At 64.9% G+C, this 52,539-nt stretch carries 58 protein-coding genes, 1 tRNA gene and 1 pseudogene; 30 read left to right on the top strand and 30 right to left on the bottom strand.

Annotated features, from left to right (window positions below):
• The 3 genes and pseudogenes from EOA32_RS02750 to rpsP form a co-directional block, all read left to right on the top strand.
• Nucleotides 1–1,021 (top strand): annotated as a pseudogene (locus EOA32_RS02750) (signal recognition particle protein); the annotation flags it as partial.
• 7 nt (nucleotides 1,022–1,028) lie between these two features.
• Nucleotides 1,029–1,355: a chorismate mutase gene (locus EOA32_RS02755; protein ID WP_066991680.1), complete on the top strand. Its 327-nt coding sequence runs from the start codon at nucleotides 1,029–1,031 to the stop codon at nucleotides 1,353–1,355.
• 107 nt (nucleotides 1,356–1,462) lie between these two features.
• Nucleotides 1,463–1,864 carry a 30S ribosomal protein S16 gene (gene rpsP, locus EOA32_RS02760; RefSeq protein ID WP_066991677.1) on the top strand — a complete coding sequence of 134 codons (402 nt, stop codon included), beginning with the start codon at nucleotides 1,463–1,465 and terminating at the stop codon, nucleotides 1,862–1,864.
• Between the two features lie 77 nt (nucleotides 1,865–1,941).
• Here rpsP and EOA32_RS02765 read toward each other — a convergent pair whose 3' ends face one another.
• Both EOA32_RS02765 and EOA32_RS02770 read right to left on the bottom strand, forming a co-directional pair.
• Nucleotides 1,942–2,205 carry a YMGG-like glycine zipper-containing protein gene (locus EOA32_RS02765; protein ID WP_066991674.1) on the bottom strand — a complete coding sequence of 88 codons (264 nt, stop codon included), beginning with the start codon at nucleotides 2,203–2,205 and terminating at the stop codon, nucleotides 1,942–1,944.
• 235 nt (nucleotides 2,206–2,440) lie between these two features.
• Entirely contained in the window at nucleotides 2,441–2,851 is a 411-nt protein-coding gene (locus tag EOA32_RS02770) for a DoxX family protein (protein ID WP_128370797.1), read from the bottom strand.
• Nucleotides 2,852–2,992: 141 nt separating this feature from the next.
• On the opposite strand from EOA32_RS02770, the gene EOA32_RS02775 reads away from it, so the two are divergent.
• Nucleotides 2,993–3,400, top strand: a complete 408-nt coding sequence (locus EOA32_RS02775) for an ACT domain-containing protein (RefSeq protein ID WP_095776706.1) — start codon at nucleotides 2,993–2,995, stop codon at nucleotides 3,398–3,400.
• A 351-nt stretch (nucleotides 3,401–3,751) separates the two neighbouring features.
• On the opposite strand, the gene EOA32_RS02780 is transcribed toward EOA32_RS02775, so the two are convergent.
• Both EOA32_RS02780 and EOA32_RS02785 read right to left on the bottom strand, forming a co-directional pair.
• Nucleotides 3,752–4,786 carry an aspartate-semialdehyde dehydrogenase gene (locus tag EOA32_RS02780; RefSeq protein ID WP_128370798.1) on the bottom strand — a complete coding sequence of 345 codons (1,035 nt, stop codon included), beginning with the start codon at nucleotides 4,784–4,786 and terminating at the stop codon, nucleotides 3,752–3,754.
• Between the two features lie 285 nt (nucleotides 4,787–5,071).
• Nucleotides 5,072–6,481, bottom strand: a complete 1,410-nt coding sequence (locus EOA32_RS02785) for a glycosyltransferase (RefSeq protein ID WP_128370799.1) — start codon at nucleotides 6,479–6,481, stop codon at nucleotides 5,072–5,074.
• A gap of 147 nt (nucleotides 6,482–6,628) precedes the next feature.
• Here EOA32_RS02785 and EOA32_RS02790 point away from each other — a divergent pair, with 147 nt between their 5' ends.
• Entirely contained in the window at nucleotides 6,629–7,351 is a 723-nt protein-coding gene (locus tag EOA32_RS02790) for a DUF805 domain-containing protein (RefSeq protein ID WP_348632183.1), read from the top strand.
• On the opposite strand, the gene EOA32_RS02795 is transcribed toward EOA32_RS02790, so the two are convergent.
• The 6 genes from EOA32_RS02795 to leuD form a co-directional block, all read right to left on the bottom strand.
• Nucleotides 7,325–7,822, bottom strand: coding sequence for a GNAT family N-acetyltransferase (locus EOA32_RS02795; RefSeq protein ID WP_066991656.1), 498 nt, complete (start codon nucleotides 7,820–7,822; stop codon nucleotides 7,325–7,327). The two genes, EOA32_RS02790 and EOA32_RS02795, sit on opposite strands and share 27 nt — an antisense overlap.
• Before the next feature lie 5 nt (nucleotides 7,823–7,827).
• Entirely contained in the window at nucleotides 7,828–8,931 is a 1,104-nt protein-coding gene (leuB, locus tag EOA32_RS02800) for a 3-isopropylmalate dehydrogenase (protein WP_095831759.1), read from the bottom strand.
• 138 nt (nucleotides 8,932–9,069) lie between these two features.
• Entirely contained in the window at nucleotides 9,070–9,423 is a 354-nt protein-coding gene (locus EOA32_RS02805; protein WP_128370800.1) for a VOC family protein, read from the bottom strand.
• Between the two features lie 61 nt (nucleotides 9,424–9,484).
• Nucleotides 9,485–9,868 (bottom strand): RidA family protein, encoded by a 384-nt coding sequence (locus tag EOA32_RS02810; protein WP_095782756.1) that lies wholly within the window; start codon nucleotides 9,866–9,868, stop codon nucleotides 9,485–9,487.
• Nucleotides 9,869–9,993: 125 nt separating this feature from the next.
• Nucleotides 9,994–10,938: a hypothetical protein gene (locus tag EOA32_RS02815; RefSeq protein WP_128370801.1), complete on the bottom strand. Its 945-nt coding sequence runs from the start codon at nucleotides 10,936–10,938 to the stop codon at nucleotides 9,994–9,996.
• Nucleotides 10,939–11,012: 74 nt separating this feature from the next.
• Nucleotides 11,013–11,618: a 3-isopropylmalate dehydratase small subunit gene (leuD, locus tag EOA32_RS02820; protein ID WP_128370802.1), complete on the bottom strand. Its 606-nt coding sequence runs from the start codon at nucleotides 11,616–11,618 to the stop codon at nucleotides 11,013–11,015.
• A 158-nt stretch (nucleotides 11,619–11,776) separates the two neighbouring features.
• Here leuD and EOA32_RS02825 point away from each other — a divergent pair, with 158 nt between their 5' ends.
• The 5 genes from EOA32_RS02825 to EOA32_RS02845 all read left to right on the top strand — a co-directional run bounded on the left by EOA32_RS02825 (nucleotide 11,777) and on the right by EOA32_RS02845 (nucleotide 14,419).
• Nucleotides 11,777–12,202 (top strand): GNAT family N-acetyltransferase, encoded by a 426-nt coding sequence (locus EOA32_RS02825; RefSeq protein ID WP_066991640.1) that lies wholly within the window; start codon nucleotides 11,777–11,779, stop codon nucleotides 12,200–12,202.
• Between the two features lie 75 nt (nucleotides 12,203–12,277).
• Nucleotides 12,278–12,598: a metalloregulator ArsR/SmtB family transcription factor gene (locus tag EOA32_RS02830; protein WP_066991637.1), complete on the top strand. Its 321-nt coding sequence runs from the start codon at nucleotides 12,278–12,280 to the stop codon at nucleotides 12,596–12,598.
• On the top strand, nucleotides 12,595–13,044 hold the full coding sequence (locus EOA32_RS02835; RefSeq protein WP_128370803.1) for an SRPBCC family protein: 450 nt from the start codon (nucleotides 12,595–12,597) through the stop codon (nucleotides 13,042–13,044). The genes EOA32_RS02830 and EOA32_RS02835 overlap by 4 nt, the downstream gene beginning before the upstream one ends.
• 34 nt (nucleotides 13,045–13,078) lie before the next feature.
• Nucleotides 13,079–13,579, top strand: a complete 501-nt coding sequence (locus EOA32_RS02840) for an SRPBCC domain-containing protein (RefSeq protein WP_128370804.1) — start codon at nucleotides 13,079–13,081, stop codon at nucleotides 13,577–13,579.
• Nucleotides 13,580–13,609: 30 nt separating this feature from the next.
• Nucleotides 13,610–14,419 (top strand): DUF72 domain-containing protein, encoded by an 810-nt coding sequence (locus EOA32_RS02845; protein ID WP_128370805.1) that lies wholly within the window; start codon nucleotides 13,610–13,612, stop codon nucleotides 14,417–14,419.
• Here the strand turns inward: EOA32_RS02845 and EOA32_RS02850 are convergent.
• From EOA32_RS02850 to EOA32_RS02860, 3 genes are read right to left on the bottom strand one after another with little or no spacing between them, the layout of a single operon-like run.
• Nucleotides 14,338–15,504 (bottom strand): FAD-binding oxidoreductase, encoded by a 1,167-nt coding sequence (locus EOA32_RS02850; protein ID WP_128370806.1) that lies wholly within the window; start codon nucleotides 15,502–15,504, stop codon nucleotides 14,338–14,340. The genes EOA32_RS02845 and EOA32_RS02850 overlap by 82 nt on opposite strands.
• A 23-nt stretch (nucleotides 15,505–15,527) precedes the next feature.
• Complete coding sequence (locus tag EOA32_RS02855) at nucleotides 15,528–17,099, bottom strand: HAMP domain-containing sensor histidine kinase (RefSeq protein ID WP_128370807.1); 1,572 nt, start codon at nucleotides 17,097–17,099, stop codon at nucleotides 15,528–15,530.
• On the bottom strand, nucleotides 17,087–17,785 hold the full coding sequence (locus tag EOA32_RS02860; protein ID WP_095782764.1) for a response regulator transcription factor: 699 nt from the start codon (nucleotides 17,783–17,785) through the stop codon (nucleotides 17,087–17,089). The genes EOA32_RS02855 and EOA32_RS02860 overlap by 13 nt, the downstream gene beginning before the upstream one ends.
• A gap of 537 nt (nucleotides 17,786–18,322) precedes the next feature.
• On the opposite strand from EOA32_RS02860, the gene EOA32_RS02870 reads away from it, so the two are divergent.
• Both EOA32_RS02870 and EOA32_RS02875 read left to right on the top strand, forming a co-directional pair.
• Nucleotides 18,323–19,204 (top strand): CoA ester lyase, encoded by an 882-nt coding sequence (locus tag EOA32_RS02870; protein ID WP_245499133.1) that lies wholly within the window; start codon nucleotides 18,323–18,325, stop codon nucleotides 19,202–19,204.
• 55 nt (nucleotides 19,205–19,259) lie between these two features.
• On the top strand, nucleotides 19,260–19,466 hold the full coding sequence (locus EOA32_RS02875; RefSeq protein ID WP_095782767.1) for a DUF1737 domain-containing protein: 207 nt from the start codon (nucleotides 19,260–19,262) through the stop codon (nucleotides 19,464–19,466).
• Nucleotides 19,467–19,491: 25 nt separating this feature from the next.
• Here EOA32_RS02875 and EOA32_RS02880 read toward each other — a convergent pair whose 3' ends face one another.
• Entirely contained in the window at nucleotides 19,492–19,929 is a 438-nt protein-coding gene (locus EOA32_RS02880; protein WP_066991616.1) for a metallopeptidase family protein, read from the bottom strand.
• 183 nt (nucleotides 19,930–20,112) lie between these two features.
• Between EOA32_RS02880 and EOA32_RS39590 the strand changes: the two genes are divergently transcribed.
• From EOA32_RS39590 to EOA32_RS02895, 3 genes are read left to right on the top strand one after another with little or no spacing between them, the layout of a single operon-like run.
• The gene (locus EOA32_RS39590) at nucleotides 20,113–21,210 is read left to right on the top strand and encodes a hypothetical protein (protein ID WP_128370809.1); all 1,098 of its coding nucleotides are present in this window, start codon (nucleotides 20,113–20,115) and stop codon (nucleotides 21,208–21,210) included.
• Nucleotides 21,152–22,627 (top strand): DUF6504 family protein, encoded by a 1,476-nt coding sequence (locus tag EOA32_RS02890; protein WP_128370810.1) that lies wholly within the window; start codon nucleotides 21,152–21,154, stop codon nucleotides 22,625–22,627. The genes EOA32_RS39590 and EOA32_RS02890 overlap by 59 nt, the downstream gene beginning before the upstream one ends.
• Nucleotides 22,624–25,956: an error-prone DNA polymerase gene (locus EOA32_RS02895; RefSeq protein WP_128370811.1), complete on the top strand. Its 3,333-nt coding sequence runs from the start codon at nucleotides 22,624–22,626 to the stop codon at nucleotides 25,954–25,956. The genes EOA32_RS02890 and EOA32_RS02895 overlap by 4 nt, the downstream gene beginning before the upstream one ends.
• 24 nt (nucleotides 25,957–25,980) lie before the next feature.
• On the opposite strand, the gene EOA32_RS02900 is transcribed toward EOA32_RS02895, so the two are convergent.
• From EOA32_RS02900 to EOA32_RS02915, 4 genes are all read right to left on the bottom strand, one after another.
• Entirely contained in the window at nucleotides 25,981–26,223 is a 243-nt protein-coding gene (locus tag EOA32_RS02900; protein ID WP_067323589.1) for a Trm112 family protein, read from the bottom strand.
• Nucleotides 26,224–26,302: 79 nt separating this feature from the next.
• Nucleotides 26,303–26,974, bottom strand: a complete 672-nt coding sequence (locus tag EOA32_RS02905; RefSeq protein ID WP_095777066.1) for an LON peptidase substrate-binding domain-containing protein — start codon at nucleotides 26,972–26,974, stop codon at nucleotides 26,303–26,305.
• 170 nt (nucleotides 26,975–27,144) lie between these two features.
• The gene (gene trxA / locus EOA32_RS02910) at nucleotides 27,145–28,140 is read right to left on the bottom strand and encodes a thioredoxin (protein ID WP_095777067.1); all 996 of its coding nucleotides are present in this window, start codon (nucleotides 28,138–28,140) and stop codon (nucleotides 27,145–27,147) included.
• Between the two features lie 86 nt (nucleotides 28,141–28,226).
• Nucleotides 28,227–28,724, bottom strand: a complete 498-nt coding sequence (locus EOA32_RS02915) for a prolyl-tRNA synthetase associated domain-containing protein (RefSeq protein ID WP_128370812.1) — start codon at nucleotides 28,722–28,724, stop codon at nucleotides 28,227–28,229.
• A 209-nt stretch (nucleotides 28,725–28,933) separates the two neighbouring features.
• On the opposite strand from EOA32_RS02915, the gene EOA32_RS02920 reads away from it, so the two are divergent.
• Nucleotides 28,934–29,008, top strand: a tRNA-Gly gene (locus EOA32_RS02920).
• Nucleotides 29,009–29,023: 15 nt separating this feature from the next.
• On the opposite strand, the gene EOA32_RS02925 is transcribed toward EOA32_RS02920, so the two are convergent.
• The gene (locus tag EOA32_RS02925) at nucleotides 29,024–29,368 is read right to left on the bottom strand and encodes a hypothetical protein (protein WP_128370813.1); all 345 of its coding nucleotides are present in this window, start codon (nucleotides 29,366–29,368) and stop codon (nucleotides 29,024–29,026) included.
• 222 nt (nucleotides 29,369–29,590) lie between these two features.
• On the bottom strand, nucleotides 29,591–30,031 hold the full coding sequence (locus EOA32_RS02930; protein ID WP_066991897.1) for an Lrp/AsnC family transcriptional regulator: 441 nt from the start codon (nucleotides 30,029–30,031) through the stop codon (nucleotides 29,591–29,593).
• A gap of 132 nt (nucleotides 30,032–30,163) precedes the next feature.
• Here EOA32_RS02930 and rocF point away from each other — a divergent pair, with 132 nt between their 5' ends.
• Nucleotides 30,164–31,096 (top strand): arginase, encoded by a 933-nt coding sequence (gene rocF, locus EOA32_RS02935; RefSeq protein WP_128370814.1) that lies wholly within the window; start codon nucleotides 30,164–30,166, stop codon nucleotides 31,094–31,096.
• Nucleotides 31,097–31,098: 2 nt separating this feature from the next.
• The gene (locus tag EOA32_RS02940; protein WP_095776727.1) at nucleotides 31,099–32,157 is read left to right on the top strand and encodes an ornithine cyclodeaminase; all 1,059 of its coding nucleotides are present in this window, start codon (nucleotides 31,099–31,101) and stop codon (nucleotides 32,155–32,157) included.
• Between the two features lie 172 nt (nucleotides 32,158–32,329).
• Here EOA32_RS02940 and EOA32_RS02945 read toward each other — a convergent pair whose 3' ends face one another.
• The 5 genes from EOA32_RS02945 to EOA32_RS02965 all read right to left on the bottom strand — a co-directional run bounded on the left by EOA32_RS02945 (nucleotide 32,330) and on the right by EOA32_RS02965 (nucleotide 38,175).
• Nucleotides 32,330–33,331 carry a substrate-binding domain-containing protein gene (locus EOA32_RS02945; protein WP_127239944.1) on the bottom strand — a complete coding sequence of 334 codons (1,002 nt, stop codon included), beginning with the start codon at nucleotides 33,329–33,331 and terminating at the stop codon, nucleotides 32,330–32,332.
• Nucleotides 33,332–33,345: 14 nt separating this feature from the next.
• Nucleotides 33,346–34,362 carry an ABC transporter permease gene (locus EOA32_RS02950; protein ID WP_095776729.1) on the bottom strand — a complete coding sequence of 339 codons (1,017 nt, stop codon included), beginning with the start codon at nucleotides 34,360–34,362 and terminating at the stop codon, nucleotides 33,346–33,348.
• Nucleotides 34,359–35,861 carry a sugar ABC transporter ATP-binding protein gene (locus tag EOA32_RS02955; RefSeq protein WP_128370826.1) on the bottom strand — a complete coding sequence of 501 codons (1,503 nt, stop codon included), beginning with the start codon at nucleotides 35,859–35,861 and terminating at the stop codon, nucleotides 34,359–34,361. Before EOA32_RS02955 ends, EOA32_RS02950 begins: the two co-directional genes overlap by 4 nt.
• A gap of 105 nt (nucleotides 35,862–35,966) precedes the next feature.
• Nucleotides 35,967–36,938, bottom strand: coding sequence for a sugar ABC transporter substrate-binding protein (locus EOA32_RS02960; protein WP_095781989.1), 972 nt, complete (start codon nucleotides 36,936–36,938; stop codon nucleotides 35,967–35,969).
• A 145-nt stretch (nucleotides 36,939–37,083) separates the two neighbouring features.
• The gene (locus EOA32_RS02965; RefSeq protein WP_095776732.1) at nucleotides 37,084–38,175 is read right to left on the bottom strand and encodes a helix-turn-helix domain-containing protein; all 1,092 of its coding nucleotides are present in this window, start codon (nucleotides 38,173–38,175) and stop codon (nucleotides 37,084–37,086) included.
• Between the two features lie 192 nt (nucleotides 38,176–38,367).
• On the opposite strand from EOA32_RS02965, the gene EOA32_RS02970 reads away from it, so the two are divergent.
• The 3 genes from EOA32_RS02970 to EOA32_RS02980 all read left to right on the top strand — a co-directional run bounded on the left by EOA32_RS02970 (nucleotide 38,368) and on the right by EOA32_RS02980 (nucleotide 40,304).
• Complete coding sequence (locus EOA32_RS02970; protein WP_127214461.1) at nucleotides 38,368–39,444, top strand: class I SAM-dependent methyltransferase; 1,077 nt, start codon at nucleotides 38,368–38,370, stop codon at nucleotides 39,442–39,444.
• 112 nt (nucleotides 39,445–39,556) lie between these two features.
• Nucleotides 39,557–40,000: a carboxymuconolactone decarboxylase family protein gene (locus EOA32_RS02975; RefSeq protein ID WP_095827386.1), complete on the top strand. Its 444-nt coding sequence runs from the start codon at nucleotides 39,557–39,559 to the stop codon at nucleotides 39,998–40,000.
• Between the two features lie 70 nt (nucleotides 40,001–40,070).
• Nucleotides 40,071–40,304 carry a hypothetical protein gene (locus EOA32_RS02980; RefSeq protein ID WP_127403647.1) on the top strand — a complete coding sequence of 78 codons (234 nt, stop codon included), beginning with the start codon at nucleotides 40,071–40,073 and terminating at the stop codon, nucleotides 40,302–40,304.
• A gap of 100 nt (nucleotides 40,305–40,404) precedes the next feature.
• Here the strand turns inward: EOA32_RS02980 and EOA32_RS02985 are convergent, their stop codons facing one another.
• The gene (locus tag EOA32_RS02985) at nucleotides 40,405–41,424 is read right to left on the bottom strand and encodes an LLM class flavin-dependent oxidoreductase (RefSeq protein WP_128370816.1); all 1,020 of its coding nucleotides are present in this window, start codon (nucleotides 41,422–41,424) and stop codon (nucleotides 40,405–40,407) included.
• 163 nt (nucleotides 41,425–41,587) lie between these two features.
• On the bottom strand, nucleotides 41,588–43,081 hold the full coding sequence (locus EOA32_RS02990; protein ID WP_128370817.1) for an aldehyde dehydrogenase family protein: 1,494 nt from the start codon (nucleotides 43,079–43,081) through the stop codon (nucleotides 41,588–41,590).
• Nucleotides 43,082–43,285: 204 nt separating this feature from the next.
• Between EOA32_RS02990 and EOA32_RS02995 the strand changes: the two genes are divergently transcribed.
• Entirely contained in the window at nucleotides 43,286–44,047 is a 762-nt protein-coding gene (locus tag EOA32_RS02995; protein WP_128370818.1) for a COG4280 domain-containing protein, read from the top strand.
• A gap of 91 nt (nucleotides 44,048–44,138) precedes the next feature.
• A complete protein-coding gene (locus EOA32_RS03000; RefSeq protein ID WP_128370819.1) occupies nucleotides 44,139–44,357 on the top strand; it encodes a hypothetical protein in 219 nt (72 codons plus the stop codon).
• A 43-nt stretch (nucleotides 44,358–44,400) separates the two neighbouring features.
• Here the strand turns inward: EOA32_RS03000 and EOA32_RS38350 are convergent, their stop codons facing one another.
• Complete coding sequence (locus EOA32_RS38350) at nucleotides 44,401–44,541, bottom strand: hypothetical protein (protein ID WP_156752598.1); 141 nt, start codon at nucleotides 44,539–44,541, stop codon at nucleotides 44,401–44,403.
• Between the two features lie 170 nt (nucleotides 44,542–44,711).
• Complete coding sequence (locus EOA32_RS03005; protein WP_128370820.1) at nucleotides 44,712–45,344, bottom strand: isoprenylcysteine carboxylmethyltransferase family protein; 633 nt, start codon at nucleotides 45,342–45,344, stop codon at nucleotides 44,712–44,714.
• 197 nt (nucleotides 45,345–45,541) lie between these two features.
• On the opposite strand from EOA32_RS03005, the gene EOA32_RS03010 reads away from it, so the two are divergent.
• From EOA32_RS03010 to EOA32_RS03020, 3 genes are read left to right on the top strand one after another with little or no spacing between them, the layout of a single operon-like run.
• On the top strand, nucleotides 45,542–46,219 hold the full coding sequence (locus EOA32_RS03010) for a winged helix-turn-helix domain-containing protein (RefSeq protein WP_066991553.1): 678 nt from the start codon (nucleotides 45,542–45,544) through the stop codon (nucleotides 46,217–46,219).
• Between the two features lie 56 nt (nucleotides 46,220–46,275).
• Nucleotides 46,276–46,656, top strand: coding sequence for a YkvA family protein (locus EOA32_RS03015; protein WP_128370821.1), 381 nt, complete (start codon nucleotides 46,276–46,278; stop codon nucleotides 46,654–46,656).
• Nucleotides 46,657–46,660: 4 nt separating this feature from the next.
• The gene (locus tag EOA32_RS03020) at nucleotides 46,661–48,040 is read left to right on the top strand and encodes an ATP-binding protein (protein ID WP_128370822.1); all 1,380 of its coding nucleotides are present in this window, start codon (nucleotides 46,661–46,663) and stop codon (nucleotides 48,038–48,040) included.
• A 9-nt stretch (nucleotides 48,041–48,049) separates the two neighbouring features.
• Here EOA32_RS03020 and EOA32_RS03025 read toward each other — a convergent pair whose 3' ends face one another.
• Nucleotides 48,050–48,916, bottom strand: a complete 867-nt coding sequence (locus EOA32_RS03025; protein ID WP_095781997.1) for a helix-turn-helix domain-containing protein — start codon at nucleotides 48,914–48,916, stop codon at nucleotides 48,050–48,052.
• A 106-nt stretch (nucleotides 48,917–49,022) separates the two neighbouring features.
• On the opposite strand from EOA32_RS03025, the gene EOA32_RS03030 reads away from it, so the two are divergent.
• From EOA32_RS03030 to EOA32_RS03045, 4 genes are all read left to right on the top strand, one after another.
• Nucleotides 49,023–50,291 carry an ABC transporter substrate-binding protein gene (locus EOA32_RS03030; RefSeq protein WP_095776741.1) on the top strand — a complete coding sequence of 423 codons (1,269 nt, stop codon included), beginning with the start codon at nucleotides 49,023–49,025 and terminating at the stop codon, nucleotides 50,289–50,291.
• Between the two features lie 267 nt (nucleotides 50,292–50,558).
• Nucleotides 50,559–51,419, top strand: a complete 861-nt coding sequence (locus EOA32_RS03035; protein ID WP_128370823.1) for a sugar ABC transporter permease — start codon at nucleotides 50,559–50,561, stop codon at nucleotides 51,417–51,419.
• Entirely contained in the window at nucleotides 51,416–52,252 is an 837-nt protein-coding gene (locus EOA32_RS03040; RefSeq protein ID WP_095776742.1) for a carbohydrate ABC transporter permease, read from the top strand. Before EOA32_RS03035 ends, EOA32_RS03040 begins: the two co-directional genes overlap by 4 nt.
• A 12-nt stretch (nucleotides 52,253–52,264) precedes the next feature.
• Nucleotides 52,265–52,539 (top strand): ATP-binding cassette domain-containing protein (locus tag EOA32_RS03045; RefSeq protein WP_128370824.1); only part of this gene is annotated, 275 nt, incomplete at its 3' end.

Below are 52,539 nucleotides of genomic sequence, written 5' to 3' on the forward strand. Positions count from 1 at the left end.
CCTCGACACGGCCGGCCGCACCCATAGCGACGAGCCGCTGATGGTCGAGATGGCCGACATCAAAAAGGTGTCGTCGCCGCACGAAATCCTGCTGGTAGCCGACTCGCTGACCGGCCAGGACGCGGTCAACCTGGCGAAAAGCTTCGACGAGCGCGTCGGCATCACCGGCCTGGTGCTGACCCGCATGGACGGCGACGGCCGCGGCGGCGCCGCGCTTTCGATGCGCGCCGTCACCGGCAAGCCGATCAAGCTGATCGGCACCGGCGAAAAGATGGACGGGCTGGAGGAATTCCACCCCAAGCGCATCGCCGACCGCATCCTCGGCATGGGCGACATCGTCTCGCTGGTCGAGAAGGCCGCCGAGACCATCGACGCCGAGCAGGCGGCGGCGATGGCCAAGAAGATGCAGTCAGGCAAGTTCGACCTGAACGACCTTGCCGCGCAGCTTCAGCAGATGTCGAAAATGGGCGGCATGGGCGGCATCATGGGCATGATGCCCGGCATGGGCAAGATGAAGGACCAGCTCGCCGCAGCCGGCTTCGACGACAAGATGTTCCGCCGGCAGCTCGCCATCATCTCCTCGATGACCAAGGCCGAGCGCGCTAACCCCGATATCTTGAAGCACTCGCGCAAGAAGCGCATCGCCGCCGGCTCCGGCACCGACGCGGCCGAGATCAACAAGCTCTTGAAGATGCATCGCGGCATGGCCGACATGATGAAGGCGATGGGCGGCAAGGGCAAAGGCGGCGGCATGATGCGCGGCATGATGGGAGGCCTGGCTTCGAAGATGGGCCTTGGCGGCATGATGCCCGGCGGCGGCATGCCCGACCTTTCCAAGATGGATCCGAAGCAGCTGGAGGCCTTGCAGAAGCAGGCCCAGGCTGCCGGTCTCGGCAAAGGCCTGCCGGGTGGACTGCCCGGCGGACTTCCCGGCGGCGGGTTGCCGGGCCTGCCCGGCGGCATGAAACTGCCGGGCCTTCCCGGTCTCGGCGGGCTGCCTGGCCTTGGCAAGAAGAAGTGAGGGGGCGATGAACGAGGAGAAGGATATGGCCGAGGCACGCGCCGTTCTGGCGGGCTACCGCGCTTCGATCGACAACATCGACGCCGCCCTCATTCATATGCTGGCCGAGCGCTTCCGCTGCACCAAGGCGGTCGGCGTGCTGAAGGCCGAGCATGGCCTGCCGCCAGCCGACCCGGCGCGCGAGCAGCAGCAGATCGCCCGCCTGCGCCAACTGGCGAAGGATGCGCATCTCGATCCGGATTTCGCGGAGAAATTTCTGAACTTCGTCATCCGCGAAGTCATCCGGCATCACGAACAGATCGCCGCTAACAACGGCGTGACGAAAACCGGCTGAAGCTGGTGCATGTCGCCCAAACTGCGCAGCGGTCTTGGGATTACGACTTGCACAAGGCCAAAGCCGCAACCCAATCAACGAACTCAGAGCTTGTTAGGAGATAAAGAATGGCACTGAAGATCAGACTGGCCCGTGCGGGCTCGAAGAAGCGTCCCTATTACCACGTCGTCGTCGCCGACGCCCGTTCGCCGCGCGACGGCCGTTTCATCGAGGCGCTCGGCTCGTGGAACCCGCTGCTGCCGAAGGACGGCGAACGCGTGAAGGTCGATGCCGACCGCGTCAAGCACTGGCTCTCGCACGGCGCCCAGCCGACCGACCGCGTGCTGCGCTTCCTCGACGAGGCCGGCATCGCCAAGCGTCCGGCCCGCTCGAACCCGAACAAGGCCCTGCCGGGCAAGAAGGCGCAGGAGCGCGCAGCCCTGCTGAAGAAGGCCCAGGAAGACGCCGCCGCTGCCGTTGCGGCCGCGTCCGCAGCACCCGCCGAGGCGGAAGCCGCGACCGCCGAGTAATCTCGGCCCCCGGTCAAAACAGGTCAAAAGAACGGCGGGCCAACCCCGCCGTTCTTTTGGTCAGGCCTGTTGATACCTCAATATCCCGACGGGCAACGAGCAATATAAACGCGCCCGTAGCGGTCCCGATAACGGCACTTGCCGCTTTCGCTGGCACGGCCGATCAACGCGCCGGCCACGGCGCCGACAGCGCCACCGACCACTGCGCCCTCGACCGGGTCATTGGCAACGGCCGCTCCGACCGCAGCACCGCCCAAGCCGCCGATCGCCGCTCCTTTTTCCGTCTGCGAACAGGCGCCCAGCGCCACCGTCAGCACCAGAATGGTAATCGCTTTCTTCATTTCAGTTCCTCTCTCACGGGATCGCCGTCCTCGCCGCCAAGCTTTAACTCGCAAACGGCTAATTTGATCCCGAAGGGAACGAATATTGCTGTTTCGAAGGCAGGCGCGGGTTGCGCCAACCGGCCTCGACAGCATTGAGAGTGCTCACGAATTAGCGTTCGGTAACGCAGCTTGGCAACCCGGCTTCGAAGCCTTGCGGTCGCCGCAGCCGGTGGAATCACCAGAACGAACCACCTCAGCGGCTGAACGGGATCAGCGCGCGCACTCTGGGGTCGCGCAGATAGAGCCCGCCCCACAGGACAACAGCGAGATAGACGCCGAACAGCGTGTGCGAGAGCAGCGGGTTACCGATGCGCACATGCGTGGAAATGGCGCCGCCCATATAGGCGGTGAGCAGGATGGCTCCGAGCACGGACGTGCGCGGCAGCGCATAAAGCACAGTCGAGATCAGACCGACGATGCCGAGCAGCCGCGCGATGTTGGGGTCATCTGGCCAGCCGAGTTGCGTCATCGTCTCGGTGACGATCTGCAGCGGCGGCAGCTTGATGACGCCGTCGAAGATCATGAAAAGGATGACAATGGCGCTAAGCGCGCGCCCGGTCCACAAGGCGCCGTTCGAGACGGGAGCGGCTTCTGAAATGCTCATTGGTGTTCCCTCCTTGGTTGGAGCCTGGCTGTTTTGCCAGCTTCGAGCCAAGGACGGCGGGCAGGGCGGCGATCCTACAAGGGTCGGTGCGCTTTTTCCGAACGCATGATTGAGTGAGAATGCATGACCGGAGGAGAGAGAATGACCGGCGAGACCAATCTCAAAAGACTACTGGCGTCGATGACGCCGCAACTGCTCCCCGATGTCCATGTTTTCGCGACCCTGGCGCCGGGTGGGGCCGTGCCGCACGGTCTTGATCCGGTCATGCAGTTTCGCGAGCGGGAAGGCACGACGCTGATCGTGACGGAGGACCAAGCGAAGGTAGCCGGCCTCGCCGGCACGTTCCGCTGCCGGATGATCACGCTCGACATCCATTCGTCGCTCGACGCCGTCGGCTTTCTGGCCGCGATCACGACGCGGCTCGCCGCTGCCGGCATGGGCGTCAATCCGGTCTCGGCCTTTTACCATGACCATCTGTTCGTCCTGGCGGAGCGGGCGGACGAGGCGCTCGGCCTCCTGCGGCAGCTGGCTGCGGAGAGCAGTGGCTAGCGCCTCGGCACATGGAAGCAGCGGGCATCGCTCGTCACACCTGGATATTCCGGCGCCACCCTCATCCTCCTGCCGCGACCTTTCCCGTGAACGGGGAAAAGAGAGCTATCGGCGGAAGGCCGCCCGCGACGCGCGGCCCGTGAGCGAGAGCCCAACGGCCGAAGGCCGAGCCCGCGACCGCGGGCCGCCGGTCGTCCGGCGCCCTCGCGGAGGGCCAGCCGCGAAGCGGCGGTGCGGCCCGTGAGCGAGAACAAAACGGCCGAAGGCCGAGCCCGCGACCGCGGGCCGCCGGTCGTCCGGCGCCCTCGCGGAGGGCCAGCCGCGAAGCGGCGATGCGGCCCGTGAGCGGAACTAAGCCGCCTTCTTCTTCGGCTGGATGAGGCTCCGTTCGACCAACAGCTCGGCGATCTGGACGGCGTTGAGCGCCGCGCCCTTGCGCAGATTGTCGGAGACGACCCACATCGACAGGCCGTTATCGACGGTCGAATCCTCACGGATGCGCGAGATGAAGGTGGCGTCCTCGCCGGCCGACTCGAGCGGCGTGATGTAGCCGCCGTTCTCGCGCTTGTCCAAGACCTGGCAGCCAGGAGCCTCGCGCAGGATCTCGCGCGCCTCGTCGGCGGTAATCGGCTTCTCGAACTCGATGTTGACGGCTTCCGAGTGGCCGATGAACACCGGCACGCGCACGCAGGTCGCCGTCAGCTTGATCTTGGGATCGAGCATCTTCTTCGTCTCGGCGACCATCTTCCACTCTTCCTTGGTGAAACCGTCGTCGAGGAAGACGTCGATATGCGGGATGACGTTGAAGGCGATGCGCTTGGTGAACTTCTTGACGTCGACCTGGTCGGCGACGAAAACCGCGCGGGTTTGCGTGAACAGCTCGTCCATGCCTTCCTTGCCGGCGCCGGAGACCGACTGGTAGGTGGCGACGACGACGCGCTTGATGGTGGCGACATCGTGCAGCGGCTTCAGCGCCACGACGAGCTGCGCCGTCGAGCAGTTCGGATTGGCGATGATGTTCTTGCGCGAGAAGAGTTCGACCGCGTCCGGATTCACTTCCGGCACGATCAGCGGCACGTCCGGGTCGTAGCGGAAGGCCGACGAATTATCGATGACGACGCAGCCCTGCTTGCCGATCTTGGGCGACCACTCCTTGGAGACATTGCCGCCGGCCGACATGACGCAGATGTCGGTGTCGGAAAAATCGTAGGTGTCGAGCGCCTTGACCTTCAGCGTGCGGTCGCCGAAGGAAACTTCGGTGCCCTGGCTGCGGCGCGAGGCCAACGCCACCACTTCGCTCGCCGGGAAGCCGCGCTCGTCCAGAATGTTGAGCATTTCGCGGCCCACATTGCCCGTGGCGCCGACTACCGCAACCTTGAAACTCATCGAAATCTCCTGTCCCTCTCCGCTTGGTTGTTGGAGAAAACCCGCCGGCCTCATGCGGGTTCTGTCCCCCGGGCCGAACCCGGGAGAGGGTGGTTAGGCCAAGGGAATCACACCGTTTTGGTGGTGGTTTTGGCCGTAGTTTTGCGAGAACGGACGGACGCGTCGAAACGCCCGGCCCGATGCTGTGCATCGTGGCTGGGGGCATCGAATGCCAGAAGAGCCAAATGGCCGCGCATTGAAGACGATCCCGTTCGCTGCCGGCTTTTACGCGCTTTGCGTAAAGAGTCAATTGGCGCAGGCTGCTGCCGCCTTGAGCCCGGCCTTTATCGCCGCCCAGCTTTCGACAGGCGATGTCGGCCTGTGCTCTTCGGCGATACGCCCGGCCAGCAAATCGCGCCAGGCATCGTCGTCTGTCATCCGTCGGATTGCGCCATACCAGCCGATCTGGTCGGTCGAACCGACCGCGGGCATCAGGCCGCCGGTCGCTTCGATCAGCGACGGCGTGGTCGAGACGATGACCGGGACCCCGAAATCCAGACACTCCGAAGCGGCATAGCCCCAGCCCTCGATATGCGAGGGGAAAACGCCGAAGCTGGCACTTCGATAATAGCCGATAAGCTCCTCGTCGCTGACCGGACCCGCGAAGACGATCTTTTCTTTCAGCCCCGCATGAGCCTTGAGATAGGCGCTGAGCTCCTCGACCATCCAGCCCCAGCGGCCGACGCAGACGAGCTTCGGCAACCGAACGCCTTCGTCGAGCGCCTGCTGCCAGATGCGGGCGAGCATGATGTGGTTCTTCCGGATCTCGACGGTCGAGCAATAAAGGATGTAGGGCTCGCCGGCCTCGAGCCGCGACGTCATCCTCAGCCGCGCGGCCTTCTCATGCAGCAGCGACGGCATCGGGAAGCGATGGACGGCCGGCAGATCTATGCCGGCCTTGCGCATGTGATCGCCAAGCATCGTCGCCGCGGTGTCGGAGGTGCAGAAGGCCGCCGCGCCGGACCGCACCAGCCGTTCGAGATTGGGCCCGAAGGCGGACTGCCATCTGTTCTTGGCGACAAGGTCGGGCCGCATGGTCGGGATCATGTCGTGGCAAAGAAAGGCTATGTTGTCGGGGCCGGCGCAAACCGCCGCTAACTTTTCGCCGACCAGCAGTTGGTTGCTGATCAGCACCGTTCGAGGCCCGACATCCTTCGTCGGCTGCGCCGCATCGCCGCGAAGCAAACCCGCCCGGAGACCGGCTCGCCTAGAGAAGCGATAGGCCCGCAGCAACAGCTTCGACACCGTGAAGGTGAAGCCGGGACGGCCGTTCGTCACCATTCCCGCAAGCTGGCGATCGGCTTCACTCTTGGCCATTGGATGGCGCCGCACCGCTTCGAACCCCTGTCGCAGCGCGGCAGCGGCTTGCAGTCGTGGCCGCTGCCGGAACGGCGCGATCTCGCTGACACCCAACTGCTCCATCTCGAATTTTTCGAGCACCCGGAAACGATGGCTGGAGAGATCGAGCGTCACCACCTCGACATCCGGGTCGGGATCGGCGAGCGCTGCCCTGACCATGAAGTCTTCCAGCCGCTGGATGCCGGCCAGCGCGCCGCGCCAGGCGAGCAGGCCGGTCGCGTCGATGCAGATTTTCCGTCTTTGGCCGCCGGGAGCGTCGGCCGCTTCTGGCAGCAGTGTCGAGTCCTTCTGGGCCATTGCTTCGCGGTCTGTGAGGCGACTTGCGGCTTCTATCCCGATTTGCCGCCTCTACGATAGCCGGCTGAACGCCATCGCTCTTGCCCGCCGGCCGGCGCTCATGTCAAATCGAGCAAAGGGAAAGAATTCGACGCTCGGGGGGATCTGATGCATGGCGAAGTTCTTCACTATGACGAGCACCAGGGCTTCGGCTTCATCAGCGGCGCCGACGGCAGGCGCTACAGTTTCGCGCGCGAGGACCTGCGTCGCGAGACAACGCTTGCCAGGGGAGCCCAGGTCGAGTTCCAGCCGAACGGCGAACGTGCCGGCAATGTCTTCTCGGTCCGCGGCCGGATGATCGATCCGGTTGACAACGCCGTTCCAGTTCCTGCCCGTCCGCTGCCGGGCAGCTCGCCTGCGGGGCAGCCGCATTTCGGCCGCAACGCCGAGGCCGAAACGGTGGAATCGACCGGCCTCTGGAGCTATTTCTGGCGTGGCGTGACGACGAACTACGTCAACTTCTCCGGCCGCGCCCGGCGCAAGGAGTTCTGGGGCTTTTGCCTGTTCTGGACGATCGGTCTTGTCGTCGCCATCGGCGTCGGCTTCTCCGCAGACCTGTCGCGCGGCAACGTCGAGGGCGGCGGCGATGAGCCGGTCGTCATGTTCAGCCTGCTCGGTCTTTACGTCCTGCTCACGTTCCTGCCGTGGGTCGCGCTCATCGTGCGCCGCTTGCATGATCTCGGCCTGACCGGCTGGCTCGCCATCCTCTGCTTCGTGCCTTATGTCGGCTGGCTCGCCACCCTGGTCTTCGGCCTGATCCGACCCAGGCCGGCGACAACAAGTGGGGGCCGGTGCCGGGCGGAGTTAGATTCTGACGGCCGCCGTCCTTAGTGCCTCGCCCGACAGCCTGAGGAAGATCTTCTGGCCATGGCGTTCGGCGCCGAGCCGCTCGTAGAAGCGCAGCGCACCCTCGTTCCAGTCCTCGGCGGTGAGGTCGATGCGGCCAATGCGCTTGTCGAGGCAATAGCCGGCGAGAAAGCCGATCAGCGCCTCACCCACTCCCGCGTTTCGTGCCTCTTGGCGTACGAACAGGTCTTTCAAGAACATCAGCCGGTCGAGATCAATGCCCGGATGCGCGATCGCGACCGAGGCCAGGCCGGCCACCTCGCCACCGGCGAAGGCCAGCGCGAAATGCGGATAGGCCGGGCTTTCCTCGCCGAGCCACTGCTTTGCCGTGGCCGTCGCCCGGGCATGGTCGAGCGGTGACTGCCGATAATGCGCCGCCATTGCGCAAAGCACGGTGGCGAGCGCCTCGGCGTCTTCGGTCGTCGCCCAGCGGACGTCGACCGCCGCCTCTGCCATGGGGATCAGCCCAGGAACTTGGCGATGATGGCGTCGCCCATCTCGGTGGTGCCGACCTCGGTCATGCCCTCGGACATGATGTCCTTGGTGCGCAGGCCGTCGTCGAGCACGGCGGCGATCGCCGCTTCGAGCTTGTCGGCTTCCACCGTCATGCCGAAGGAATAGCGCAGGCACATGGCGAAGGAGGCGATCATGGCGATCGGATTGGCGACGCCCTTGCCGGCGATGTCGGGCGCCGAGCCGTGCACCGGCTCGTAGAGCGCCTTGCGCTTCTTGGTCTTGACGTCCGGCGCGCCGAGCGAGGCCGACGGCAGCATGCCGATCGAGCCGGTGAGCATGGCGGCGATGTCCGAGAGCATGTCGCCGAACAGATTGTCGGTGACGATGACGTCGAACTGTTTTGGCCAGCGCACCAGCTGCATGCCGCCGGCATCGGCCAGCATGTGGTCGAGCTTGACGTCGGCATATTTCGCCTGATGCGTCTGGGTGACCACCTCGTTCCACAGCACGCCCGACTTCATGACGTTGCGCTTTTCCATCGAGGTGACATGGTTCTTGCGCGTGCGTGCCAGCTCGAAAGCGACGCCGGAGATACGCTCGATCTCGAACGTGTCGTAGACCTGGGTGTCGATGCCGCGCTTCTGGCCGTTGCCGAGGTCGATGATCTGCTTCGGCTCGCCGAAATAGACGCCGCCGGTCAGCTCGCGCACGATCAAGATGTCGAGGCCCTCGACCACCTCCTGCTTGAGCGAGGAGGAGGCGGCCAAAGCCGGATAGCAGATCGCCGGACGCAGGTTGGCGAACAGCTCCATGTCCTTGCGCAGGCGCAGCAGGCCGGCCTCGGGGCGCACCTCGTAGGGCACCTTGTCCCATTTCGGCCCGCCGACGGCGCCGAACAGCACGGCATCCGCCACCATCGCCTTTTCCATGTCGGCATCGGAGATCGCCGCGCCATGCGCGTCGTAAGCGCATCCGCCGACCAGCCCCTCGTCGGTGGCAAAGCCGCTGCCGAGCTTCGCGTTCATGGCCGCGATCAACTTCTTCACTTCGGCCATGGCCTCGGGGCCGATGCCGTCGCCGGCGAGCAGGAAGAGATTTTTCGAAGCCATGGAGAACCGTCCTGGGGAGAGAATTGAACCGCGGCCTTGCTAAACGCCGGGCGGGCTGTGCGCAAGGGGACGAGCCTCGAGATCCTTCACACCCCCTCTGCCCTGCCAGCATCTCGCAAGAGGCCGGTAGGCGCGCCATCACCGATGCGACAGGATATTCACCAGCCGCCCGAACGGATCGCGCACATAGAAGCGCCGCACGCCCCAGGGCTCGTCGGCCGGGCCGTATTCGACGGCAAAGCCAGCCTTGCGCATGCGGTCCAGCGCATCATCGACATCGTCGACCTCGATCGAGAGGTCCGGCACCGGCGTGCCCGAGCCGCCTTGCGACATGAAGCTGATCTGGACGGCCATGGTCTGCTGGGAGCCGTACGTGGCGATCCAGCCCATATCCATGAGCTGATCGAGGCCAAGCACGCCCTGATAGAAGCGCTTTGCCGCCGCAATGTCGGGCGTTTCGATATTCGCGACGATGCGTCTGACGTTGACCATGGGCCGCTCCTCGCTCCACGCCGTGGTGTGCCCAGCCGCTTCGCAGCCTGGGCGACAGGCATCAGACAGTGCGCCTGAGCGCCGTCACCTCGATCTCGATCTTCATCTCCGGTTTGTTGAGCTGGCAGACGATCATCGTCGCCGCCGGGCCAATGTCCCCGAACGCCTCGCCGAGGATCGGGAAGACCACGTCAACATAGGCCTGGTCGGTAATATAGTAATGCGCCCGCACCACATCGGCCATGTCGAAGCCGCCGTCGGCAAGGGCCTTAGCGATGGTGGCAAGACAATTGCGCGTCTGCGCCTCGACCGTGTCGGGCATCGTCATCGTGGCATAGTCGTAGCCGGTCGTTCCGGAGACGAAACACCAGTCGCCCTGCACCACCGCGCGCGAATAGCCGGCGGTTTTCTCGAAGGGGGAACCGGTGGAGATCAGCTTGCGCATGGGGCCTCGCAGGATTTGTTCGGTCATTCTGAAACGCATCCACAACCCAGTCGTGAGCCAGACAACGCGATGCTGGCGGGACAGAAGGGGGCGCGAAGGACGCAACCTGGCAATTGACGCTCGGGCTAATTCCCCTGCGTGTCGTCATAGGCCTTCTTGATATCCACCGGCCAGTCCTTTACCGGCGGCCAGGCATCCGGCTCGCCATTTTGGCCGCGGCGGGCGAAATAGACCTTGTGCTTGACCGGGTCGACCGCCATGAAGCCGTCATTGCCGCCGCAGTCATGCGGCACGCAGCCGGTGGCATAGAAGGCGCCGGAAGCGGTCTTTTCGGTGCCGCCGCCGACCAGCAGGCTGGTCGCCATGTCGGGCATATCGTCGCCCAGCAGCGCCTGCGCCGCCTTGTAAACCGCTTCGTTATGGAACGCGTCGATGATGTTGTCGTATTTCGACGAATCGACGTCCTTCCAGTCGGTGCCGGGTTCCGGCGTGTAGGTCAGGTTTCCGGAGGTCGTCAGCCCCTCGGTCGGCGACCATTGCAAGGCCGGCTTGGTTGCTCCGGGCAGCAGGAAAGGCACGAAATAGATGGCGTCGTCGGAAACCGCGGCCGGTGGCGCGCCGCATTCGTCCTGCTCGACCGTCGTGGTCCGGATCTCGCCGTCCTTCGGCTTCCAGACGATGACCTTGGCCGGGCCGCACTGGTTGCCGCCGTCGCCGACATCGACCAGCGCCACGTTGACGTCGTCGATCTTGACGATCCTGTCGAAGGAGACGTCGTAATTGCTGGCCAGCTGCTTGCCGTCATAGGCGAGCACCTTCTCGCCGTCCTGCTCCGGCTGCGTGATGGTGAGTTGGCCGCCTTCGAACGGGATCGGCGCCTGTTTGTCGGTGTCGGCGGGAGCGGCGTCGGAAGTGCTCGATGCGCCTTGATCGGCCGCCGCTTGATTGGCGGCGGGCTGGTCGGAAGCCGCGGGCGCCTGCGGCGCCGTCTGGCTCTGCGCGGTCGCCCCGGACACCGCCAGAAGGATCGCCGCCAAGGCGCAGGCGCCGGCCAGAAGCGAGCGTGTCATGACTGTCCCTCCGTTCAGCCGCCACGGACCCGGCCGCTTGCGGCCGGGCTATCTCTCACAAGTGCCTCAGCCGTTCAGGCCCAGGGGCGCAGCTCGGCGTTCTTCTTCTCGAAGGACGCGATGGCGCCGGCCTTCTCCATGGTCAGTCCGATATCGTCGAGGCCGTTCAAGAGGCAATGGCGCTTGAAGTCGTCGAGATCGAACTTGACCACGCCGCCATCCGGGCCGCGGATCTCCTTGGCTTCGAGGTCGATCGACAGCGTGGCGTTGGAACCGCGCGAGGCGTCGTCCATCAGCTTGTCCAGGTCTTCCGGGCTGACCGTGATCGGCAGGATGCCGTTCTTGAAGCAGTTGTTGTAGAAAATATCGGCGAACGACGTCGAGATGACGCAGCGAATGCCGAAATCGAGCAGCGCCCAGGGCGCGTGCTCGCGGCTCGAGCCGCAGCCGAAATTGTCGCCGGCGACCAGGATCTGCGCCTTGCGATAGGCCGGCTTGTTGAGCACGAAATCCGGGTTCTCCGTGCCGTCGTCCTTGTAGCGCATCTCGGCGAACAGGCCGGTGCCAAGCCCGGTGCGCTTGATCGTCTTCAGATAATCCTTCGGGATGATCATGTCGGTATCGACGTTGACGATCGGCATGGGCGCCGCGACGCCGGTGAGCTTGGTGAATTTGTCCATGGTCCTTACCCGTCTTCTCTCTGCGGGGAATTTTGCGCACGCTTTACACAAAGCCGGCGGCAAATGAAAGGCAACTGTTGTCGCGTGGCTTGGGCGATCGAACACAAGATCGGGATCGGCTGCTTTCAAAATCCCGGCCGATCGGGCACCTTGGCCGCATGGCGCCGACTTCGAAGGTCCTTTACGCAAGCGAACCCACGCTCGATGTCGGCGAATTCCGCCGCGTGCTGGTGGAATCCGGCCTCGGCGAAACACGGCCGGTCGACGACGAAGCTCGGCTGAAGGCAATGCTCGGCAATGCCAATCTGGTGCTGACGGCACGGCTCGATGTCGACGGCAGTCCGCTTGTCGGCGTCGCACGCGGCGTCACGGACTTCTCCTGGGTGTGCTACATCTCCGAGCTCGCCGTATCGGCTTCGGCGCAGGGGCTCGGCATCGGCAAAGGCCTGATGGACGAGGCACGCCGCCAGCTCGGCACGTCCGTCGCCATCAGCCTGATCTCGATGCCTGACGCGGTCGGCTTCTACGAGCGCATCGGCATGAAACGCATGCCCGACGCCTTCTGGTTCTCCCGCAAGCGCTGATGCCATTCACTGGCAAGTGATCGGTCGATCTGTCGCGACGCTTGACATGCAACCAAATGGTTGCATATTAAGGCCATGACCATGGATGCCGTCTTTCGCGCTTTGGCCGACCCGACCCGCCGCCAATTGCTGGACAGCCTCTATGCCAGGAACGGACAGACGCTGAACGCGCTCTGCGAGCGGATGGACATGACGCGCCAGGCGGTGACCAAGCACCTGGCAATTCTCGAGGAGGCGAACCTCGTCGCCACCGTTCGCCGTGGCCGCGAGAAGGAGCATTACCTCAACCCCGTTCCGATCAACGAGATCGCCGAGCGCTGGATCGGCAAATTCGAGCGCCATCGGCTGGATGCCTTGAGCGACCTGAAGAAACGACTTGAAAGGGAAGAGCCGTGAGCGACAACACTTTCGTCTACGTCACCTACATCCGCACCACGCCCGAAAAGCTTTGGACGGCGCTGACCGATCCGGAGTTCAACCGGCAGTTCTTCCTCTGCTCCTACCAGGAGAGCGACTGGAAGGTGGGTTCGAGCTGGAAGCTGATCTTCCCGGACGGCCGCGTGGCCGACTCGGGCGAGATCCTCGAGATCGATCCGCCCAGGCGTCTGGTCATCAAATGGCGCAACGAATGGCTGCCCGAGGTGAAGGAAGACGGCTACACGCGCTGTACCTTCACCATCGAAAAGGACGGCGAGCTGATGAAGCTTGCCGTCACCCACGAGGCCGACGGCCCGCACCGGCTGATCCCGAACGTGTCCAACGGCTGGCCGCTGGTGCTGGCGAGCCTCAAGAGCCTGCTCGAGACCGGCAAGGGTTTCGAGCGCCCGCCATCGAAGGGCTGAACGACGCATTGAACGGCCGCGGAGGAGGTTGGCAATGATACTGCCGCATAGCTGGCCGCGCGCCATGGCGAACACAGAGACGGTCATGGCTTCGGCGGAACTTCCCGCTTCGCCGCAACAAGTCGTCACCGCGCTTCTCACCAGCGACGTCGAGCGCTGGTGGGGGTCGGCCGAGACCTACCGGATGATCGGCTGGGCCGCCGATCTGCGCGTCGGCGGATCGTGGCGCGTCATCGTGAGGACGGCCGACGGCAGGACCCTGCCCGCCAGCGGCAGCTTCCTCGAGATCGCGACGGGGCTCAGGGTCGTGCAGACGAGGCGCTACGATTGGGATCACCCGACGCTCGGCCGTCACGAAACGACGGTTGCCTATCTGCTGGAGCCGACCTCTGCCGGCACGCGGCTCACCGTGTGCCATGGCGGCTTCGCCGGCTTCCCGGACGCCGCGGCGGAGCACGCCGAAGGCTGGGCGCGCGTGCTCGGCTGGCTACAGGCACATCTGGGCTGCCGCCTCGCCGCCCGAGCCCCGCCTTGACCTGCACGCGCGCCTGTCCAGATTGTCGACATGGCACAAAACAAATCTTTTGTCGGAACAGCCGGATGGACCATACCGGCAGCGCACAGGTCCTCTGTTCCGGCGACGGGCTCGCAATTGGAGCGTTACGCTTCGCGTCTTCCTGTCGTGGAGATCAACTCCTCGTTCTACAAACCGCATCAGCGCGAAACCTATGAGCGCTGGGCGTGCTCGGTCCCGGATCGTTTTCGGTTCTCTGTCAAAATCCCCAAAGCCGCGACCCATGAGCGCCGCCTGGTAGATTGCCATGATCTTCTGGATGCTTTCATGGGTGAGGTCGGAGGTCTCGGTGAAAGGCTGGCCGCGCTCTTGGTCCAGCTGCCGCCCAGTCTGCAGTTCGACAGGCAGATAGCCAAAAGGTTCTTCGCCTTGTTGCACGACAAGACCGACTGCCGCTTGGTCTGCGAACCGCGTCACGCCAGTTGGTTCGAGCCGGGAGCGGATGCTTTGCTGAGCCGCCTCCGTGTCGGGCGCGTGGCGGCCGACCCTGCCTCAGTTGCCGCCGCTTCCGCGCCCGGCGGCTGGCATGAGCTCGCCTATTTCCGCTTTCATGGCGCGCCGCATGTCTATTTCTCGGACTACGACGCCGGCCGACTGTTGGAGATCAGCGCTCAGCTCGCCGACGCGGGCGCCTCAGCCACCGAGGTGTGGTGCATTTTCGACAATACGGCGCGCGGGCATGCGCTTGGCAACGCCTTGTCCGTCGATGCGATTATGCGTCAGATGACGTTCAATTCCCTGAACGCCCGCCCCTCAGCGACGCGCTCATATCCGAACGCCGTGCAATCGATCGTCCGATAGCCGCCATGCACGATGAGTTCCGAGAGCGCCTTGCCCACCGCCGGCGCCTGCTGCAGGCCATGGCCGGAGAAGCCGTTGGCGAAGAGGAAGTTTTCCACCTCCGGATGCGGCCCGATCACCGCGTTCTGGTCGAGGGTGTTGTAATCATAGTGCCCGACCCAGGCGCGTGTCGGCTTGATTGCCTCGAAGGCCGGGACGCGGGTGGCTAAAGTCGGCCAGATCACGTCCTCGAACAGCGGCCACTCGACCTCGAAATCCTTGGGATCGGGTGCATGGTCGCCTTCCTCCGGCTCGGCGCCGCCGGTGAGATAGACCGAGCCTTCCGGCCGCACATAGATGCCGGAGGGATCGACCAGCAGCGGCATGTCGGCATATTTTTCCCGTGCCTCGAAGACGAAGACGTTGCGCTTGCGCGGCTCGACCGGCAGTGCGAGCCCCGCAAAGGCCGCCACCTTGCCGGCGTTCGGGCCGGCGGCGTTGACGATGATGCCCGCTTCCAGCGTCTCGCCATTGTCGAGGGCGACGCCGGTGACCCGACTGCCCTGGCGCGTGATACCGGTGGCCGACGCGGTGATGAAGTCGATCCTCCTCTCGCGCAGCGCTTTGCGGAACAGCATCAGCAGCGCATGCGCGTCGAACCAGCCCTCGCCGCCGCGGCCATAGGCGCCGGCGGAAATGCCTTCGGTCGAAAGCCAGGAGAAGCGGCGGGCGAGCTGGCCTGCATCCTCCAGCACGATATCGGCGCCCTCGGCGATCTGCGCCTCGTGATTGGCCTTGAGGATCGGCAGCCCCGCCTCGCCGGCGAGGATCAGATAACCGCCCTCGCGAAAGCCGATGTCGGCATCGGCGCCGAAAGTCTCTTTCAGCCGCCGGAACAGCTTCAGCGTGAATTGCGACAGGCGGATGTTTTCAGGAATGGAAAATTGCTGGCGGATCGAGGCCAGGGACAGCGTCGTCGCCGCTTGCGAGAATTGCGGATCGCGCTCGATCAGCGCGATGGAGCCGGTAAAACCTTCTTCGCGCAGATAGTAGGCGACCGAGGACCCGACGATGGCGCCGCCGATGATGACGATGTCGTAACGCACTTTGTTCTCCGATTCGCCGGTCCTCACGCGACCGGCAAATTGATCTCGAAGCGCGCGCCGCGTTCGGAGTCAACCAGCGTTATCGTGCCATCATGCGCTTTCAGGAGGGCCAGCACGATGCCGAGGCCCATGCCGGTGCCGCCGGCCTCGCGCCTTGTGGTGAAGAACGGCTCGAAGATTTTTGCGCGATTGGCCGCCGAAATGCCGCCGCCGTCGTCGCCGACATGGAGAGCCACCCTTTCGCCCGCCTTTTCGGCGCCGACCGTCACCTGCTTCGCGCCGTGCCGTGCGGAATTGTCGACGAGGTTGGCGAGCACGATCGCGAGATTCTCGCCCGAGATGCCGAGGCCGATATCGCTGCCCGATTCGACTCGTACCTCCAGCCTGGCGTCGACCGGCAGCAGCGCCAGCGCCGCGCCGATTGTCGTGCTTTCGCCGCTCGGCGCCAGGTTTTCCGCGCGCGCCAGTTCGAGCAGCCGGCGCACCAACAGATTGAGCCGTCCGGCATCGGTGACGATGTTGTTGGAAAAACGCCGTCGCTCGGCCTCGTCCATCGTCCCGCCGGAATCCCTGAGCAGCTCGGCCGCGCCCTGGATCGCCGTCAGCGGCGATTTCAGCTCATGCGAGACATGGGTGGCGAAGGTCTGGATGCTGTCGGAGCGCGCCTGGAGTTTTTGCGCCATGTCGAGGAAGGCGGCCGACAGCGCCGCCATCTCGCGCGTGCCGTGATGGGCGAGCGGCCGCATTGCCTCGCGGTCGCCGGCGGCGATGCGTTTGGTGCGCTCGATCAGCGCATAGATCGGCCGGCTGACGGTGCGGATGAACACCAGCGCGATCAGCAGCGTACCGCCGAGAATCGCGATCGCCGCGAGCGTGACCTTGCCGCGCTCGCCATAGAGATGTTTCACGATGTTGTTCGGCGTCCGCGACATATAGACCACGCCGGCGACCCTGCCGTCGAGCTCGACCGGCAAGGCGACGAAGACGCGCACCTTGGTGCCGCGACTCACCGAATAGAGCGGCGGCGGCGGCTGGTCGGGAATCCGCAGGCGAAGCTCGCTTGCATAGGCGCCTGCGAGCGCCTGCCGCACCTCCTCGACCTCAACGAAAGACTGTCCGACCTCACCGCCGCCGGCAATCACCACGCCATGCGGATCGAGCAGCCGGAAGCCGGCAAGCGTTGTCTTCTGCGCCTCGTCCAGAATGCCGTCGAGCTTTGCGCCTATGGCCGCGAAGTCCGGATCGGCGGTGGCGGGAACGGCCGCGGGTCGCGACGGCATGACATTGTCGGAGGCAAGGTCGAGCTGCGGCTCGATCGGCTGATAGGGGTAATTATTGTCCTTTGCCGGATCCGCCGAGATCGGCGTTCCCAACCGTTCCGGTGCAATGCCGGCCGCGCGCACCGCATCGGCATAGACGGCGGCAATCACCGCGCCCTGTGCGATGAGCTCGCCCTCGGTCTGGCGGATCAGCTGGTTTTCATAGAGCCGGAAGAAGAACAGCCCGACCAGCGGCAGCGCCATCACCACGATCAGGATGGCGACGACCACGGTGGCGAGCCTGGGCCGCCATTTCTCCTTGCTCAGCCACCGCATCGGCCGAGCCGGAAGCCGACGCCATGCACGGTCGCGATCGCATCCGAACAGCCGACCGCCGCCAGCTTGGCGCGGATGTTGCGGATATGGCTGTCGACGGTGCGTTCCGAGACATGGATGTTGGACTGGTAAGCATTGGCCATCACCGCATCGCGGCCAAGCACATGCTGCGGGCGGCCAAGAAAACCTTTCAGAATCGCGAACTCGATCGCTGTTAGGGTGAGCGGCCTGCCTTCAAAGCTCGCCGCATGGCTTGCCGGAACCAGCACCAGCTTGCCATGCGCGAACCGACGGTCGTCAGCGTCTTCCTCCACCACCGCCGGGCGCGCCCGCCGCAGGATGACGTTGACGCGGGCAACCAGCTCGCGTGGGCTGAACGGTTTCGTCACATAGTCGTCGCCGCCCATTTCAAGGCCGAGGATGCGGTCGATTTCTTCATCGCGGGCCGACAGGAACAGCACCGGCACGTCGGAGCGCTGCCGCAGCCTGCGGCAGACCTCCAGCCCGTCCATTTCCGGCATGCCGATGTCCAGCACGATGAGGTCGGGCGCGCGGCGCTCGACCGCTTGCAGCGCGGCGGCGCCGTCAGCGACGGCGGCCGTCTTCATGCCGGCCTTTTCCAGCGCGAAGCAAATGATCTCGCGGATATGCGGATCGTCGTCGGCGACGAGGATGTTGTGCGGCATGGAATCGGCAGCTCGCTGAATACGGTTTTGTCATGACAGGATTAGCAAGCGGGCCGTGCTTGTCGAGAGCGCGCAAAGGCCGCCAGTCGTGAAAGCTGGCGTCAAGACCGAACCGTCCCGAGCGCCGCCGCTCGCATGGCATGCCGCAGCCGTGATCTTGGGATGAAAGGAAGCATGACCGCCGTTATGCGCGGCCTCTGCGGCTCGACCAACCACCAGCCTTCGTTGCGGAGGCGCCGGGGCAGGGACCAGCGGGATCTGTGATGTGTTCGCATGCCGCCTGTTTCGCCGGCGGCTGCGGAAAGCGCGCGGCGGATTGGAGGAGGTTTTCCGCAAGGATTTGCAGATTTCGTGCAGGAGCAAAGTCGTTTCAGGCTGGCGCCGCCCCTCACCTGCCTGCCGGCATCCTCTCCCCGTATAGTGACGGGGAGAGGGGCGCTGCCATCGCCGGCTTCGCTTCGACAATTAGCCAGAACGCAAATGAGTTCTATGGTGCCGCGCCTTGCCTCACTCGTCTCCAGCCTGCATAGATCGGCCATGACCTCTGACACCTACCGCCCGCGCCGCTCGGTGCTCTACGTGCCCGCTTCAAAAGACAAGGCGCTGGCCAAGATCCCCTCGCTCGCCTGCGATACCGTCATCATCGACCTCGAGGATGGCGTGGCGCTGGCCGACAAGGTTTCCGCCCGCCACAAGCTTACCGGCATCCTCGCCGCGCGGCCGGCGCGCCGCTGCGAGATGGTGGTGCGCATCAATCCGCTCGGCAGTGAATGGGGCATCGACGACCTGTTAACCGTCGCCAAGGCAGAGCCCGACGGCATTCTTTTGCCCAAGATCGGCACGCCGCGCGACATCCTCGAGGCCGGCGACCTGCTCGACGACAATTTCGCGCCGGATATCGTTAAACTGTGGGCAATGATCGAGACGCCCAAGGCGCTGCTCAACGTCGGCGCCATCGCCGAGCTTGGCCGCGATCAGGCGTCTCGCCTGGCTTGTTTCGTTGCCGGAACGAACGATCTGGTGAAAGCGACCGGCATTCTGGCAACGCCCGACCGACGCTATCTCACGCCCTGGCTGCTGCAGCTTGTGCTCGCCGCCCGCGCCGGCGGCCTCGACGTGATCGACGGCGTCGCCAACGACTTTCGCGACCTGGACGCCCTGGCGCGGGAATGCGCCGAGGCGGCCGCCATGGGTTTCGACGGCAAATCGCTGATCCACCCCGCCCAGATCGAGCCCGCGAACCGCGCCTTTGCGCCGGCGCCGGAGGCGCTGGCCAGGGCGCGCGCGATCAGGGAGGCGTTCTCACGGCCCGAAAATGCCGGCAAAAGCGTCATTGCGCTGGACGGCCGCATGGTCGAGCGGCTGCATCTGGCGGAAGCCGAGAAACTTCTGGCGAAGGCCGCAATCATCGGCGCATGATGCGCTCGAGCGATTCCAGGAAGATAGACAAGCATTGGTCACGACAGGGTCGAAAATGAAACTCTACCGCTTTCTGTCCGGTCCGGACGATTCCACTTTCTGCCATAAGGTGACTTCGGCCCTGAACAAGGGCTGGCACCTGTTCGGCTCGCCGACCTATGCCTATGACAAGACGACCAAGTCGATGCGCTGCGGCCAGGCCGTGGTGAAGGATGTCGAGGGCCAGGAATATACGCCCGACACCAAGCTCAGCGAGTGGTAGGAAAGGGCGGCAGCCCTCTCAGTCGTCACCCCGCCGCTGCCTGCTCCGCCGCTTCCTCGATCCGCTCCATGTCGTCGTCCGACAGGCCGAAATGGTGGCCGATTTCGTGGATCAGAACGTGGGTGACGATGTCGCCCAGCGTCTCCTCGTTCTCGGCCCAATAGTCGAGGATGGCGCGGCGGTAGAGCGTGATGCGGTTCGGTCCCTCGCCGGTTTGCGGGTTCCAGCGCTCGGCGATGCCGCGCCCCTCGAACAGGCCAAGCAGATCGAAGGGCGTCTCCAGCGACAGGTCGTCCATGATCTCGTCGGTCGGAAAATCGGCGATCTGGATGATGATCTCGCCGGTGAGCTTGCGGAACTCCTCCGGCAGATGGGCGTAGGCCTCCAGCGCCAGAAGTTCCATCTCATCCATCGATGGCGAGAGTTGGTCATGCCAGATGCGGGTCTTGTAGATGCGGGCCATGAGGTTTCCTTTGACCTCGGCATATAGGCTTTCGCGCCGGTCGAGGCAAATGGGCCCGGCTGGCTGGGTCTTGGAAGCTGAAAGCCGAAGGAATAAATTCCTTGCGACTCCGCTTGACTCTTCCAGGCCCCTCTGGAATCTATAAGAACATAACAGGAACAACTACTGCCGGAAGTGAACGTCATGGCGATAAGCGCCGTGGCGCGGGAAACTGTTTTTGCCCTGCGCCGCCAGATCGCGAAGATCGAGGGAACGCTGCCCGAGCGCCTGGAAGCGCCGGCTTCCGGCGCGCCAAAAGCGATTCCAGGAACAGTGCGAAGCGGTTTTCCGTCCGGACTTGCGGAAAAACAAATAGCTGGCGATGCCGCGGGATCGGACGCCACCCCCGAAATCACCATCGTCCGGCGCGGCCTCGCTGTGGCCTCGCCTGCCTTCCTGCACACCGGCATAGAACGCCTCGACACCGCCCTCGGCGGCGGCGTGCCCAAGGCGGCGCTCAGTGAAATCCATGGGTTGGAGACCCGCGATGCCGGCGCCGTCGCCGGCTTTGCGCTGTCGCTCGCCAGCCTGATCCTTAAACAGAAGCAGGGCCTGCCGGTCCTCTGGATCGGAACGGCGGAGATTTTCCGCGAGGCCGGCTTTCCCTATGCCAGGGGCCTCAACGCCTTCTTCGGCATCGAGCCCGAACAATTGCTGTTTTCCGAAGCGCCGAAACTGGTCGACGCGCTGTGGATCGCCGAGGAGGCCGCCCGCATGACGGCCTTCGCCGCCGTCCTCCTCGAGATCCGCGGCAGCCCGCGGCTTCTCGACCTTACCGCGACGCGGCGGCTGCACGCCCGTGCCCAGAGCGCCGGCCGGCCAGTATTTTTGCTGCGTCAGGCCGGCCAGGCCGAGCCCACCGCGGCGCCCGTGCGCCTCATTGTTTCGGCAGCGCCCGCGGCGAGCCGCGAAACGCTCGCCGGCGCGCTGGCCGGCTCGATCGGCCGCCCCGGCTTCACCGTCGATATCGGCAAGAGCCGCACGGCCCTGCCCGGACAATTCACACTGGAGTGGAACCCTGATGAGCACGCTTTTGCCGAAAGAAGGCCCGAGGAAGAGCGGGCAACGAATTCTGTCGCTGTGGTTCCCCTATCTTTGCGCGGAGCGGATCCTGCGCCAGCGTCTGGGGCGGTCCTGGCGTTCCCGGCCCTCGCATCCCCTGCCCCCATCTTACCCACCGCTTGTGATCAGCCATCGCGACAGCAACGCCCAGCGCATCGCAGCCCTCGACGAGCGGGCTGAGGCGCTGAAGCTGAAGCGCGGCATGGGCATTGCCGACGCGCGCGCCATGCATCCGTCGATCGATGTGGTGGAGGCCGACCCGGAGGCCGACCGCCGCCTGCTCGAAGGCCTCGCCGACTGGTGCGACCGCTACACGCCGCTGGTGGCGATCGACGGCGAGGACGGGCTGTTTCTCGACGTCACCGGCTGCACGCACCTGTTTGGTGGCGAGCGGGCCATGCAGGACGAGATCCTCACCCGTTTCTTCCAGCAGGGTTTCGATGTTCGCGCCGGCCTCGCCTCGACGCCGGGCGCCGCCTGGGCGGCGGCGCGCTTCCACGGCGACCGCATCGTTGCCGGCGGCGAGGAGGCGGCGCTGCTTTCGCCCCTGCCGCTTTCGGCGCTGCGCATCGCGCCGGAAACCCGCGCCAGCCTGGAAAGCGTCGGCCTGCGCACGGCGGGGGCGGTGATGGCCGCACCCCGCGCGCCGCTCGCCCGCCGCTTCGGCGCCACCTTGCTTCTGCGCCTCGACCAGGCGCTCGGCCGGCTCGACGAGGCGGTGTCGCCGCGCCTTCCCGTGGCACCGCTCTCGGTCGAGCGCCATCTTGCCGAGCCGATCGTGCTCACCAGCCGCTCGATGTCGTCGGTGAGCCGGCTTGCCGTGGCCTTGAAGGCCGACCTCGAGCGCCGCGGCGAAGGGGCGCGGGCGCTCGCCCTTCTCCTCTTTCGCGTCGACGGCCTCGTCAGCCGCATCGCGGTCGGCACCTCGCGCCCCATGCGCGAGCCGCAGCTGATCCGAAAGCTGTTTCACGAACGGCTGACCGCGCTGGAACAGACCATCGATGCCGGCTTCGGCTTCGACCTCGTGCGGCTGTCGGTGCTTTCGGTCGCCGCCTTCGACATGCTGCAGGGCGACCTTGCCGGCGAGACAAGCGACGATGACGCCGACATCGCTTTATTCGCCGATCGCGTGCGTGCCCGCCTCGGCGAAGCCGCCGTGCTGAAGCCGGTCGTCGTCGATAGCCACCTGCCGGAGCGCGCCGTTGCCTCGGTTCCTTTCGCGGAGGCGCCGCAAAGGCGCAGGCCGCCGAAGCCCGATCGGACAGCACCGCCGATGACCATCTTCCCGCCGGAGCGGCCGGTACGGCTGTTCCGCTCACCCGAGCCGATCGAGGTGCCGGCGACCGAGATCCCCGAGGGCCCGCCGATGAATTTCCGCTGGCGGCGCGCGCTTTACCGCGTCGCCCGCGCCGAAGGGCCGGAGCGCATCGCCGCCGAATGGTGGCGGCAGCTGCCCGGCGAGGAAGAGGCGCCGACGCGCGACTATTACCGCATCGAGGACAGCGAGGGACGTCGCTATTGGCTCTACCGCCAGGGCCTCTACAGCAGCGCCTCGCAGGCCGCGCCGCGCTGGTTCATGCACGGGGTCTTCGCATGAACGCGCTGACCGCCATCCCCTATGCCGAGTTCGGCATCCAGTCGAACTTTTCCTTCCTGCGCGGCGCCTCCAAGCCCGAGGAGCTGGTGGTCACGGCGAAATTCTACGGCTTTTCCTCGATCGGCCTTGCCGACCGCAACACGGTCGCCGGCGTCGTGCGGGCCTGGCAGCAGGCCAGGGTCGAGAAGCTGGCCTATCATCCCGGTTGCCGCCTGGTTTTCTGCGACGGCACGCCGGACATTGTGGCTTACCCCCGCGACCGCAAGGGCTGGGGGCATCTCTGCCGCATGCTGACGCAGGCCAATCTGCGCGACGAGAACGAGAAGGGCGCGACGCTGCTCGAACTCAGCGACCTTCTCGAATGGGGCGATCTGATGTCGTTGGCCATCCTGCCCAACCTGTCGGGAGGCGCGGAAGACAATCTGACGCTCATTAGCCGGCTTAAGGATCGTTTCGGCGCCGCGCTTCGGCTTGCCGTGGCGCCTGATTACGGCGGCAACGACCGCTTCCGTATCGAGCAGGCGGCGGCGATGGCCCACCATCTGCACATCCCGCTGATGGCGACCAACGACGTGCTCTATCATGCCGCCGACCGCCGCCCGCTGCAGGACGTGCTGACCGCGATCCGCCTCAACACGCCGGTTTCCGAGGTCGGGCTGGAGCTGACGGCAAATGCCGAGCGTCATCTGAAGACGCCGCTGGAGATGGCGCGGCTTTTCCGCCGACACCCTGAAGCGCTGGCGGAGACGCTGCGCTTCGCCGACGAGCTCACCTTCTCGCTCAGCGACCTCGAATACAATTATCCGGACGAGCCGACGGAATCCGGCCTCGGACCGCAGGCCGAGCTCGAACGCCTAGCGCGGGAAGGAGCGGCCGTGCGCTATCCGGCCGGAATCCCGGAAGAAGTGCTGCGGCGCATCGGCAGCGAGCTCGCTCTGATCGAGCGGCTGAACTATGCGCGCTATTTCCTGACCGTCTATGACATCGTGAAATTCGCCCGCAGCAAGGGTATCCTTTGCCAGGGGCGCGGCTCGGCCGCCAATTCGGTCATTTGCTTCTGCATCGGCATCACCGAGGTCGGCCCTGACCGGATCGATGCCCTCTTCGAGCGCTTCATCTCCGAGAAACGTAACGAGCCTCCCGACATCGACGTCGACTTCGAGCATGAACGGCGCGACGAGGTCATCGCTTATATTTACGAGAAATACAGCGCCAAGCGCACTGCGCTGGCCGCCGCCGTCATCAGCTATCGCGGCCGCTCCGCCCTGCGCGAGGTGGCGAAGGCCATGGGCTTGTCCGAAGACGTCAGGAGCGCCCTGTCGAGCACCATCTGGGGCTGGTCGACCTCGGAGCTCGGCGAAAGGGAAGCCAATGCCGGCGGCCTTGACCGCGCCGATCCGCTGTCGCGGCAGGTGCTGGAACGCGCCAACGAGATCATCGGCTTCCCCCGCCATCTCTCCCAGCATGTCGGCGGCTTCGTCATCACCCGCGACCGGCTCGACGAGGTCGTGCCCATCGTCAAGACGGCGATGGAAGAGCGCAAGATGGTCGAGTGGGACAAGGACGATCTCGACGCGGTGAAGATCCTCAAGGTGGATGTGCTGGCGCTCGGCATGCTGACCTGCCTGAAGCGAGCCCTGACCCTGCTCACGCATCATTATCCGCAGGCGCGTGACAAATACGGCCGGCCGCATCAGTTGAGCTCGCTCCCGCCGGAGGACCCTCGCGTTTACGACATGATCTGCCGGGCCGACACGCTGGGCGTCTTCCAGATCGAGTCGCGCGCCCAGATGTCGATGCTGCCGCGGCTTAAACCGCGTGAATTCTACGATCTCGTCATCGAGGTGGCTATCGTGCGGCCCGGCCCGATCCAGGGCGACATGGTGCACCCCTATCTGCGTAGACGGCAGGGCAAGGAGAACGCCGAATACCCGAAGCCGGAACTGAAGGAGATTCTCGGCAAGACGCTGGGCGTGCCGCTGTTCCAGGAGCAGGCGATGAAGATCGCCATCGTTGCCGGCGGCTTCCAGCCGGGCGAGGCCGATGAGCTGCGGCGCGCCATGGCCACCTTCAAGCGCACCGGCACGATCGGCAACTACCGCCAGCGCATGATCGACGGCATGGTCGACAAGGGCTACCAAAAGGAATTCGCCGAACGTTGCTTCAAGCAGATCGAAGGCTTTGGCGAATATGGCTTTCCGGAAAGCCATGCCGCCTCCTTCGCGCTGCTGGTCTATGCCTCCTGCTGGTTCAAGACCTTCTATCCCGACGTCTTCTGCGCCGCGATTTTGAACTCGCAGCCGATGGGGTTCTATCAGCCCGCCCAGCTGGTTCGCGACGCGCGCGACCATGGCGTGGAGGTGCGTGAGGTCGATATCAACCATTCCGTCTGGGATTGCACGCTGGAGGGGGCCGGTTTCGATCCTTCGCGCATCCTCGAACGCCATGCCTCGATGCGCGGCGTCATCGAGACGGCTCATGCGGTGCGGCTTGGCTTCCGTCAGATCAAGGGGCTTTCGGAGGAAGGGATGGAGGCCGCCGTCGCCCGGCGCGGCGACGGCTATCGATCGGTCAGGGATGTCTGGCTGCGTTCGGGCCTCGATGTCGGCGAGATCGAAAGGTTGGCCCAGGCCGACGCCTTCCGCTCGCTCGGCCTCGACCGACGCGCGGCGCTCTGGGAGGTGCGCGCGCTGGACGGCAGGAGCGCAGCCGAGAAACTGCCGCTGTTCGACCAGCCCACGCTCCGCTTGCGCGAGCTGGAGCCCGAGACGAAGCTGCCGAAAATGCCGCTCGGCGAGCATGTCGTCCACGACTATCGCTCGCTCGGCCTGTCGCTGAAGGAACATCCCGTCGCCTTCCTGCGCGAGCGGCTTGACCGCGCCGGCATCACCCCTAATGTCCGCCTGCCGTCGGTGCGCGACGGCCGCCGCGTCACCGTCGCCGGCCTGGTGCTGGTGCGCCAGCGCCCCGGCAAGGGCAATGCGATCTTCCTAACCCTGGAGGACGAAAAGGCGATCGCCAATGTCATCATCTGGCCGCGCGTCTTCGACCGCTTCCGCTCTATCGTGATGGGCGCGCGCTTCATCCGCGTCACCGGCAAGCTGCAGCAGGAATCGGATGTCATCCACATCGTCGCCGACAGGATCGAGGATTTGACGCCCTGGCTGAGCGTCCTCCTGCAGGAGCCGCCCACCATCGAGCATCAGCCCGCCGGGTCACCGAATGGACCGGAGCGCTCCGCGAACCGCAGCCTGCCGGGGCGGCAGGATGTCGACGCCCTGTCGGGCGCGGCGCAACAGGTCATGCCCAAGGGGCGCAATTTCCAGTAGCGGCAACCGGCCCGCCGGCGCGATTCACGACGGCCCTCCGAGCCGCGGCGGTGGCTTGAGCGCGTCTTCGGCCGAGATCGTGCGCGCTTCCGAAGGCAGCATGATCGGGATGCCGTCACGCACCGGATAGGCAAGCTTCGCCACGCGCGAGATCAGTTCGCTGCGCTCGGCGTCCCAGGTCAGCGGTCCTTTGGTCAGCGGGCAGGCGAGCAGTTCCAGCAATTTCGGGTCGACCGTGGCTTTGCGCCCGTCACGTCCGTCCGCCATCGCACTTTTCCATTGTCCAACTGCCGCCGGCCTAAGTGTTGAGATTCAGGTCAGGCCGATTTCACCCGAATCATTGCGCTTACTGCAGGCTCGAGCCAAAATCCTCATCCTCGCGCGCCAGCGTAATTTCGGTGATGGCGATCAGCGTCTCGGCGCGCGTCTTCAGATCCGCCGCCTCGAGCAGGGCCTGCTTCTCGGCCGGCCCATAGGGCGCCATCATCGACAGCGCGTTGACCAGCATGGCGTTCTCGGCGCGGCTCACGCTTTCCCAGTCGGCCTCGAGGTCGTTGGCCTGCAGATAGGCGCGGAACGCCTTGAGCAGGGCAGGGCGGTCAACCTCGGCACCGGCCGGGTCCTCCTCGAGATCGGCGAGGAAGGGCGCCATCCGGCATTGCCGGAACGGCGTCTTGACCGCCAGCTCATCCGTGACGCGGAAGCGGCAGACGCCTTGCAGCGAGATCAGGTAGCGCCCGTCGCCGGTCTCGGCAAGCGAGATGATGCGCCCGGCACAGCCGACGCTGCAAAGCTCGGGCTCGCCGTCGTCGCGCAACGCGCCGTCGAGGCTGGGCTGGATCATGCCGATCAACCGCGGCCCGGCCATCGCCTCATCGATCATCTCCAGGTAGCGCGGCTCGAAAATGTTGAGCGGCATACGGCCGCCGGGCAGCAGCAGCGCCCCGGCGAGCGGAAACACCGGGATCCTGGACGGCAGATCCCTCGCGAGCCGGTAGCGGGCGTTTCCGACCTGCACCTCAACCCTCCGCCTGCACTTCAACTCTCGAAAGCGTCGCCGGGCAGCGTATCAATCTGCGATCTCCTCTTACGCAACCCAGCCTGTTTAAACCCTTAACCGGCAGGGGCAAGCCGCTGCCGCCTATCTGGCGCAGTTGCCGCCTTGCGCAAGACCCTCCGGCAAAACGCTCAGGAGAACAACAGCGACGACAGCTTGCGCCGCGCCGACAGCGTCGCCTCGTCGGTCATCCCCCATGCCTCGAAGAACTTCAAGAGCTGCGCACGCGCGCCATCGTCGTTCCACGTCCGGTCGGCCCTGACGATCGCCAGCAGGTTGTCGGCGGCCTGCATCCGCTCGCCGCGCGCATTCTGCACCATCGCCAGGTCGAACCGCGCCTGGTGATCGTTCGGGTTGGCGGCGAGCCGGCGTTCGAACTCGGCCGGATTGCCGAGCGCGGCGGCTTCCGCCGCGAGCGTCATCTTGGCGCGCAGCGCGGCAAGCGCCGGCGCGTCCTTCTTGTCCTCCGGCGCCTTGGCAAGCACCGTCTCGGCGCCTTGGCTGTCGCCGGCCTCGAACAGGATCTCCCCGAGCCCGGCGATGGCCTCGATGGTTTCGGGCGACTGCTCGAGGATCGCATCATAGATGTCGGCCGCGGTCTGGGTGTCGCCTGCCTCGCGCGCCTCGGCGGCCGCGGCCAGCGCTTCGGTGATCTGCGGCGCGCCGCCGCCGCCCTTGCCGCCGACCTTCTGGATGAACTGCGTGATCTGGCTTTCCGGAATGGCGCCCATGAAGCCGTCGACCGGCTGGCCGTCCTTGAAGGCGATGACCGCGGGAATCGACTGGATGCCGAGCTGGCCGGCGACTGAGGGATGGTCGTCGATGTTCATCTTGACCAGCTTGACCTTGCCGCCGGCAGCCTTGACCGCCTTTTCGAGCTGCGGCGTCAGCTGCTTGCACGGCCCGCACCAGGGCGCCCAGAAGTCGACCAGCACCGGCTGGCGGCGCGATTCCTGGATGACGTCGGCCGCGAACGTCGCGGTCGTCGTATCCTTGACGAGATCCGCGGCCGCAGGCGCCTCGCCGAGCGATACCTTGCCGCGGTCGCCCCCGCCATATTGCACGGATTGGGCGTACTGGCCGGCATTGCCGCCAAATGAGCCGCTGAACGGATTGTTGTCACTCATGTCGTCGCCCTTTCGGTCGCGTCGTCGCCGGCTTCGGGGGTGCGGCGCGTTATTGTCGGATTTCGGTTTCGCCATCCATGTGGCGATCAGCCCGAGACTTTCAAGATAACAGGATCGTGGCCGGTTGCCTCGACGAATTTGACGAGATCGGCAGCGGCGATGGCCGTCGTCGCCTCATTGGTCAGCGGATGGCCGTTGATGACCTCGTGGCTCATCAATTCCTGGTCCAGAACCACCTTGATCCGCCCGGCCGTGTCGTTGATCAGGCCGAAGATGGTAACCGCGCCGGGAATGACGCCGAGCAGCTCCATCAGCATTTCCGGCTTGCCGAAGGAGACGCGGCTGGCGGCGCCGATCAGATGGTGGATCTGCTTGAGGTCCACCACGGCCTCCTCGCCGACGGTGACGAGAAAGTAATTGTCCTTCTTGTCCTTGAGGAAGAGGTTCTTGGTGTGGCCGCCCGGGATCTCTCCGCGCAGCGCCTGCGAATCGGCGACCGTGAACAAGGGCGGGTGGCGCACCGTCGAGACGGAAATGCCGAGATCGGCAAGAAAGGCGTTAAGCTCGGCTTCGGTCTTCGGCATCGGTCCTCGCATCATCTGGAAAGCTTGTGCCGTTTACGGCCAACGATGCCCTTGGGGCAAGATCGCCCGGTTGAGCCAACCGAATTCGCCGGGTCGAAACGCACCCCTCGCCATACGAAGAGCTAGCTCGAAAAAGACCGTCATTTCCCTGTTGCAATCGCCGCGCTCTTCGGCCATATAGGCGCGGCTTGCGGCCCAAGGCCGCGCGAGCGGGTGTAGCTCAGGGGTAGAGCACAACCTTGCCAAGGTTGGGGTCGGGCGTTCGAATCGCCTCACCCGCTCCAGTTTTCCTCAGGGAATCAAGCAAACGAAAAGCCGCGGTTTTCCGCGGCTTTTTCGCGTTTGTAGCCTTCAGAACAAGATTCCGTTCCCGCCATCCCCCATACTGTGGCAACGCAGTGAACGATCCCGATCGGCAGCGCCAGCAACGGCTTGGAGCGGATCAGAAGGATATAGATCGTGAATTGGGCGCATGCGGCGAGCAGCCCAGGCAAAGCGCCAACGCCTGCCATCATCAGCAGCATCATCCAGGGGACCACGATGAAACCGGGAACGTTCGTTCCGTGCCCTGCGCCCATCGTGAAAATCGCGATGAGGAACCCGACAAAGCCCAGGCCAACCCCGGCCGCGATCGTCTTCAGCATTGCGCTGCTCTCCGATTTGTGGCTCGGCTCATGCCGATCGGGCAAAATAGGTCGCGATGGAAAGGAAGCGCCCTGCCACCCACTCCTGACGGGTTGGCGCCTTTGCTCGAACAATTCCAGTAAAGTCCCTAACGGCTCGCCTGCTCTCGCCGAAGCCTTCAGTCCGGAATTTCGCAAAAAAGGAAGTCGAGCGGTTCGGCGTTCCATAAAACGAACCGCTCTCTACCCAAGCCTCGCCCTCGTCGTCCTCGGCGTCGCCAACAGCAGGCTGGTCTCGCTGCCGGTGATGCCCGGGATCAGCCGGATGCGGCGCAGCACGGCGTCGAAGTCCGTGAGTGAGGCGGTGCCGAGCTCGACCACCAGGTCCCAGCGGCCGTTGGTGGTGTGGATGGTCGACACCTCGGGAAAACCGCCAAGCGCCCTGATCACGCGGTCCGCGGCATGGCCCTCGATCTCGATCATCATCACGCCGCGGATGCGCTGGTCGACCGCATCGGCGCGCAGCACCACCGTGTAGCCGATGATCTCGCCGGATTTCTCCAGCCGCTCCATGCGCGCCCGGACCGTCGCGCGCGAGACGCCGAGATCGAGCGCGAGATCGGAGACGCTGCGCCGCGCATCGTGCCTCAGAAGCGTCACCAGTCTCTCGTCGAGCGCGTCCATTTTGACCATTTCGAGCAGCCGATATGCCCACTATGATAAATCGACCTTTTCGAAATGCCAATTTATCCTGTTCAAACCGCCAGGCAGCGGTGGTTCACTTCGGCAAATCAAACGCAAAAGCGGAAAGAAGTGATGCGCTGCAGGATCGTCGGCGCGCCGGTGCAGGACGGCGCGGGCAGGATGGGATGCGAGATGGGGCCGAGCGCGCTGCGCACAGCGGGGCTTGTCGCGGTGCTGTCGGAGCTCGGCCATGAGGTCGAGGACTGGGGCGCGGTTGAGAAGGCGGCGGCGCGCCCTGTCGCTCATGGCAATCTCGCCCTGAAGGCGCTGCCCGAAATCTCCGCCTGGACGGCGGCGATTTCCGAGACCGCCTACGCGGCTTCGAGGGATGCCATGCCGATCTTCCTCGGCGGCGACCACTCGATCTCCGCCGGCACCGTCTCCGGCGTGGCGCGCCGCGCCGCCGAACGCGGCCGGCCGCTCTTCGTGCTGTGGCTCGACGCCCACCCGGACTTCCACACGCTCGACACCACCACCAGCGGCAATCTGCACGGCGTGCCGCTCGCCTATGCCAGCGGCCGCCCCGGCTTCAACGGCTATTTCCCCGACCTGCCCGCCGCAGTCGACCCGGCCCGCGTCTGCACCATGGGCCTGCGCAGCGTCGATCCGGCCGAGCGCCGCGCGCTGAAGGACGCGGGTGTGACCGTGCATGACATGCGCGCCATCGACGAGCACGGCATCGCCCCGCTGCTGCGGGCTTTCCTGGCCAGGATCGAAGAGGCAAACGGGCTGCTGCATGTCAGCCTCGACGTCGACTTCCTCGACCCCTCGATCGCGCCGGCCGTCGGCACCACGGTTCCCGGCGGCGCCACCTTCCGCGAGGCGCATCTGGTGATGGAGATGCTCTCCGACAGCGGCCTGGTCTCCAGCCTCGACCTGGTCGAACTGAACCCGTTCCTCGACGAACGCGGCCGTACCGCGACCCTGATGGTCGACCTTACCGCCAGCCTGATGGGCCGCCGCATCATGGACCGCCCGACCCGCAGCCATTCCGGAAGCCTCTGATCATGACCCAGCCGTCCCGCCTTGCCATCGTCCCCTTCGTCAGCGTCGACCGCATGATGAAGCTTGTGCTCGCCATCGGCCTCGAGCGCTTCCTCACCGAGCTTGCCGGCTATATCGAGGAGGATTTCCGCCGCTGGGAGCTGTTCGACAAGACGCCGCGCGTCGCCTCGCACAGCCATGACGGCGTCATCGAGCTGATGCCGACCAGCGACGGCCGCCTCTACGGCTTCAAATATGTCAACGGCCACCCGAAGAACATGCGCGAAGGCCGCCAGACCGTCACCGCCTTCGGCGTGCTCGCCGATGTCGGCTCCGGCTATCCGATGCTCTTGACCGAGATGACGATCCTGACGGCGCTGCGCACCGCCGCGACCTCGGCGGTTGCCGCCAAATATCTGGCACCGAAAGGGTCGCGCGCCATGGCCATCATCGGCAACGGCGCCCAGTCCGAGTTCCAGGCCGTCGCGTTCAAGGCGCTGCTCGGCATCGACCGGCTGCGGCTCTACGACATCGACCGCTCTGCTTCCGAAAAATGCGCCCGCAACCTCGCCGGCAAGGGCTTCGACATCACCATCTGTTCGACCGGGCAGGACGCGGTGGAAGGCGTCGACATCATCACCACGGTGACCGCCGACAAGCAGTACGCCACCATCCTCACCGACAACATGGTCGGTTCCGGCGTCCACATCAACGCCGTCGGCGGCGACTGTCCCGGCAAGACCGAGCTGCACCGCGATATCCTTTTGCGCTCCGACATCTTCGTCGAGTTTCCGCCGCAGACGCGCATCGAGGGCGAGATCCAGCAGCTCGACGCCGATCATCCGGTGACCGAGCTGTGGCAGGTCATGACCGGCCAGGCCGAGGGCCGCAAGGCGCCGGAGCAGATCACGCTGTTCGATTCCGTCGGCTTCGCCACGGAGGATTTTTCCGCGCTGCGCTATGTTCGCGACCAGCTTCAGGCGACCGGCCTCTACGAGGAGCTCGACCTGCTCGCCGACCCCGACGAGCCGCGCGACCTGTTCGGCATGCTGCTGAGGGCCGCCATGCAACCTGCCGCGTGAGGGAATGAGCGCGTGATCTCCCTCCCCTTGCGGGGGAGATGGCCGGCAGGCCAGAGGGGGTCGCCTCGCGTGGAGCGCCAACCTCCATCTGCCGCAGCAGGCCGAGCCCAGTCGGACCGACCCCCTCTGTCGCCTTCGGCGACATCTTCCCCTCAAGGGGGGAGATTACACGCTACTTCTGCACCGCCGCGCAGCTTTCCCTCTCCACCAGCACTGGCGCCAGCACCTCGCGGCGCGACGGCGCCTCGGGCTCGCCGACGCGCTCGAGCAGCAGGCTGACCGCCCGCGTTCCGATCTTTTCGACCGGCTGAGCGATCGTCGTCAGCGGCGGCCATGTGGTGACCGCATAGGGGATGTCGTCGAAACCGATCAGCGACATGTCGTCGGGCACCCGCAAGCCGCGCGTGCGCAGCGCGGTGATGGCGCCCATGGCCATCAAATCGTTGCAGGCGAACACCGCCGTGATCTCCGGCGCCTGCGTCATCAGCCGCTCCATCGCCAGGCGTCCGCCGGCGAAATGATAGTCGGAATCGACCACCGACGAAGCAGGCAGGTCGATACCTGCCTCCGCGAGTGCCCGGGTAAAACCGCGCAGGCGGGCCGGGCTGGAGCTCGAATCGCGCGGACCGCCGATGACGCCGATTTTGCTGTGGCCGAGCCCGACCAGATGGCGCCCGGCGAGATAGCCGCCGTGATCGTGGTCGACCAGTACGGAATCGACATGGACAGAATGGATCTCGCGGTCGAGCAGCACCGCCGGCAGGGCGGCGGACAGGTGCGAGAACACCCGCGCATGGTCGGACGAACCGGCGAAGATCAGCCCGTCGATCTGCTTTGCCATCAACACCGACAGATAGCGCTCTTCCTTCTCGGCGCTGCCATCCGAGTTGCACAGGATCACCGTATAGCCGGCCACGAAGCCGGCATCCTCGATCTGGCGCGCCACGCTGGCGAAGAACGGGTTGGAATTGTCCGGGAGCAGCAGGCCGATGGTCTTGGTCTCCCCGCGCCTCAGACTCCGCGCCAGCGAGTTCGGGCTGTAGCGCAGGGCGGTGATCGCCGCGCGCACGCGCTCGGCCGTCTCCGGCTCGACATGGCGCGTGCGGTTCATCACATGCGAGACCGTTGCGACGGACACCCCCGCATAGCGCGCGACATCGGCAATTGTGGTCATGGTTCCCTCTGACCCTAGCGGATCCTCCGCAACAGCCTCTCCCGATAAGCGTCTAGGATGACGGCGAGCACGATGACAAGGCCAATCACGATCGGTTTGAAATTGTCGCCGACGCCGAGCAGCTGCAGCCCGGTGCTGAGCACCTGCAGGATGCAGGCGCCGACCAGCGTGCCGATGATCGAGCCCTTGCCGCCGCTGAGGCTGGTGCCGCCGATGATGACGGCGGCGATTGCATTGAGCTCGTAGCCGACGCCGGCGATCGGGCTGCCGATGTTCAAGCGCAGCAGATAGACCATGGCCGCGATGCCGGCCGTCAGCCCGCTGATGGTGAAGGCCGCGACCTTGTAGAAATCCGGATTGTGGCCGGAGAGGCGCACCGCCTCGTCATTGGTGCCGACGGCGAAGATCATGCGGCCGAACACGGTGAAGCGCAGCACGAACCAGCCCGCCGCGATCACCAGCACCGCGACCAGGAAGATCGACGGCAGGAAGCCGCCGATGATCAGATTGCCGAAGTCGACGAAACTCTGCGGCAGGCCGGTGATGGTCGAATTGTCGCTGACCACGCGCGCGGCGCCCGCCGCCATGTTGAGCATGCCGAGCGTGACGATGAAGGACGGGATCTTCCAGCGCGTCGAGATCCAGCCGTTGAGGAAGCCGCAGGCAGCACCGGTCGCCATGCAGGCGAGCAGCGCCAGAGTGATCGCGACGGCCGGCGACAGGCTTTCGTCGATCATGACGGTGGCGCCGACCACGGTGCAGAGCGCCAGCACCGAGCCGACCGAAAGGTCGATGCCGCCGGTGAGAATGACGAAGGTCATGCCGGCGGCGAGCACCGTGTTGATGGCGATCTGCACGAAGATCTTCAGCGCATTACCGGGCGTGGCGAAGTAAGGCGCTGTGAGCGAGAAGAACAGCGTGATCAGCACCAGCGCCAGAAGCACGCCGGCGTCGCGGATCAGGAAGCGCAGGAACTTCGCCCTGCCGGGAGAAACAGGCGCCGACACGAGGGTTTCGGACGTCTCGCTCATGGTCGCACATACTCCTGGTAGGCGAGCGACAGGATGCGCTCCTGGTCGAATTCGGCGCGCGCCACCTCGCCGACGATCTTGTTCTTGGAAAAGACGATGATGCGATGGCACATGCCCATCAGCTCCGGCAGGTCGGAAGACACCATGATGATGCCTTTTTGAACCGCCGCCAGCATCCACAGAAGCTGGTAGATCTCGCGCCGCGCGCCGATGTCGACGCCGCGCGTCGGCTCGTCGAGGATCAGCGTCGAGGTACCGCGGAACAGCCATTTGGCCAGCACCACCTTCTGCTGGTTGCCGCCCGAGAGGTTGCGCACCGCCTGCTCGATCGAGCTTGCCTTGACGCGCAGCTGGCCGATGAGATCGTTCGCTGCCGCGGCTTCGGCCCGGCGGTTGACCAGCCCGTGGCGCGACACCTTGCCGAGATCGGTGATGGTGATGTTCTTGTCGACGGCCAGATCGAGCAGCAGGCCCTGGCCTTTGCGATCCTCGGTAAGCAGGCTGAGCCCATGCCGCACGGCATCCTTGGGCGCCGTGATCGCCACCGGCTTGCCGTCGATCTCGACGACGCCGTCGAGCCTCGGATCGGCGCCGAACAGGGCCCGCATGGCTTCGGTCCGGCCGCTGCCGACCAGACCGGCGACGCCCAAGATCTCGCCGTGGCGGACGTTGAAGGAAATTTCGGGCGTCACGGCGCTGCGCTTCAGATTGGTGACGCTGAGCGCGACCTTGCCCGGCACGATCGAGGCGTCGAAGCCGAATTCGTCGGCGATGTCGCGGCCGATCATCATGCGCACGACATCCGGCACGCTGAGGCCGTGGAGGTCGCGGGTCGCGACCAGCCTGCCGTTGCGCAGGATGGTCACCCGGTCGCCGATCTCGAACACCTCGTGCAGCCGGTGCGAGATGTAGATGATGGTGACGCCCCTGGCCTTCAGCCGCTTGATGATGGCGAACAGCCGCCCAATCTCCGGCGGCGTCAGCGTCGCCGTCGGCTCGTCGAGCACCAGCAGCTTGCTGTCGTAGCTCAGCGCCTTGGCGATCTCGACCAGCTGCATCTGCGCGACGCCGAGCGCTTCGACCCGCGTCCTCGGATCGACATCGAGTCCGACTTCCTTGAGCAGCGCGACGGCGCGCCGGTTGAGCGCCTTGCGGTCGACGATGCCGAAGGCGCGGCGCGGCAGGTTTTCCAGCATCAGGTTCTCGGCGATGCTGAGATAGGGCAGAAGGTTCAGCTCCTGGTGCACGATGCGGATGCCGCCCTGCTGCGCATCATGCGGCGTCTTCGGCTGATAGGGCTGGCCGTTGAAGGCGATCGTGCCGCTGTCCGGCTGGTAAATGCCGGCCAAGAGCTTGATCAGCGTCGATTTGCCGGCGCCGTTCTCGCCGAGGACGATATGCGTCTCGCCGCGCGCGATCGACAGCGAGACGTCGCTCAGCGCGATCACGCCGGGAAAGATCTTTCCTACCCCTTCAAGGGAAAGAATCACATCGTCCATGCAGCAATCCTGAATGGCGCTCATCGCCGCCGGCTGCTTGCCGGCGGCGATGATGAGACAAGCCAATGGATGGCGCCAGAGGGAGTCCCGGCGCCTCAACTCGCCTCAGGCGGTGATCAGCTTGACGTCGGTCTTGACCCAGCCCGAGAACTTCTCGCCGGCAAGCTCGCGCAGGCCGTAGTCGATGCCCATGGCCGCCATCTGCGCGCCATACTGCTCGACCGTGGCGAGCATCTTGCCTTCCTTGAGCAGCGGGCCGACCGCCGGTATGTTGTCGAAGCCGACCACCTTGATCTGACCCGACTTGCCGGCCGCGTCGATCGCCTTGACGACGCCGAGCGCCATCGAGTCGTTCGCCGCCATCACGCCCTGGATGTCGGGGTGCTGGGTGAGGAAGTTGGTCATCAGTGTGTTGGCTTCCTCGGTCTCCCAATGCGCGGTCTTCGAATCGAGCAGGTCGAGGCCGTGCTCCTTCACCGAATCGTCGAAGCCGAGCTTGCGCTGCTTGGCGTTGTCGGCTTCCGGATTGCCTTCGAGGATGACGACCTTGCCGCCCTTGCCCAGCGCCTTGCCGAGCGCGTCGCCGGCGAGCTTGGCGCCGGCGCGGTTGTCCGGCCCGAAGAAGGCAAGGTCGATGCCGGCCTTCTTCTTGGCCTCATCGTCGAGCGCGACGTCGATGTTGATGACCTTGATGCCGGCCTTCAGCGCCTTGGCGATCGGCGTGACCATCGCCTTCGAATCGGCCGGCGCCACGACGATGATGTTGTAGTTCTGGGTGATGAAGTTCTCGATCGCATCGACCTGCGCGGCGAAATCGCGCTCGTCCTTCATGCCGACGGCGGCGAAATCGAACTTGTCCTTGTTCTTGGCCGCATAGTCCTCCGCGCCGGCCTGCATCTGCTTGAAGAACTCGTTGGCCAAAGACTTCATGACCAGGCCGACCTTCGGCTTGTCGGCCGCAAACGCCGGACCGAACGGCAGCGCAAGCGCGCCGGCCGCCAGCGCGCCGGTCTTGAGAAACTTGCGCCTGGAGACCCGGCCTAGATCGAGCCCATGCGAATTTGAAACCTTGCTCAATGCTTTCCTCCTCCTGAATGAGCGTAATCGGTTACGTAACCGATTACGCAAAAAAATACTGCGTGTCTTCGTCGGATGTCAACACGCTCGCGGAGGAAGCGTACCCGAGCAGCCTGCCGCGCGGATATCACAGCGTCGGCCCGGCTTACGTCTGCCGCTGGCTATTTCCCAGCCGGAGTTCGACGCTCTCGTCGGGCAAATGCCTTTGCGCATAGGCGGGGATCTTGAACCGCTTGCGGTATGCGCCGGGCGCCAGCCCCGTCACACGTTTGAACAAGCGACGGAAGAACGCAGGCTCTTCGTACCCGACCTGCCAGCTCACGTCGTCGATTGACGCGTCGGTGCGCTCCAGTCGGCGCTTGGCGTCCTCGATCCTCAAGCGCTGTACATAGGCGATCGGGCTCAGGCCGGTCGCGCTCGTGAAACGGCGTTTGAAGGTGCGCTCCGTGAGCTGGGCGCAGCGGATCATCTCTTCTATGGGATTGGCGACCGAAAATCGGGTGGCGATCAAGTCCTGCGCCGCCTGAACGGCAAGATCGCCATGATCCTTGCGACCCTCAAAGATGATGTAGGGCGCAAGACCGTCCTGATGCCACTGCAGCGCGAATGAGCGCGCCACGGCCTGGGCTGCGGTCGCGCCGGCGTGTCGGGCGATCAGGTACAACACCAGATCATGCCAGGTCATGGAAGCACCCGAGGAGATGAGCTCCTCTCGCTTGCCCGACACCACCAGCACACGATCCGGGTGGATAGGCACTTGTGGAAACGTCCGGCCGAAGTCGCCGGCGTAGCCATAATGCACGGTCGCGTCCACGCCATCGAACAGACCGGTTTCGGCAAGCAGGAAGATGCCTGAGCACGCCGAGCACAAGAGCGCGCCGCGGCCATGCATGGCGCGGAACCACTCGACCAGTTCCGGATGCAGGTCCTTTCGCCAGCCGTTCGGCCCAAGCAGGATCGAAGGAACAATGACGATGTCGGTCATATCCACCTCCGCCACGCTTCGCTGAACCATGACCGGCACGCGGCTGGCCAGTTCCAGAGCGCCCGTTTCGAGGCCGACGATCTCAATCTCGAAGGGCGGAGCCTGGCGCGGCTCGCTGCCCGGCAGCGGCATTATTTTGAAAGCATTCATCACGTCGAAGATGCCCGACAACGTCGACACCACGGCCTCTGGAATGGCCACCAGACTCACGTGAAGCGGCTCGGATGCGGCAGTGGTGAAGTGACGATGCATGTCGGCTAATCCATGTCGCAGGCGCCGCAACCATAGCGCCCGGCGCGCGCGGCCGCCAGTTTCTCTCCTGACGACGGGCCAGTGGCACAAATGGCCCGATTCTGGAGAGTCGCGCTCTCCCGTTTCTTCCCTGTTCCTGCGATTCAGCCGCTGCCTCGGGATTGCCCGAGCGCTTGGACAGGAGACTTGGACATGGAGCATACCCACAACCATAAGATCGATCCGGCGAAACTCGATGCGCTCGTCGCGCGAGCGATCGGTGATATTTCGGCCGGCTACGGCGGAGTCATGATCAGCCTCGGCCACCGTCTCGGTCTTTATAAGGCCATGGCGGGCCTCGGACCCCTCAGTGCCCGCGCGCTCGCGGGGCGCGCCGGCTGTGCCGAACGTTACGTACGCGAATGGCTCAATTCCCAAGTGGCGGGCGGCTATATCGTCTACCACCCGGTCAGCGACACCTACGAGTTGACACCCGAACAGGAAGTCGTGCTCGCCGACGAGGACAGCGCCGTCTTCATTCCCAACGCTTGGGCGGTGCCCGCTTCGATGTGGGCCGACGAAGAGAAGGCCGTAGAGGCTTTCCGCACCGGCAAGGGCATAGCCTGGGGAGATCATGACGGACGCCTGGCCTGCGGCGTGGCCGCCTTTTACCGGAACGGCTACAAGGCCAGTCTCGTCAGCGAATGGCTGCCATCCCTGGAGGGCGTCGTCGAGAAGCTCAGGACTGGTGCGCTTGTCGCCGATATCGGGTGCGGCCACGGCCATTCGACGGCGCTCATGGCAAAGGCCTTTCCGGCTTCCCGCTTCCATGGCTTCGACAATCACGAAGACTCGCTGGGGGAGGCCCGTCGCGGCGCCGCCAAGCAGAGCTTGGAAGGGCGCGTGGCGTTCGAAAAGGCGCGGGCCGACGACTACCCGGGCAGCGGCTACGATCTGATCTGCTTCTTTGATGCCCTGCATGACATGGGCGATCCTGTCGCCGCGGCAGTGCATGCATCAAAGGCGCTGGCGCCGGACGGGACGGTGATGCTGGTCGAGCCTTTCGCCAATGACCGGGTCGAAGACAACATCTCGCCGGTGGCGAGAATGTATTACGCGGCCTCCACCACCATCTGCTGCGCCCACGCTATTTCGGACGGCGGCCGCCTCGTGCTGGGCGCCCAGGCCGGCGAGGCACGGCTGGCGGAAGTGTTCCGCAAGGCCGGGTTCACCCGTTTCCGTCGTGCCTTCGAGACGCCGTTCAACTTGGTCCTCGAGGCCCGGCTCTGACCTTCGAAAGCTAACACCGGTCGGTCGCAGCGGACGACTTCCGGCCTCGCGGCGCAAAGGGGGCGCGGGGCGGGCGGCAATCCCTTCGATCCCAACAAACAAGAGACTGATCATGAAAAACATTCTCACAGGCATAGGCTTCGCCATCGCTACCGTACTTGCCGCACCGCTCGCCGTTGCGCAGGAACTGCCGGCGGCCGAGCAGACCTACAAGGAAATCGAGGCGACGCTCGGCATCGTGCCGAGCCATATCAAGGCCTATCCAAAGTCGGCAGTCGCCGGCGCTTGGACGATGTTCAAGGGTCTCGAGCTTCAACCCGAGAACAACGCTCTCGAACCGAAGGTAAAGTCGCTCATCAACGTCGCGGTGGCGGCGCAGATTCCGTGCCGTTACTGCATCTGGCTGGAAACCAAGATGGCCAAGGACCGCGGCGCCACCGACGAGGAGGTCGCCGAAGCCGTGGCCCATGCCGGCTACGTCCGGCACTGGAGCGCCGTGCTGAATGGCCTGCAGATCGACTTCGAAACCTTCAAGACCGAATTTGGCGGCGACTGACGGCAGGCGGTGCCCGGCGTTTCAACCGGGCACCGCCCCTTCCTGCACTCCCCACCACATGGGAACTCTCATGGAACTGCTCATCAACGCGGCGAACATTCTTTACGTGATTGCCTACTTCACGATGGACATGCTGCGCCTGCGAATGCTCACCCTGACGGCGGCAACCTGCCTCGCAGTATACTTCTACTGCCAGCCCGTCCCGATGTTGAACGTCGTGGCATGGAACGTCTTCTTCATCGGCCTGAACGTGGTCCACATCACCCGGATCGTGCGCGAGCGGTACACTGGCGCAGCGACCTGATTGCCGGTGGCAGTGCCTCAAAGCATCGGGTGCGCCGATTCGATCATGGCCCCGAAATCGAGTTTGGTCTCGCCTCGCGGCCGTCGAAGCGCTCGATTGATCACCGCCAGCCGAGTGCCGGCGCGACGTGCTTCAGGATCGCCTCGATGACATGGGCGTTGTAGTCGACGCCGAGCTGGTTGGGCACGGTGAGCAGCAGCGTGTCGGCCTCGGCGATCGCCTGGTCTTGCCTGAGCTGCTCAACCAGCACATCCGGCTCGGCGGCGTAGGTACGGCCGAACACGGCGCGCTTCTCCGGCTCGATATAGCCGAAATGGTCCTCGCCCTCGCTGCCGCCGAAATAGGCGCGGTCCATGTCGTTGACCAAGGCGAAGATGCTGCGGCTGACCGACACGCGCGGCTCCCTTGCGTGGCCGGCTTCCTTCCAGGCGGCGCGGTAGGCGCGGATCTGCTCGGCCTGCTGGATGTGCAGCGGCTGTCCGCCCTCGTCGAATTTCAGCGTCGAGCTCTGCAGGTTCATGCCGAGCTTGGCCGCCCATTCGGCGGTGGCGTTGGTGGCCGCGCCCCACCAGATCCGTTCGCGCAGGCCCGCCGAGAACGGCTCAAGCCTGAGCAATCCAGGCGGATTGGGAAACATCGGCCGCGGATTGGGCTGGGCGAAGCCTTCGCCGCGCAACAGATCGAGGAAGATCTCGGCGTGGCGGCGCGCCATGTCGGCATCGGACTTGCCCTCTTCCGGCACATAGCCGAAATAGCGCCAGCCATCGATCACCTGCTCGGGCGAGCCGCGGCTGATACCGAGCTGCAGCCGGCCGCCGGCGATGAGGTCGGCCGCACCCGCATCTTCGGTCATGTAGAGCGGGTTCTCGTAGCGCATGTCGATGACAGCGGTGCCGAGCTCGATACGCTTGGTCTTCGCGCCGGCCGCGGCAAGCAGCGGAAACGGCGAGGCGAGCTGGCGGGCGAAATGGTGGACGCGGAAATAGGCGCCGTCGGCGCCGAGCTCCTCGGCCGCGACGGCAAGGTCGATCGACTGCAGCAACGCGTCGGCGCCCGAGCGCGTGCCCGATTGCGGGGCAGGCGACCAGTGCCCGAACGACAGAAACCCGATCTTCTTCATGCGCTCCGTTCCGAGTCAGAGCGGCCCGCTCAACCGCTCTTGTTCTTGTGTTGCTCCAGCGCAATACCAGGAAAACGTGCGACCGCTTTCCGCTTCGGAATTGCGCAACGCAAATAGTTGAAGCCGTGCGGCTATTCAACGAAACGCGACCGGATACAGACCGTCAATCGATCCGGATCCAGACGCCCTTGGTGTTGAGATATTCGTCGAGATGCTCGGCGCCGCCCTCGCGGCCGTAACCGCTCATCTTGTAGCCGCCGAACGGCACGGCCGGGTCGATCGCGTGATAGGTGTTGACCCAGACCGAGCCGGCGCGCAGCCGGTTGGCGAGCTGGTGCGCCTTGCCGACATCCTTGGTGAACACGCCGGCGCCGAGACCGTAGGGCGTGTCGTTGCCGCGCCGCACCGCTTCGTCCAGCGTGTCGAAGGGCAGCGCCGAAATGATCGGCCCGAAGATTTCCTCGCGCGCGATGCGCATGCCGTCGGTGACGCCGGAAAACACGCCGGGCGTCATGAAATTGCCTGCGGCCAGCGCGCCCTTGGTGATGCGCTCACCACCTGTCACCAGCCGCGCGCCCTCGCGCGCGCCCTCCGCGATGAAGCCTGAGACGCGCTCGAGCTGTCTTGGCGAGATCAGCGGTCCGATCTCGGTCTCGGGGTCGGCGCCGTCGCCGATCCGCAGCTTTGCCGCGAAGGCCGCGACGCGTTCGACGAATTCGTCATAGATCGGCCGTTCGACGAAGAGCCGGGAGCCGGCGATGCAGACCTGGCCGGAATTCGCGAAGACCGACATGGCCGCCACCGGCACGGCGCGCTCGATGTCGGCATCGGCGAGCACGATCACCGGCGATTTGCCGCCCAGCTCCAGCGACACGCGCTTCATGTTGGCGGCCGAGGCGCGCAGAATCGCCTGGCCGGTGGCGGTCGAGCCGGTGAAGACCACCTTGTCGACATGCATATGCGCCGCGAGCGGCGCACCGGCTTCCGCGCCCGTGCCGGTCACGACGTTGACGACGCCCGGCGGCACGCCGGCCTCCTGCATCAGGTCGGCGATCAGAAGCGGCGTCAGCGGTGCCTCTTCCGACGGTTTCAGCACGATGGTGCAGCCGGTAGCCAGGGCTGGGCCGATCTTCCAGATCGAGGCGGCGGTGGGCGCATTCCACGGAATGATCGCGCCGACCACGCCGACCGGCTCCTTGCGCGTGTAGGAGACGATCTCGCCGGGCAGCGAATTGCCGATCGTCCGGCCGTGGATCGACGTCGCCATGCCGGCATAGAAGCGCAGCATGCCGAGCACGCGGTTGCGGTTGGCCAAAGTGCGGGTGATCGGCATGCCCATGTCGGTGGTGTCGGAAAGCGCCAACTCTTCCCAATGCCGCTCCATGAGATCGGCGATCTTCAACAGCAGCAGCTGGCGCTCATAGGGCTTGAAGCGGCTCCACGGTCCCTCGAAGGCGCGCCGCGCGGCGGCCACCGCCAGGTCGACGTCCTTGGAATCCGCAAGCGGCACGGTGCCCAGCACCGCGCCGGTGGCGGGGTTGCGCGTCTCGAAAGTCCGGCCGCTCACCGCATCGCGCCACTCACCGTCGATCATCATCTGCCGGTGCCGGCCGTCGATCGGCGTGCGCAGGGGAAGGTCTCTCACCGATAACGTCATCTGAAGCCGCTTCCTCTGATGAGCATGGCCTTATGCCACCGCCCTGCGCACGGGCGCAAGTTCGCCGCCGCGGTCGAGAATATGCGGCCAGCGACGGCTGATTTGTCCATCCGCCATACTTTGTGCGTCATCGCCTGTTGAACAAGGCTGGACCGGCACCGCCCTCCCAAAAGGGCGGCGAAACACGGACCTCGGTGCCCATTCATGCATGAACTGACGCCCGTTCTCTCCACCGTGGCCGCTTCCTTCCTGGCGTCCTTTGTCGAGGTGGTCGAAGCCTTCACCATCGTACTGGCCGTCGGCGTGACGCGCGGCTGGCGGCCGGCGCTGACAGGCGCCGTCTCGGCGCTCGCCGTGCTGGCGGCGCTGGTGCTGGCTTTCGGACCGCTGCTGCAGCTGATCCCGATTGCAATCCTGCAATTCGCGGTCGGCGTGCTTCTTATCCTGTTCGGCATGCGCTGGCTGCGCAAGGCGATCCTGCGCAGCGCCGGCATCATCGCGCTCCGCGACGAAGAGGCAGCCTTTTCCAGGGAAACCGACGCGCTGACCCGCCATGCCAACGACCGTCGCGCCGGCTATCTTGCCGGCGTGGCGGCCTTCAAGGCGGTGCTGCTCGAAGGGGTCGAGGTGGTGTTCATCGTTATTGCGGTCGGGACCGCGCATGGCCAGACGCTCTATGCCGGTCTCGGAGCGCTGGCCGCATTCGTGCTTGTGATGCTGATCGGCCTCGCCGTGCACCGGCCGCTGGCGCGCGTGCCGGAAAATGCGCTCAAATTCGTCGTCGGCCTGATGCTGACCAGTTTCGGCGTGTTCTGGACAGGCGAAGGCCTCGGCGCCGAATGGCCGGGCGAGGATTTTGCGCTGCTTGCCATCTTCTTCGTCATCGCCGCGGCATCCTTCGCCATGGTGCGCTGGCTGCGCAACGCCCACGCCGCGGCTGCCAAAGCAATTCCGGGAAAAGCGTGAAGCGGTTTCCCGTGCGGAATTGCGGTCAAAGAAGAAACAGAGCGGTTTGCCGTTTCCGTGAAATGGTGAACCGCTCGAAGGGAATTGCCCGATGAAAATCGTCCGCCTCGTCCTGAAGGAGCTCGTCGGCATGTTCGTCGACGACGGCAGCCTTGCGCTTCTGGCACTGCTTCTGATCGCTTTGGTCGCCGGCGCCGTGAAGCTTCTGGCACTGCCGCCGCTCCTCGGCGCTGTCCTGGTCCTGATCGGCTGCCTGGCGATCCTTTTGGAAAGCACGAGGCGCGGCGCGCGCGGCGGAGGCAAAGGCTAAGCCGGCCTGATGGGTGGCGCGGGCCAATTCGACGCGACGCGCTTTAGGCTCGGAGGGCGCGACTTTTCTTGCCGATCGCGCGTTTGACGAAAAGCTCGGCGTGCTCGGCCCACCGGATCTCTGTGACGTTGTTCTCGCGAACCGATCGCTTGAAAGCTTCTCGCAACGCGTCGAGTTCAAACACCGACAACCGTCCGAGCGTATCGTGTTTCGATCTGCGAACGTCCATCACGCAGCCCCCAACTCATAAAGAGGTATATGCTTCGCCAGCTCGGACTCAAGGCGTTGCCCCTGACTTCTTTTGGGTGCAATCGCCGGGCTTTTCAGATCGGTCAGCGAAATGCCCAATCGCAATCAGTAAATTGTGAACAAGGTCGGCAGCATGCCGATCATACGAAAATGCTCGACCGCCTCGATAAGCGGAAAGAACGCCAGAAAATATAAACCGTCCCGGAACGTGCTTTTCAGCGCGCTGGTGGAAAAGATCCATTCCTCCTCGTCGCGGTAGAGCATCGGATTCGGCCAGAAACGCGGCGTCCGCTCGGCATAGGCCGTGTAGGCGGCGCCGAACTTGCCGGACAGGAACTCGGCCTCCCGGCCGGCGGTGAACCGGAAGACGAGGAAGCTTGCAAGACCAAGCATCGCGGCGGCCAGCACCGATCCGAACATCAGCCCGATACCGACCGCTCCGATGATCGAGAAGAAATAGAGCGGATTGCGGCTCATCGAGAACGGACCGGAGACGACCAGTTCGTCGTTCTTCCTGCCGCCGACATAAAGAATGCTCCATAGCCGGCCGAGAAAGCAGACGAGCACGAAGCCGAAGCCGGCCGTCTCCATCAGCTCGTGTCCGCTCGAGCCCTCGCTGAGGACCGGCTTGGCAAACAGCAGCAGGGCGATGGCCGTCACGGCGGCGACCTGGACGACGATCAGGCGCTTGTGCTGGTCGAAGGCCCTTGGCGCTGACTTGAGCGATGTGTAAGCCATTCGATTTGAGTCACTCCGGCCCGGGCCAGCGCTCCCCTAACCTTTCTCGCGCCCGGCGGCGAGGTCTTCCCATTATTTTCGATCATTCTTACGAATTTGTAAGGACCCGGACAGGCCTGCGTAAGTTCGGCTTGTGGGAATGGGGCCTCGCCGATGCTACCGTGCCGCTTGAACTCGACACCGGACGATAGGCCAAGATGCGACTGCTGCTGGTTGAGGATGACCCAAGGACTGCCGACTACATCGTCAGGGGACTGAGCGAGGCCGGGCACGCCTGCGATCTCTTGCGCAATGGCCACGAAGCGCTCGCCGCGGCAACCCGCAATGCCTATGACGTCATCGTTGCCGACCGTATGGTTCCCGGTCTCGACGGCCTGTCGATGATCAAGGCGGTGCGAGCGGCGGGCATCAAGACGCCGGCGATATTCCTGACCTCGATCGGCGGCGTCGACGACCGGGTGGAAGGGCTGGAGGCCGGCGGCGACGACTATCTGGTCAAGCCCTTCGCCTTTTCCGAACTGCTTGCCCGCATCAACGCGCTCGGCCGGAGGCCGGCGGCGCAGGAGCAGAAGACCAGCCTTCGCGTCGCCGACCTCGAAATGGACCTGATCATGCGGCGCGTGACCAGGCAGGGCCGGACCATCGACCTGCAGCCCCGGGAGTTCAGCCTGCTCGAAGTGCTGATGCGCGGCGAGGGCCGGGTGATTACCCGCACCATGCTTCTGGAGCGCGTCTGGGACTTCCATTTCGATCCCAAGACCAGCGTCGTCGAGACCCATATCAGCCGGCTCCGGGCCAAGGTCGACAGGCCGTTCGACGTGCCGCTCATCCATACCGTGCGCAACACCGGCTACAGCCTGCACGCGCAGGGTTGACGATCCATGCCTGATCGCATCTCGCGCCTCCCGCCGGCTCTCCGTATATAAGCGACATGGCGATGCTGGACTCCGCAAGGCAATGGGCACTTCGCATGAAGCGCGACGTCGTGGCGCTCTGGCTTGCCGCCCGCGATCCCCGCGTTCCCTGGTACGCGAAGGTCGTGGCCGGTGCGGTCGCAGCCTATGCGCTTAGCCCCGTCGACCTCGTTCCGGATTTCATTCCGATCATCGGCTATCTGGACGATCTTGTGATCGTTCCGCTCGGCATCCTGCTTGCGGTAAAGCTGGTTCCGGCCGGGCTCATGCGGGAATTCCGCGACACCGCCACGCGCAGCACCAGGCCGGTCAGCCTGACCGGTCTGATCTTCATGATTGCCGTCTGGATCGTGGCGGCCCTGGCCCTGCTATGGCTGTTCTGGCCGAACCCCGCCTGAAACGATGAAGGACGCACGCCCAAGCCTGCTGCGCAGCACGCCGTTCCGCCTGGCGCTGACCTTTGCCTTCCTGTTCGTGCTCGCCTTCATCCTGTCCGGCGCGGTCGTCTACCAGCTGATGAGCGCCGATCTGGCGAGACGTCTCGATAAGTCCATCAAGGAGACCTATTCGGTCGTTGCCCTGACCTATACCGCGAACGACAAGGAAGATCTTGTCGCCTCGGTCAACAACAACGCCGACCTCAGCCCCGACAAAGACCAGCTTTTCTCGCTGACCGACCCCGCCGGCAACCGTCTGGCAGGCAATTTCACCGCCTCCGGCCTGCCTGACGGTTTCTCGATGTTCGCCGCCAGATTGCCGGGTGTGCCGCCCGACACGATGTACCGCGCCTATACCGGCGAGGTCGGCGGCAACAATCTGACGGTCGCCTTCTCGCTTGCCGAGACGGACGAGCTGAAGACCATCGTGCTGATGAGCTTCGGCTGGGGCACGCTGTTCATCACCGCGCTCGCCATTGCCGGCGGCGCCCTGCTCGCCTCGCGCGTCCAGCGGCGGCTCGACGGCATTGCCGCCACCATGGTCGACGTCTCGCACGGACGGCTCGACGCGCGCATCCCGTTGACCGGCAATGGCGACGACATCGACGCCGTGTCCACCCAGGTGAACGCAGCGCTCGACCGCTTGTCGGCCCTGGTCGACGGCATGCGGGAGGTGAGCGCCAACATCGCGCACGACCTGAAGACGCCGCTCAACCGCCTGCAGATGATCCTGGAGCAGGCTGCCGACAAGACCGCCTCCGGCGAGACCGTTTCGGCCGAGCTGGCCGACGCGCGCAGCGAAAGCCGGCAGATCAACGACACCTTCGATGCGCTGCTGCGCATCGCCCAGATCGAGGCCGGCGCGCGCAAGGCGCGCTTCGTCGATCTCGACGTCGGCAGCGTCGTCGACACCATCGGCGAGGTCTATGCCGACGTCGCCGAGGACGACGAAAAATCGTTGTCGACGACGCTCGTTCCGGAGGCGAAATGGTACGTCCACGGCGACCGCGACCTGCTGATGCAGATGCTCGCCAACCTGGTCGAGAACGCGCTCAGGCATTGTCCCCCCGGCACGGCGATCGAGCTGTCGGTGACAAGGCAGGGCGAGCGCGTCCTCGTCCATGTCCGCGACGATGGGCCCGGCATTCCGGCCGGCGAGCGTGAAAAGGTCTTTCAGCGGCTTTACCGGCTGGATTCCAGCCGCACGACGCCGGGCAGCGGCCTCGGCTTGAGCCTCGTCAAGGCGGTCGCCGACCTGCATGGCGCGTCGATCACACTGGAGGACAATCATCCAGGGCTCGCCGTCATCGTCGACTTCCCTGCGGTGAGGGAGCCCGCCGCCTGACGGGTGGGTTCAGCGCACGCCCGCCCTGCGGAAGTCGGAGGGCGACATGCCGGCAAGCTTGCGGAACGACTTGTTGAAGGCGCTGAGCGAGCCGAAGCCCGAGTCCATGGCGACCTTCAGCACATTGGCGCCCTCATGCATCAAAAGCGCCTGCGCGTAGCTCAGCCGCAGCAGATTGACATATTCGTTGAGCGTCATGCCGGTCGATTTCTTGAACAGGCTCATGGCGTATTTCGGATGGATGTCGGCCGCCGCCGCGATGTTCACGCAGTCGATGTCGTAGAGGAAATTCTCGGCGATGAAATCGCACATGCGCCCGACATTGCGCGAGGACTGCTGGTCGAAGGCGCTGCCGGCCCCGTGTCCGGACGCTGTTGCCGGCACCAGCCGGTACGGCTCGAAGCGCACCCGCTCCAACCGCAAGAGCAGCTCGTTGACGGCGTGTTCGGCCTTGGCCGCATCGCCCGAGCGCGCATACTCGTTCCAGCGCTTGAAATTGTCGTTGTCGGACTGGTCGGTGGCATTCGTCACCAGCGTCGCGCCCGTCATCAGCCGGTGCCGGACATCGGCCGGCAGATGCAGCCTGAAGAAATGCACCAGCGGCAGATGCGCGCCGGCATAGATCGCGTCATCGGTGAGATCATCCATCTGGTGCGGCAGCCCGCCCCAGAACAGGCACATGTCGCCGGCCGAGAGCGCGATCTCATGCTCGGCCATGCGGTAGTGCACGCTGCCGCGCACGATGAAGTTGACCTCGACCTGGGCGTGCCAATGCGGCTTCAGCATCACCAACGGCTGGTTGTGGAACATCTGCAAGGCCAGCGGCAGGCCTTCGACGCTGCTCGCGCCTGGCTGGTAGAACGGACGCTCCGGCATCTTACTTTCCGCCAATTTCTTATTCCCTTTGTCGGGGACAAGCCTTCCGCGCCGCATAATCTAGCCAGGCTCACGGTGAGAGAGCAAACGAAATGGGAGGATTTCAATGCGCACCACACTGACCTGCGCCGCGCTTTTGCTTGCCCTGGGCTCCGGCCCCGCTTTGGCGCAATCCGGCGAACTCACGATCTGGAGCTGGAACATCGCCGCTTCGTCGCTGAAGGCCACCGTCGCGGGCTTCAACAAGAAGTACCCCGACATCAAGGTCACCGTTCAGGACCTCGGCAACCAACCGACCTATGACAAGTCGATCGCCGGCTGCGCCGCCGGTGGCGTCGGCCTGCCCGACATCGTCTCGATCGAGAACGGCGAGGCCGAGAACTATTGGAGCCAGTTCCCGGACTGCTTCGTCGACCTGCACACGCTGGGCTACAGCGCGGAAGACCAGAAGAAATTCCCCGATTTCAAGCGCACCGAGCTCGAAGTCGGCGACAAGGCCTATGCCATGCCCTGGGATTCCGGCCCGGTCGCCGTCTTCTACCGCCGCGACTTCTACGAGAAGGCCGGTGTCGACCCCGCATCGATCAAGACCTGGGATGATTTCATCGCCGCCGGCAAGAAGATCCAGGCCGCCAACCCCGGCGTCATAATGACCAACGCCGACTTCAACGGCGATACCGAATTCTTCCGCATGATCTCCAACGAGCAGGGATGCGCCTATTTCGCCGAGGACGGCCAGTCGATCACGGTCAACCAGCCGAAATGCGTCGACGCCATGACCAAGGTCAAGGAAATGAAGGACGCCGGCATCGTTTCGTCGGCCGACTGGTCGACCAAGATCACCAACAACACCGCCGGCACGGTCGCCACCCAGGTCTATGGCGGCTGGTATGAGGGCACGATACGCACCGAATCGCCGAAGGAAAGCGGCAAATGGGGCGTCTACCTGATGCCGAGCCTGACCGCCGACGGCCCGCGCGCCGCCAATCTCGGCGGCTCCTCTTTGGCCATCACCTCGGCCAGCAAGAACAAGGAAGCGGCCTACGCCTATCTGAAATACACGCTGGAGACCAATGAAGGCCAGATCACCATGCTGAAGGATTTCGGCCTGGTGCCGTCGCTGATTTCCGCGCTCGACGATCCTTACGTTGCGCAGGGCCAGCCCTATTGGGGCGGGCAGGCGGTCTGGAAGGATATCCTCGCCACGCTGCCGAAGGTCGTCCCGAGCCGCGGCACGCAGTTCCAGAGCGATGCCGAGATCATCGTGCGGGCCGTGCAGACCAAGTATCTTGCCGGCGGCTATCCCGATGCCAAGGCCGCACTCGACGACGCCGCCAGCCAGATCGCCTCTGCGACGGGCCTGCCGGTTAAGTGAGCGTCGCTTTTCCTTCTCCCCTTGTGGGAGAAGGTGGATTGGCGCGTAGCGCCAAGACGGATGAGGGGGGTTGGACGGATTGCCGTCGTTGCCAAGCTGGAACACCCCTCATCCGGCCGCTTCGCGGCCACCTTCTCCCATAAGGGGAGAAGGCAAGACAGGGCAGCGCCTGCATCGACCATTGGCACTGCTCCAGCAATTCAACACATGATCAAGACCGCGCCCGCTAGGAAGGCGCGACCCGAAACTGGAAGGAGGAGGAACACGATGCGCTACCGCAACGCCACCGCGTATCGCTTCCTCACGCCTTATCTCCTGATCTTCGCCATCTTCTGGATCTGGCCGATCATCAGCTCCTTCCTGATCTCCTTCCAGGCGACCCGCACCGTGCCGTGGCGCTTCGCGCCGACCTTCAACTGGGGCCGCCTGATCGGCGACCCCGCCTTCTTCAACGCGCTGAAGAACACGCTGCTTATCCTCGTCATCCAGGTTCCGGTGATGATCTCGCTGGCCGTCGTGATGGCGGTGCTTTTGAATTCGCCGCTGCTCAAGGCGCGCGGCCTCTACCGCTTTGCGTTCTTCGCCCCCGTCGTGGTCGGCGAGGTCGCCTATTCGGCGGTGTTCCGGCTGATGTTCAGCCTCGATTTCGGCATCGTCAACAAGCTGTTGAGCAGCGTCGGCCTGGAGAAGATCGACTGGTTCTCCAACGTCACGCCGGCCATGGCGCTGATCATGATCGCGGTGACCTGGCGCTGGGCCGGCTACAACGCCATCATCATCCTTGCCGGCCTGCAATCCATTCCCGATGACGTCTACGAGGCCGCCACGCTCGACCGCGTCAGCAAGGTGAAGCAGTTCTTTCACATCACCCTGCCGCTGTTGAAGCCGGTCATCGTCTTTTGCGCCGTGCTGTCGATCATCGGCACCATGCAGCTCTTCACCGAACCCTTTCTGATCACCGAACGCGGCGGGCCGGGCGGCGGCACCGAAACCCTTGGCCTCTTGCTATACCGCCAGGGCTTCCGCTCGCTCAATTTCGGCTATGCCTCGGCGATCGCCTACACCATGGCGGGCCTCGCCATCGCCATCACTTTGGTGCAGCTCTGGCTGACGAGGGAGCCGAAATGACCTCGCGCTCGCAAAGGCGGCTTGGGCGCAGCATCCTGCTGCATCTCGTCCTGACGCCGCTGGCGCTGATCTGGCTGTTCCCGCTGTGGATGATGGTGGTGTTCTCCACCATGCCCGACAACGGCATCTTCAGCCCCGGCATCGAGCTTCTGCCGCATGACAGCTTCCTCGACAATTTCAACAATCTGCAGCGCGACACCAATTTCGTCGGCGCGATCGGCATTTCCGTATCGGTGGCGGTGACCTACACGTTTCTTTCGGTGCTGCTCACCTCGATGGCGGGCTGGGCGCTGGCGCGCTACGACTTCCTCGGCAAGGGCGTGGTGGTGGCGATCATCTTCGGCACCATCACGCTTCCCTATGCCGTGGTGCTGATCCCCCAATTCATCATGGTGGCGCGCGATTTCCAGCTCGCCAACACCTGGATCGCGCTGATCGTGCCGCCGCTGTTCAATTCGCTCGGCGTGCTCTTCATGCGCCAGGCCTTTTCGATGATGCCGGCCGAGCTGTTCGACGCGGCGAGGGTCGAAGGCGTGAAGGAATGGCGCATCTTTCTGTTCGTGGCGCTGCCTTTGGCGCGGCCGATGCTGGCGGCCCTCGCCATCATTCTCTTCCTCGCCTCGTGGAATAACTATCTCTGGCCGCTTTTGATCAACAGCCAGCCCGGCGCGATGACGGCGCCGGTGGCGCTCGGCACCCTGATCGGCCTGACCAAAGTGTCCTGGGGCGGCATCATGGCCGGCGCCGTCATGCTGACCGTGCCGATGCTGATCGTCTTCGTGCTGCTGCAGCGCCATTTCATCGCCGGCATCGCCGCCGGCGCGGTCAAATAGGATAGGAACGAGATGGCGGCTGTCACCCTCACCAATGTCGTCAAGCGTTTCGGCACCTTCGAGGTCGTCCATGGCGCCAATATCGACATTACCGATGGCGAGTTCGTCGTCTTCGTCGGCCCGTCGGGATGCGGCAAGTCCACGCTTCTTCGCATGGTCGCCGGGCTGGAGGACATCAGCGGCGGCGAGATCGCCATCGGCGGCAAGGTGGTGAACGATGTCGAGCCGGCCGACCGCGGCATCGCCATGGTGTTCCAGTCTTACGCGCTCTACCCGCACATGACGGT

The organism is Mesorhizobium sp. M1A.F.Ca.ET.072.01.1.1, from assembly GCF_004023325.1.
Classification (GTDB): Bacteria; Pseudomonadota; Alphaproteobacteria; order Rhizobiales; family Rhizobiaceae; genus Mesorhizobium.

Bases quoted from the DNA above. Each gene is read 5' to 3' on its own strand.
- EOA32_RS02755 (WP_066991680.1), top strand. From the start codon at position 1,029: ATGAACGAGGAGAAGGATATGGCCGAGGCACGCGCCGTTCTGGCGGGC.
- rpsP (WP_066991677.1), top strand. From the start codon at position 1,463: ATGGCACTGAAGATCAGACTGGCCCGTGCGGGCTCGAAGAAGCGTCCC.
- EOA32_RS02765 (WP_066991674.1), bottom strand. From the start codon at position 2,205: ATGAAGAAAGCGATTACCATTCTGGTGCTGACGGTGGCGCTGGGCGCC.
- EOA32_RS02770 (WP_128370797.1), bottom strand. From the start codon at position 2,851: ATGAGCATTTCAGAAGCCGCTCCCGTCTCGAACGGCGCCTTGTGGACC.
- EOA32_RS02775 (WP_095776706.1), top strand. From the start codon at position 2,993: ATGACCGGCGAGACCAATCTCAAAAGACTACTGGCGTCGATGACGCCG.
- EOA32_RS02780 (WP_128370798.1), bottom strand. From the start codon at position 4,786: ATGAGTTTCAAGGTTGCGGTAGTCGGCGCCACGGGCAATGTGGGCCGC.
- EOA32_RS02785 (WP_128370799.1), bottom strand. From the start codon at position 6,481: ATGGCCCAGAAGGACTCGACACTGCTGCCAGAAGCGGCCGACGCTCCC.
- EOA32_RS02790 (WP_348632183.1), top strand. From the start codon at position 6,629: ATGCATGGCGAAGTTCTTCACTATGACGAGCACCAGGGCTTCGGCTTC.
- EOA32_RS02795 (WP_066991656.1), bottom strand. From the start codon at position 7,822: ATGGCAGAGGCGGCGGTCGACGTCCGCTGGGCGACGACCGAAGACGCC.
- leuB (WP_095831759.1), bottom strand. From the start codon at position 8,931: ATGGCTTCGAAAAATCTCTTCCTGCTCGCCGGCGACGGCATCGGCCCC.
- EOA32_RS02805 (WP_128370800.1), bottom strand. From the start codon at position 9,423: ATGGTCAACGTCAGACGCATCGTCGCGAATATCGAAACGCCCGACATT.
- EOA32_RS02810 (WP_095782756.1), bottom strand. From the start codon at position 9,868: ATGCGCAAGCTGATCTCCACCGGTTCCCCCTTCGAGAAAACCGCCGGC.
- EOA32_RS02815 (WP_128370801.1), bottom strand. From the start codon at position 10,938: ATGACACGCTCGCTTCTGGCCGGCGCCTGCGCCTTGGCGGCGATCCTT.
- leuD (WP_128370802.1), bottom strand. From the start codon at position 11,618: ATGGACAAATTCACCAAGCTCACCGGCGTCGCGGCGCCCATGCCGATC.
- EOA32_RS02825 (WP_066991640.1), top strand. From the start codon at position 11,777: ATGGCGCCGACTTCGAAGGTCCTTTACGCAAGCGAACCCACGCTCGAT.
- EOA32_RS02830 (WP_066991637.1), top strand. From the start codon at position 12,278: ATGACCATGGATGCCGTCTTTCGCGCTTTGGCCGACCCGACCCGCCGC.
- EOA32_RS02840 (WP_128370804.1), top strand. From the start codon at position 13,079: ATGATACTGCCGCATAGCTGGCCGCGCGCCATGGCGAACACAGAGACG.
- EOA32_RS02845 (WP_128370805.1), top strand. From the start codon at position 13,610: ATGGCACAAAACAAATCTTTTGTCGGAACAGCCGGATGGACCATACCG.
- EOA32_RS02855 (WP_128370807.1), bottom strand. From the start codon at position 17,099: ATGCGGTGGCTGAGCAAGGAGAAATGGCGGCCCAGGCTCGCCACCGTG.
- EOA32_RS02860 (WP_095782764.1), bottom strand. From the start codon at position 17,785: ATGCCGCACAACATCCTCGTCGCCGACGACGATCCGCATATCCGCGAG.
- EOA32_RS02870 (WP_245499133.1), top strand. From the start codon at position 18,323: ATGACCTCTGACACCTACCGCCCGCGCCGCTCGGTGCTCTACGTGCCC.
- EOA32_RS02875 (WP_095782767.1), top strand. From the start codon at position 19,260: ATGAAACTCTACCGCTTTCTGTCCGGTCCGGACGATTCCACTTTCTGC.
- EOA32_RS02880 (WP_066991616.1), bottom strand. From the start codon at position 19,929: ATGGCCCGCATCTACAAGACCCGCATCTGGCATGACCAACTCTCGCCA.
- EOA32_RS39590 (WP_128370809.1), top strand. From the start codon at position 20,113: ATGGCGATAAGCGCCGTGGCGCGGGAAACTGTTTTTGCCCTGCGCCGC.
- EOA32_RS02895 (WP_128370811.1), top strand. From the start codon at position 22,624: ATGAACGCGCTGACCGCCATCCCCTATGCCGAGTTCGGCATCCAGTCG.
- EOA32_RS02900 (WP_067323589.1), bottom strand. From the start codon at position 26,223: ATGGCGGACGGACGTGACGGGCGCAAAGCCACGGTCGACCCGAAATTG.
- trxA (WP_095777067.1), bottom strand. From the start codon at position 28,140: ATGAGTGACAACAATCCGTTCAGCGGCTCATTTGGCGGCAATGCCGGC.
- EOA32_RS02915 (WP_128370812.1), bottom strand. From the start codon at position 28,724: ATGCCGAAGACCGAAGCCGAGCTTAACGCCTTTCTTGCCGATCTCGGC.
- EOA32_RS02925 (WP_128370813.1), bottom strand. From the start codon at position 29,368: ATGCTGAAGACGATCGCGGCCGGGGTTGGCCTGGGCTTTGTCGGGTTC.
- EOA32_RS02930 (WP_066991897.1), bottom strand. From the start codon at position 30,031: ATGGACGCGCTCGACGAGAGACTGGTGACGCTTCTGAGGCACGATGCG.
- rocF (WP_128370814.1), top strand. From the start codon at position 30,164: ATGCGCTGCAGGATCGTCGGCGCGCCGGTGCAGGACGGCGCGGGCAGG.
- EOA32_RS02940 (WP_095776727.1), top strand. From the start codon at position 31,099: ATGACCCAGCCGTCCCGCCTTGCCATCGTCCCCTTCGTCAGCGTCGAC.
- EOA32_RS02945 (WP_127239944.1), bottom strand. From the start codon at position 33,331: ATGACCACAATTGCCGATGTCGCGCGCTATGCGGGGGTGTCCGTCGCA.
- EOA32_RS02950 (WP_095776729.1), bottom strand. From the start codon at position 34,362: ATGAGCGAGACGTCCGAAACCCTCGTGTCGGCGCCTGTTTCTCCCGGC.
- EOA32_RS02955 (WP_128370826.1), bottom strand. From the start codon at position 35,861: ATGGACGATGTGATTCTTTCCCTTGAAGGGGTAGGAAAGATCTTTCCC.
- EOA32_RS02965 (WP_095776732.1), bottom strand. From the start codon at position 38,175: ATGCATCGTCACTTCACCACTGCCGCATCCGAGCCGCTTCACGTGAGT.
- EOA32_RS02970 (WP_127214461.1), top strand. From the start codon at position 38,368: ATGGAGCATACCCACAACCATAAGATCGATCCGGCGAAACTCGATGCG.
- EOA32_RS02975 (WP_095827386.1), top strand. From the start codon at position 39,557: ATGAAAAACATTCTCACAGGCATAGGCTTCGCCATCGCTACCGTACTT.
- EOA32_RS02980 (WP_127403647.1), top strand. From the start codon at position 40,071: ATGGAACTGCTCATCAACGCGGCGAACATTCTTTACGTGATTGCCTAC.
- EOA32_RS02985 (WP_128370816.1), bottom strand. From the start codon at position 41,424: ATGAAGAAGATCGGGTTTCTGTCGTTCGGGCACTGGTCGCCTGCCCCG.
- EOA32_RS02990 (WP_128370817.1), bottom strand. From the start codon at position 43,081: ATGACGTTATCGGTGAGAGACCTTCCCCTGCGCACGCCGATCGACGGC.
- EOA32_RS02995 (WP_128370818.1), top strand. From the start codon at position 43,286: ATGCATGAACTGACGCCCGTTCTCTCCACCGTGGCCGCTTCCTTCCTG.
- EOA32_RS03000 (WP_128370819.1), top strand. From the start codon at position 44,139: ATGAAAATCGTCCGCCTCGTCCTGAAGGAGCTCGTCGGCATGTTCGTC.
- EOA32_RS03005 (WP_128370820.1), bottom strand. From the start codon at position 45,344: ATGGCTTACACATCGCTCAAGTCAGCGCCAAGGGCCTTCGACCAGCAC.
- EOA32_RS03010 (WP_066991553.1), top strand. From the start codon at position 45,542: ATGCGACTGCTGCTGGTTGAGGATGACCCAAGGACTGCCGACTACATC.
- EOA32_RS03015 (WP_128370821.1), top strand. From the start codon at position 46,276: ATGGCGATGCTGGACTCCGCAAGGCAATGGGCACTTCGCATGAAGCGC.
- EOA32_RS03020 (WP_128370822.1), top strand. From the start codon at position 46,661: ATGAAGGACGCACGCCCAAGCCTGCTGCGCAGCACGCCGTTCCGCCTG.
- EOA32_RS03025 (WP_095781997.1), bottom strand. From the start codon at position 48,916: ATGCCGGAGCGTCCGTTCTACCAGCCAGGCGCGAGCAGCGTCGAAGGC.
- EOA32_RS03030 (WP_095776741.1), top strand. From the start codon at position 49,023: ATGCGCACCACACTGACCTGCGCCGCGCTTTTGCTTGCCCTGGGCTCC.
- EOA32_RS03035 (WP_128370823.1), top strand. From the start codon at position 50,559: ATGCGCTACCGCAACGCCACCGCGTATCGCTTCCTCACGCCTTATCTC.
- EOA32_RS03040 (WP_095776742.1), top strand. From the start codon at position 51,416: ATGACCTCGCGCTCGCAAAGGCGGCTTGGGCGCAGCATCCTGCTGCAT.